General features: G+C 63.3%; 56 protein-coding genes, 1 tRNA gene, 1 pseudogene and 1 riboswitch. Of the genes and pseudogenes, 27 read left to right on the top strand and 31 right to left on the bottom strand.

Annotated elements, in window-relative coordinates; all coding sequences use genetic code 11:
• Window positions 1-66: 66 nt before the first annotated feature.
• Complete coding sequence (locus tag AB6802_RS24760; RefSeq protein WP_371012819.1) at window positions 67-360, top strand: hypothetical protein; 294 nt, start codon at window positions 67-69, stop codon at window positions 358-360.
• Between the two features lie 47 nt (window positions 361-407).
• Here the strand turns inward: AB6802_RS24760 and AB6802_RS24755 are convergent, their stop codons facing one another.
• The 6 genes from AB6802_RS24755 to phaC all read right to left on the bottom strand — a co-directional run bounded on the left by AB6802_RS24755 (window position 408) and on the right by phaC (window position 5,726).
• A complete protein-coding gene (locus tag AB6802_RS24755; protein WP_371012818.1) occupies window positions 408-662 on the bottom strand; it encodes a hypothetical protein in 255 nt (84 codons plus the stop codon).
• A 160-nt stretch (window positions 663-822) separates the two neighbouring features.
• Window positions 823-1,365 (bottom strand): DnaJ domain-containing protein, encoded by a 543-nt coding sequence (locus AB6802_RS24750; protein ID WP_371012817.1) that lies wholly within the window; start codon window positions 1,363-1,365, stop codon window positions 823-825.
• Window positions 1,366-1,759: 394 nt separating this feature from the next.
• Window positions 1,760-1,990 (bottom strand): hypothetical protein, encoded by a 231-nt coding sequence (locus tag AB6802_RS24745; RefSeq protein WP_371012816.1) that lies wholly within the window; start codon window positions 1,988-1,990, stop codon window positions 1,760-1,762.
• A gap of 216 nt (window positions 1,991-2,206) precedes the next feature.
• A tRNA-Glu gene (locus AB6802_RS24740) sits at window positions 2,207-2,281 on the bottom strand.
• Window positions 2,282-2,387: 106 nt separating this feature from the next.
• Entirely contained in the window at window positions 2,388-3,563 is a 1,176-nt protein-coding gene (locus AB6802_RS24735; RefSeq protein WP_371012815.1) for a YcbK family protein, read from the bottom strand.
• A gap of 327 nt (window positions 3,564-3,890) precedes the next feature.
• Window positions 3,891-5,726 carry a class I poly(R)-hydroxyalkanoic acid synthase gene (gene phaC / locus AB6802_RS24730; protein ID WP_371012814.1) on the bottom strand — a complete coding sequence of 612 codons (1,836 nt, stop codon included), beginning with the start codon at window positions 5,724-5,726 and terminating at the stop codon, window positions 3,891-3,893.
• Window positions 5,727-5,823: 97 nt separating this feature from the next.
• Between phaC and AB6802_RS24725 the strand changes: the two genes are divergently transcribed.
• From AB6802_RS24725 to recJ, 6 genes are all read left to right on the top strand, one after another.
• A complete protein-coding gene (locus tag AB6802_RS24725; RefSeq protein ID WP_371012813.1) occupies window positions 5,824-6,231 on the top strand; it encodes a hypothetical protein in 408 nt (135 codons plus the stop codon).
• Window positions 6,232-6,285: 54 nt separating this feature from the next.
• The gene (locus tag AB6802_RS24720; RefSeq protein ID WP_371012812.1) at window positions 6,286-7,503 is read left to right on the top strand and encodes an LL-diaminopimelate aminotransferase; all 1,218 of its coding nucleotides are present in this window, start codon (window positions 6,286-6,288) and stop codon (window positions 7,501-7,503) included.
• A 41-nt stretch (window positions 7,504-7,544) separates the two neighbouring features.
• Window positions 7,545-8,858 (top strand): homoserine dehydrogenase, encoded by a 1,314-nt coding sequence (locus tag AB6802_RS24715; RefSeq protein WP_371012811.1) that lies wholly within the window; start codon window positions 7,545-7,547, stop codon window positions 8,856-8,858.
• A 227-nt stretch (window positions 8,859-9,085) separates the two neighbouring features.
• Window positions 9,086-10,069 (top strand): class II fructose-bisphosphatase, encoded by a 984-nt coding sequence (glpX, locus tag AB6802_RS24710; protein WP_371012810.1) that lies wholly within the window; start codon window positions 9,086-9,088, stop codon window positions 10,067-10,069.
• 70 nt (window positions 10,070-10,139) lie between these two features.
• Complete coding sequence (locus tag AB6802_RS24705; protein ID WP_371012809.1) at window positions 10,140-10,364, top strand: DUF6434 domain-containing protein; 225 nt, start codon at window positions 10,140-10,142, stop codon at window positions 10,362-10,364.
• Between the two features lie 6 nt (window positions 10,365-10,370).
• Complete coding sequence (gene recJ, locus AB6802_RS24700; RefSeq protein ID WP_371012808.1) at window positions 10,371-12,155, top strand: single-stranded-DNA-specific exonuclease RecJ; 1,785 nt, start codon at window positions 10,371-10,373, stop codon at window positions 12,153-12,155.
• A 12-nt stretch (window positions 12,156-12,167) separates the two neighbouring features.
• Here recJ and AB6802_RS24695 read toward each other — a convergent pair whose 3' ends face one another.
• The 3 genes from AB6802_RS24695 to folE form a co-directional block, all read right to left on the bottom strand.
• Window positions 12,168-13,139, bottom strand: coding sequence for a patatin family protein (locus AB6802_RS24695; protein WP_371012807.1), 972 nt, complete (start codon window positions 13,137-13,139; stop codon window positions 12,168-12,170).
• 84 nt (window positions 13,140-13,223) lie between these two features.
• On the bottom strand, window positions 13,224-13,682 hold the full coding sequence (hisI, locus tag AB6802_RS24690) for a phosphoribosyl-AMP cyclohydrolase (RefSeq protein ID WP_371012806.1): 459 nt from the start codon (window positions 13,680-13,682) through the stop codon (window positions 13,224-13,226).
• Window positions 13,683-13,720: 38 nt separating this feature from the next.
• Window positions 13,721-14,353, bottom strand: coding sequence for a GTP cyclohydrolase I FolE (folE, locus tag AB6802_RS24685; protein ID WP_371012805.1), 633 nt, complete (start codon window positions 14,351-14,353; stop codon window positions 13,721-13,723).
• A 240-nt stretch (window positions 14,354-14,593) separates the two neighbouring features.
• Here folE and AB6802_RS24680 point away from each other — a divergent pair, with 240 nt between their 5' ends.
• The gene (locus AB6802_RS24680) at window positions 14,594-15,040 is read left to right on the top strand and encodes an iron-sulfur cluster assembly scaffold protein (RefSeq protein ID WP_371012804.1); all 447 of its coding nucleotides are present in this window, start codon (window positions 14,594-14,596) and stop codon (window positions 15,038-15,040) included.
• 8 nt (window positions 15,041-15,048) lie between these two features.
• On the opposite strand, the gene AB6802_RS24675 is transcribed toward AB6802_RS24680, so the two are convergent.
• Window positions 15,049-15,954: a LysR substrate-binding domain-containing protein gene (locus AB6802_RS24675; protein WP_371012803.1), complete on the bottom strand. Its 906-nt coding sequence runs from the start codon at window positions 15,952-15,954 to the stop codon at window positions 15,049-15,051.
• Window positions 15,955-16,047: 93 nt separating this feature from the next.
• Here AB6802_RS24675 and AB6802_RS24670 point away from each other — a divergent pair, with 93 nt between their 5' ends.
• From AB6802_RS24670 to blaOXA, 3 genes are all read left to right on the top strand, one after another.
• Window positions 16,048-16,206 (top strand): hypothetical protein, encoded by a 159-nt coding sequence (locus AB6802_RS24670; protein WP_371012802.1) that lies wholly within the window; start codon window positions 16,048-16,050, stop codon window positions 16,204-16,206.
• A gap of 66 nt (window positions 16,207-16,272) precedes the next feature.
• On the top strand, window positions 16,273-16,647 hold the full coding sequence (gene yidD, locus AB6802_RS24665) for a membrane protein insertion efficiency factor YidD (RefSeq protein WP_371012801.1): 375 nt from the start codon (window positions 16,273-16,275) through the stop codon (window positions 16,645-16,647).
• A gap of 144 nt (window positions 16,648-16,791) precedes the next feature.
• Window positions 16,792-17,601: a class D beta-lactamase gene (blaOXA, locus tag AB6802_RS24660; RefSeq protein WP_371012800.1), complete on the top strand. Its 810-nt coding sequence runs from the start codon at window positions 16,792-16,794 to the stop codon at window positions 17,599-17,601.
• Window positions 17,602-17,607: 6 nt separating this feature from the next.
• Here the strand turns inward: blaOXA and AB6802_RS24655 are convergent, their stop codons facing one another.
• Window positions 17,608-18,444 carry an SAM-dependent methyltransferase gene (locus AB6802_RS24655; protein WP_371012799.1) on the bottom strand — a complete coding sequence of 279 codons (837 nt, stop codon included), beginning with the start codon at window positions 18,442-18,444 and terminating at the stop codon, window positions 17,608-17,610.
• A gap of 243 nt (window positions 18,445-18,687) precedes the next feature.
• Between AB6802_RS24655 and thrS the strand changes: the two genes are divergently transcribed.
• Both thrS and AB6802_RS24645 read left to right on the top strand, forming a co-directional pair.
• The gene (gene thrS / locus AB6802_RS24650; RefSeq protein ID WP_371012798.1) at window positions 18,688-20,661 is read left to right on the top strand and encodes a threonine--tRNA ligase; all 1,974 of its coding nucleotides are present in this window, start codon (window positions 18,688-18,690) and stop codon (window positions 20,659-20,661) included.
• An 84-nt stretch (window positions 20,662-20,745) separates the two neighbouring features.
• A complete protein-coding gene (locus AB6802_RS24645; protein ID WP_371012797.1) occupies window positions 20,746-21,687 on the top strand; it encodes a lysophospholipid acyltransferase family protein in 942 nt (313 codons plus the stop codon).
• Window positions 21,688-21,702: 15 nt separating this feature from the next.
• Here AB6802_RS24645 and AB6802_RS24640 read toward each other — a convergent pair whose 3' ends face one another.
• Window positions 21,703-22,668 (bottom strand): hypothetical protein, encoded by a 966-nt coding sequence (locus AB6802_RS24640; protein WP_371012796.1) that lies wholly within the window; start codon window positions 22,666-22,668, stop codon window positions 21,703-21,705.
• 160 nt (window positions 22,669-22,828) lie between these two features.
• Here AB6802_RS24640 and AB6802_RS24635 point away from each other — a divergent pair, with 160 nt between their 5' ends.
• On the top strand, window positions 22,829-23,413 hold the full coding sequence (locus AB6802_RS24635; RefSeq protein ID WP_371012795.1) for a nitroreductase: 585 nt from the start codon (window positions 22,829-22,831) through the stop codon (window positions 23,411-23,413).
• Between the two features lie 6 nt (window positions 23,414-23,419).
• Here the strand turns inward: AB6802_RS24635 and AB6802_RS24630 are convergent, their stop codons facing one another.
• Window positions 23,420-24,187, bottom strand: a complete 768-nt coding sequence (locus AB6802_RS24630) for a TetR/AcrR family transcriptional regulator (protein WP_371012794.1) — start codon at window positions 24,185-24,187, stop codon at window positions 23,420-23,422.
• A gap of 140 nt (window positions 24,188-24,327) precedes the next feature.
• On the opposite strand from AB6802_RS24630, the gene AB6802_RS24625 reads away from it, so the two are divergent.
• Window positions 24,328-25,002, top strand: coding sequence for an isoprenylcysteine carboxylmethyltransferase family protein (locus AB6802_RS24625; protein WP_371012793.1), 675 nt, complete (start codon window positions 24,328-24,330; stop codon window positions 25,000-25,002).
• A gap of 9 nt (window positions 25,003-25,011) precedes the next feature.
• On the opposite strand, the gene AB6802_RS24620 is transcribed toward AB6802_RS24625, so the two are convergent.
• Together AB6802_RS24620 and AB6802_RS24615 are read right to left on the bottom strand one after the other, a co-directional pair.
• Window positions 25,012-25,893: a CoA ester lyase gene (locus AB6802_RS24620; protein WP_371012792.1), complete on the bottom strand. Its 882-nt coding sequence runs from the start codon at window positions 25,891-25,893 to the stop codon at window positions 25,012-25,014.
• Window positions 25,893-26,345 carry a MaoC family dehydratase gene (locus AB6802_RS24615; protein ID WP_371012791.1) on the bottom strand — a complete coding sequence of 151 codons (453 nt, stop codon included), beginning with the start codon at window positions 26,343-26,345 and terminating at the stop codon, window positions 25,893-25,895. The genes AB6802_RS24620 and AB6802_RS24615 overlap by 1 nt, the downstream gene beginning before the upstream one ends.
• A gap of 255 nt (window positions 26,346-26,600) precedes the next feature.
• Between AB6802_RS24615 and AB6802_RS24610 the strand changes: the two genes are divergently transcribed.
• Complete coding sequence (locus AB6802_RS24610) at window positions 26,601-27,722, top strand: DUF2336 domain-containing protein (protein WP_371012790.1); 1,122 nt, start codon at window positions 26,601-26,603, stop codon at window positions 27,720-27,722.
• A gap of 107 nt (window positions 27,723-27,829) precedes the next feature.
• Here the strand turns inward: AB6802_RS24610 and AB6802_RS24605 are convergent, their stop codons facing one another.
• Genes AB6802_RS24605 through AB6802_RS24595 form a run of 3 tightly spaced genes read right to left on the bottom strand, consistent with a single transcriptional unit; the run spans window position 27,830 to window position 29,541 of the window.
• Entirely contained in the window at window positions 27,830-28,537 is a 708-nt protein-coding gene (locus AB6802_RS24605) for a cytochrome c biogenesis CcdA family protein (RefSeq protein WP_371012789.1), read from the bottom strand.
• Between the two features lies 1 nt (window position 28,538).
• Window positions 28,539-28,928 (bottom strand): thioredoxin family protein, encoded by a 390-nt coding sequence (locus AB6802_RS24600; RefSeq protein ID WP_371012788.1) that lies wholly within the window; start codon window positions 28,926-28,928, stop codon window positions 28,539-28,541.
• Between the two features lies 1 nt (window position 28,929).
• Window positions 28,930-29,541 carry a hypothetical protein gene (locus AB6802_RS24595; RefSeq protein ID WP_371012787.1) on the bottom strand — a complete coding sequence of 204 codons (612 nt, stop codon included), beginning with the start codon at window positions 29,539-29,541 and terminating at the stop codon, window positions 28,930-28,932.
• Between the two features lie 76 nt (window positions 29,542-29,617).
• On the opposite strand from AB6802_RS24595, the gene AB6802_RS24590 reads away from it, so the two are divergent.
• Window positions 29,618-30,061 (top strand): helix-turn-helix domain-containing protein, encoded by a 444-nt coding sequence (locus AB6802_RS24590; RefSeq protein WP_371012786.1) that lies wholly within the window; start codon window positions 29,618-29,620, stop codon window positions 30,059-30,061.
• 24 nt (window positions 30,062-30,085) lie between these two features.
• Here AB6802_RS24590 and AB6802_RS24585 read toward each other — a convergent pair whose 3' ends face one another.
• Together AB6802_RS24585 and parE are read right to left on the bottom strand one after the other, a co-directional pair.
• Complete coding sequence (locus AB6802_RS24585) at window positions 30,086-32,152, bottom strand: FUSC family protein (protein ID WP_371012785.1); 2,067 nt, start codon at window positions 32,150-32,152, stop codon at window positions 30,086-30,088.
• Window positions 32,153-32,194: 42 nt separating this feature from the next.
• Complete coding sequence (gene parE / locus AB6802_RS24580; protein WP_371012784.1) at window positions 32,195-34,249, bottom strand: DNA topoisomerase IV subunit B; 2,055 nt, start codon at window positions 34,247-34,249, stop codon at window positions 32,195-32,197.
• Window positions 34,250-34,504: 255 nt separating this feature from the next.
• Here parE and cpaB point away from each other — a divergent pair, with 255 nt between their 5' ends.
• From cpaB to AB6802_RS24535, 9 genes are all read left to right on the top strand, one after another.
• Window positions 34,505-35,422, top strand: coding sequence for a Flp pilus assembly protein CpaB (gene cpaB, locus AB6802_RS24575; RefSeq protein WP_371012783.1), 918 nt, complete (start codon window positions 34,505-34,507; stop codon window positions 35,420-35,422).
• A gap of 95 nt (window positions 35,423-35,517) precedes the next feature.
• Window positions 35,518-36,882, top strand: a complete 1,365-nt coding sequence (locus AB6802_RS24570) for a type II and III secretion system protein family protein (RefSeq protein ID WP_371012931.1) — start codon at window positions 35,518-35,520, stop codon at window positions 36,880-36,882.
• A 4-nt stretch (window positions 36,883-36,886) separates the two neighbouring features.
• Complete coding sequence (locus tag AB6802_RS24565; protein ID WP_371012782.1) at window positions 36,887-37,141, top strand: hypothetical protein; 255 nt, start codon at window positions 36,887-36,889, stop codon at window positions 37,139-37,141.
• 14 nt (window positions 37,142-37,155) lie between these two features.
• On the top strand, window positions 37,156-38,370 hold the full coding sequence (locus AB6802_RS24560; RefSeq protein ID WP_371012781.1) for a CpaE family protein: 1,215 nt from the start codon (window positions 37,156-37,158) through the stop codon (window positions 38,368-38,370).
• Window positions 38,367-39,785 carry a CpaF family protein gene (locus tag AB6802_RS24555; protein ID WP_371012780.1) on the top strand — a complete coding sequence of 473 codons (1,419 nt, stop codon included), beginning with the start codon at window positions 38,367-38,369 and terminating at the stop codon, window positions 39,783-39,785. The genes AB6802_RS24560 and AB6802_RS24555 overlap by 4 nt, the downstream gene beginning before the upstream one ends.
• 4 nt (window positions 39,786-39,789) lie before the next feature.
• The gene (locus AB6802_RS24550; RefSeq protein ID WP_371012779.1) at window positions 39,790-40,752 is read left to right on the top strand and encodes a type II secretion system F family protein; all 963 of its coding nucleotides are present in this window, start codon (window positions 39,790-39,792) and stop codon (window positions 40,750-40,752) included.
• 1 nt (window position 40,753) lies between these two features.
• Window positions 40,754-41,719 carry a type II secretion system F family protein gene (locus tag AB6802_RS24545; protein WP_371012778.1) on the top strand — a complete coding sequence of 322 codons (966 nt, stop codon included), beginning with the start codon at window positions 40,754-40,756 and terminating at the stop codon, window positions 41,717-41,719.
• Between the two features lie 139 nt (window positions 41,720-41,858).
• Complete coding sequence (locus AB6802_RS24540; protein WP_371012777.1) at window positions 41,859-42,332, top strand: tetratricopeptide repeat protein; 474 nt, start codon at window positions 41,859-41,861, stop codon at window positions 42,330-42,332.
• A gap of 154 nt (window positions 42,333-42,486) precedes the next feature.
• A complete protein-coding gene (locus AB6802_RS24535) occupies window positions 42,487-43,659 on the top strand; it encodes a diguanylate cyclase (protein WP_371012776.1) in 1,173 nt (390 codons plus the stop codon).
• Between the two features lie 64 nt (window positions 43,660-43,723).
• On the opposite strand, the gene gcvP is transcribed toward AB6802_RS24535, so the two are convergent.
• Genes gcvP through gcvT form a run of 3 tightly spaced genes read right to left on the bottom strand, consistent with a single transcriptional unit; the run spans window position 43,724 to window position 48,027 of the window.
• Window positions 43,724-46,534: an aminomethyl-transferring glycine dehydrogenase gene (gene gcvP, locus AB6802_RS24530; RefSeq protein ID WP_371012775.1), complete on the bottom strand. Its 2,811-nt coding sequence runs from the start codon at window positions 46,532-46,534 to the stop codon at window positions 43,724-43,726.
• Between the two features lie 17 nt (window positions 46,535-46,551).
• A complete protein-coding gene (gcvH, locus tag AB6802_RS24525; RefSeq protein ID WP_371012774.1) occupies window positions 46,552-46,920 on the bottom strand; it encodes a glycine cleavage system protein GcvH in 369 nt (122 codons plus the stop codon).
• A 6-nt stretch (window positions 46,921-46,926) separates the two neighbouring features.
• The gene (gene gcvT / locus AB6802_RS24520) at window positions 46,927-48,027 is read right to left on the bottom strand and encodes a glycine cleavage system aminomethyltransferase GcvT (RefSeq protein WP_371012773.1); all 1,101 of its coding nucleotides are present in this window, start codon (window positions 48,025-48,027) and stop codon (window positions 46,927-46,929) included.
• Between the two features lie 150 nt (window positions 48,028-48,177).
• Window positions 48,178-48,265, bottom strand: a riboswitch (glycine riboswitch).
• 366 nt (window positions 48,266-48,631) lie between these two features.
• On the opposite strand from gcvT, the gene AB6802_RS24515 reads away from it, so the two are divergent.
• Window positions 48,632-49,636 carry a hypothetical protein gene (locus AB6802_RS24515; RefSeq protein ID WP_371012772.1) on the top strand — a complete coding sequence of 335 codons (1,005 nt, stop codon included), beginning with the start codon at window positions 48,632-48,634 and terminating at the stop codon, window positions 49,634-49,636.
• Window positions 49,637-49,678: 42 nt separating this feature from the next.
• On the opposite strand, the gene AB6802_RS24510 is transcribed toward AB6802_RS24515, so the two are convergent.
• From AB6802_RS24510 to AB6802_RS24475, 8 genes and pseudogenes are all read right to left on the bottom strand, one after another.
• Window positions 49,679-50,257 carry a Fic/DOC family protein gene (locus AB6802_RS24510; RefSeq protein ID WP_371012930.1) on the bottom strand — a complete coding sequence of 193 codons (579 nt, stop codon included), beginning with the start codon at window positions 50,255-50,257 and terminating at the stop codon, window positions 49,679-49,681.
• 3 nt (window positions 50,258-50,260) lie between these two features.
• Entirely contained in the window at window positions 50,261-50,461 is a 201-nt protein-coding gene (locus AB6802_RS24505; RefSeq protein ID WP_371012771.1) for a hypothetical protein, read from the bottom strand.
• A 96-nt stretch (window positions 50,462-50,557) separates the two neighbouring features.
• Entirely contained in the window at window positions 50,558-51,349 is a 792-nt protein-coding gene (locus tag AB6802_RS24500; protein ID WP_371012770.1) for a molybdopterin-binding protein, read from the bottom strand.
• Window position 51,350: 1 nt separating this feature from the next.
• A complete protein-coding gene (locus AB6802_RS24495) occupies window positions 51,351-52,232 on the bottom strand; it encodes a cytochrome b/b6 domain-containing protein (protein WP_371012769.1) in 882 nt (293 codons plus the stop codon).
• A 115-nt stretch (window positions 52,233-52,347) separates the two neighbouring features.
• Window positions 52,348-53,073 carry a DUF1345 domain-containing protein gene (locus AB6802_RS24490; RefSeq protein WP_371012768.1) on the bottom strand — a complete coding sequence of 242 codons (726 nt, stop codon included), beginning with the start codon at window positions 53,071-53,073 and terminating at the stop codon, window positions 52,348-52,350.
• Window positions 53,074-53,095: 22 nt separating this feature from the next.
• On the bottom strand, window positions 53,096-53,566 hold the full coding sequence (locus AB6802_RS24485; RefSeq protein WP_371012767.1) for a YaiI/YqxD family protein: 471 nt from the start codon (window positions 53,564-53,566) through the stop codon (window positions 53,096-53,098).
• A gap of 64 nt (window positions 53,567-53,630) precedes the next feature.
• Entirely contained in the window at window positions 53,631-54,200 is a 570-nt protein-coding gene (gfa, locus tag AB6802_RS24480) for an S-(hydroxymethyl)glutathione synthase (protein ID WP_371012766.1), read from the bottom strand.
• 67 nt (window positions 54,201-54,267) lie between these two features.
• Window positions 54,268-54,532, bottom strand: a pseudogene (locus AB6802_RS24475) (S-(hydroxymethyl)glutathione dehydrogenase); the annotation flags it as partial.

Raw genomic sequence — 54,532 nt, 5'->3', positions numbered from 1 at the left:
GACTATTGCGAAACTGGATCACGAGATGCGAATTTGACGTCACGATGTTTTTGCGAGGATGCCGCCATGCCCATAGGCAGGATTATGCTTTGCACGGCAGCAATGGTCATTGCCGCTACAAGTTTCGCCGACGCGCGGCCTGACACGCGCAAGATGACGTGCGCGCAGACCCAGGCGCTGATCCAGAGCCAGCATGCTGCGGTGCTCTCCACCGGGCCGAACACCTATGATCGCTATGTGCGCCAATTCGGCAATGAGTGCGATGCGCCTTACGTGCCGATGGTTACCTATGTCCCGACGAGCGAAGGTCAGTGCGCCGTCTATCGATGCGATGAGCCGTCGCCGATGGTTCCGGAGTGATGGTCGACGCCGTTTTCGCCGGGGGGCTCGGACACCGCTGACGCCGCCTACTTGACCTTCTGAATTTCCGGAGCCGGTGTCTGATCGGCGGGCGGCGCTGGCGTGCAATCCGCGCCCTTGCAGTCGAGGACGGGATCGTCGGCCGGCGGCAGGCAATTTTGTCCCTCGCAGTGGATTACCGGTGGCTGTTGCGTCGTTGTCTGGGCACTCGGCTGGGCGGGCTGGTCGTCGGCGCGAACGGCCGGCGCGCCGGCCAGGCAGGTTACAGTCGCGCCCAGCAGCGCTATCCGAAGCAAGTTCATTCCCGCCTCCAAGGCTGAGGGCGAGGAGGATTTTACGCTCTTAGGCTGGAGCTGGCATACCGTCAGTCGCGAACGGCGTTAACAGTTTCTGTCCGCTCTCGCCTGACACCGGATGAATTCGAAGTCCTTGCCGATCACTTCTTGCACGGTCTGCAGAGGATCATGAGGTGGCCGCATGATCGAGCAGCCGGATCGCCGGATCGCGGAGATGTTCGGAATTGGCGCGGTCGACCCCCTCAACGGTGATTGCGATCGTGCCGTTCTCGATCCTGGATATCCATCCCTTTGCTTTCATGTACCATATATGAAACTCGAGATGTTCCCGGGGGCAGCCGGACAATCGCTCAAGCTCGACATCTCCAATGCCGGGATCGGTGACGTCCTGCCTGCGTTTCACGTAAAGGAGCGAAAGCAGTTTGGCCTGTACCACGGCGTCCCTCTCGACACCTTTGGCGTCGCTTGCTTCTCCGGCCAATTTCAGGCGCATACCGGAATGCTCTTGGTATGCGATGTCGTATTGGGCTCGCTTTACCGGGTCCTTCAGGACGTTGTGTGCCTCCACGATTTCACTGAAGCGGGCTTCATTGCCAGTCTGCTGATTGTCTGGATGGTAGCGCATTGCAAAATAGCGAAATATCCGTTCAACCGTCTCCGAGTTGGCGTTGGGGCTCATCTCCAAAAGTTCGTAGTAATCGACGAACAAAGCGCTTCTCCCTCAGACATCGCACAAAGAAACTAAGGGCCCGGGCCGCCTAATTTTGCGATCCAGGCCCTCAGCCGTCAGATTCATCTGACAGGTTGCGCCTGTTGAGGATCGGTCACAAGTCGGACCATAGTCCAGCCCGTCGCGCCTGATCTGCGTTGACGATGAAGACCCTCGCAGGAAATAGTTGAAAACGCCAAACCCGCAAGCCTCGCCCCCCGCAAGAGCGTGCTTGACGAAACGGATGCCGATCGGGTCACGCAGCAGGTCTTCGAAGCCAGATAGTCCCGGTACCGGTCGCTAGCATTCCGGGTCGGTGGCTGGAGCGGCGTGGCCGCTGAAATCAACCATCGTGCTTAATTTGACCCGCTGTTTCGGTGGCGGGCTTTTCTATTCAATCGGCCACTATGGCGATGACTTTCCGGGTTTCCACGCGTTCTAAGCAATGGGCCGGGATATCTGGCCATGTCGCGTCGGCGCATTCGCTCGATGTGACCGCGACCGGCCCGCTGGCTGGGGCGTTTGCGGCTTGTGTGGCAGACGAGAACAACAGCGTTTGAGTGGTCAGCGCCGAGAGGAGGGCGACCTGGAAAAGCAGAGCGGCAAAAGCGATCTTCTTGAGCATCCGCGACAACGCTCATGCCTGTCTCAGGTTCCTGCTCGGCAAGCGGGAGCCTCAAAGTTTGCGAGGCTCTCCCTCACCTCATAGGCTATCAGTCGAGCGCGCGAAATGTTTTGCTTTGCCATGTTTTGACCGCTGCTGGAATCAGCCGGCTCTTGGCGATATTGGCCAAAAATTGGGCAAGTAAGGACGGGGAGGTCGATAAGTCGTTGAAAAGACTGGTACGCCCAAGGGGAATCGAACCCCTGTTACCGCCGTGAAAGGGCGGTGTCCTAACCGCTAGACGATGGGCGCGCTCAGACGAAGCGGCTTATAATTGCGTTGTTGCCAACCGGCAACCCATCTGCCGCCACATGAGACAACTTTTTTCAAAAGCGCCAAAATGGCGGGCGGTAAGCGATCAGCCGTCGCCGTCACCACCGCCGCTGCGCCGGCGGCAGCGCCAGTTCCAGTCGCGCTCGGGGCCGACGTCGATGTGGACGGATTCGGTGTGGCAGTAGGTGCCGACGCCGCCGCGGCCGGGCATCGAGCGGACGTAGTTCGCCAGATCCCACTTGGAGACGCCGGGCACCTGGATGTCGGCGGCGGCGCAGTACATGTGCAGCGAGTTCTTGGCGCCGTTGGCGCGGCGGTTGCGCGACGGATCGCGATAGCCGGAGGTGACGAGCATCTTGCGGCCGAAATGGCCCTCGATGGTCTTGAGCACGCGCACCAGCGATGGTTTCAGGCAGGCGACGTCGACGCTTTCGTTCTGCCGCAGCAGGCCGTTGGGCGCGAGCCGCGCCATGCCGGCGGCCGAGGCCACCTGATAGGGGCCGCCGGAGCCCTCGTCCTCGTTGAGGTCGACGTCGCTCTCATCGTCGATGCCGGATTTGCGCTTGATCTCGAACAGCGCCGTCTGGCGCACGCCGGGCAAGGCATCGGCGCCGGTGATGTGGCTGCCGCCGTCGTCGCCGAGCGAGGCAAGCTGAACCGGCTTTGCGGCCGGGGTGGCCGAGGCCAGTTCGACGATCGGCTTGGCGGGAGCCGGCGCCGCGGCTTTGGCCTGCACGGCGGGCTGGCTGCCCGAACGGGAATTGTTGACCAGCGGCGCGGGCGCCGCCGAAGCCGGCGTGGTGCTGAACAGCGAGGCAAACAGGCTCTTCTTCGGCGCGGCAACCTGCGGCTGCGGCGGCTCAGCCGCCGTCACATAGACGCCGTTGTTCAACACTGGTGCTGCCTGAGCCTGCGCTTTCGAGACGGCGGCGGCGGCATCGCCGGCGGCGACCTGCTGGGCCACGGCCTGGGTTTCATTGGCGGTCTGCGCCTGCTGGGTAAGTGGTTGCGGCGTGCTGCCGGCAATGGTCTGGGCGCCGGTGGGAATGGCGACAGGGAAGGTGGCGTCCGGCCGCGTTTCCGGCACATAGGCGACCTTCTCAGGCAAGGGTGAGTCACCCTCGCTCATCACGGTTGATGTCGCCCCGGCGGGAGCGGAGGCCGCTTGAAGCGACGAATCGACCGTGGCTCCGGACTTGGCGCCGGAGGATGCGGTCATGTCGCTGGCGGTTGAATTGTAGGCGGGCGATACGACCGCCATGGTCGGGTCGCCGGTCGAGGTACAGGAGGCCAGGAGCACGGAGAAAAGCGCCGCCGCTATGCTGCGACTCTCCCTTCGTGCAAGACGCCAACCTGCTGATTTCAAAACAAATTCCCCCTCGGTATCCGGTCGGTTCGTTATCGCCGCGCTATCGTGCTGTCCGCGCCGCGATAATCCTCCTGTTCCCAACCGGAAACGGGACCTGTGTCGAATCTGCAAGCCTCGGAATTATTCTGCGCTGGACGATGATTTGAGGCCGCTGACCGATTGACGCCACCATTTCGCCCTGTTTTGGCGGGTCGTCAACTCACCAGACATTACAGTCCGTTACACTCGCACCTTGACATAGGTGCCCGGCGCATCCCCCAAGGTTTTCATACGCTTGCCGGGTTTGCGGGCAGGCACGTGCATGTTGTCCTGGCTCTCGATCCAGTGCTGCCAATGCGTCCACCACGAGCCTTGATGCTCATGCGCCGCGGTAAGCCAGGCGTTAAAATCGCCAACCGGTTTGGCGCCGGTCCAGTACTGGTATTTCTTCGCCGCCGGCGGATTGACGACGCCCGCGATGTGGCCGGAACCGGCCATCACAAACTCGACGTCGCCGCCGAAAAATTGCGAGCCCATGAACACCGACAGCGCCGGCGCGATGTGGTCTTCTTTCGTGGCCAGGTTGTAGACGGGAATCGTGATGTCGGCCAACGATACGGTGCGACCGGCCAATTCCATCACGCCGCGCGAGAGATTGTTTTCGAGATAGCAGTTGCGCAGATAAAAGGAATGGTTGGCCGCCGCCATACGGGTCGAATCGGCGTTCCAGTAAAGCAGGTCGAAGGGCAGGGGCTCCTTGCCGCGCATGTAATTGTTGATGACGTAGGGCCAGATCAGGTCGCCGGAGCGCAGCATGTTGAAGGCCGTCGCCATCTTGGTGCCGTCGAGATAACCCTTCTCGCTCATCGAGCGCTCGACTGCGGTAACCTGGTCCTCGTCGACGAAGACTTTCAGGTCGCCGGCATAAGTGAAATCGACCTGCGTGGTGAAGAAGGTCGCCGATCTGATGCGGTGGTCGCCCTCCTGCGCCAGAAGCGCCAGCGCGGCGCCCAGCAGCGTGCCGCCGACGCAGTAGCCGATGGCATTGACTTCCTTCTCGCCGGTCGCCTTCTCGACCATGTCGAGACCATATTGTAGGCCTTCGCGGATATAGGCCTCCCAGCCCTTGGCGCCGTGGCGCTCGTCAGGGTTGATCCAAGAGATGACGAAGACGGTGTGGCCCTGCTCGATCGCCCAGCGGATGAAGGATTTCTGCGGGTTGAGGTCGAGGATATAGAATTTGTTGATCCATGGCGGGCAGATCAGCAGCGGCCGCTTGAGCACCGTTTCCGTCACCGGATCGTACTGGATGATCTCGGCGACGTCGCTGCGGCCGATGACCTTACCGGGGGTCATGGCGATGTTCCTGCCGATCTCGAAGGGCGTGTAATCGGCCTGGCGCAGCTTGAGGTCGCCGCGGCCGGCGGCGATGTCCTCGGCCAGCATCTTCATGCCGCGCACCAGGTTTTCGCCGTTGGAGGCGACGGTCTCGCGGAACAGTTCGGGATTGGTCAGGATGAAGTTCGACGGCGCGATCGCGTTCGACACCTGCTTGACGTAGAAGCTCGCCTTGTGGCGGGTGTGCTCGTCCAGCCCTTCGGCATGCTCGACAAGCTCGCCCGCCCAGCGCGAGGTGACGAGATAGGCCTGCTTCAGGAAATCGAAGAAGGCGTTGCGGCCCCATTCCGGGTCCTGGAAGCGTTTGTCGCCGCGCTCGGGCTTGACCGCGTCGTCAGGGGTTTCGGTGTTCGAGTTGACCTTCTGGATGGCATTGGCCCAGACCGTCATATAACCGGCAAAGAGCCGCGTCTGCGCTTCCAGCGCGCGCTGTGGGTCGCCCAGCCAGTATTCGGTGAGTTTGGAGAAGGTCTTGACCATGTCGACGACGGGCTCGGCGACGTGGTCGCGCACCTCGCCCTTCTCGCGCGGCTCGGTCCAGGCGGACGCCGCCTTGCCGGCCTGCTCGATCATGCGCGCCATGTTCAAGGCGAAGCGCTCGGGGTCCTTCACCAGATATTGCTCAATGGCCGAAGGTCCGCCATTTTCCGCTTTGTCCGAATCGTCAGGTTTGGACATGGTTCGCGGGGTTCCTCCCGGAGCGTTTTCTTGACATAGTACCATGGGACATCTGACCGGGTCCAATTCGCTCTAACCCGGCGGCCAGGAAAACAATATGACGATTAATGTCGGCGGGACTTTTTTTCTCAAGGCAGGTTCGATTTGCCGCGTGGCTTTGATGGCGGGACTGGTCGGCGCGCTTTTGCCCGCGGCTGGCTGCACGAGCACCAGCCCGGGCAGCTCGACGCCGGTGGGCCTCACTCAGGGGCCGCAAGATACCGGGTCCTATCCTAACCTCAACATTCCGCCAAAGGTGGCCAACAAGCAGTTCACCAAGGAGGAGACCGCGGCGAAGCTCGCCCAGCTCAAGGCCGAGGAGCAGGGGCAACTGGCCAAGGGCGGCAAAGTGAAGGCGCCGTCCAACGCGACCGCGCTCAACACTTTGGCCAAGACGCATGGCTCCGACACGCTGAAGCAGATCGAAGGCAAATGCGACCCCGCCCTCGACCCTAACTGCAATTAGGTCTATATCGCGCGCCGAAACTTGGCCAAACGCCGTTGAATGTCTGGAACTGAAATGGAAGAATTTCACAAGGTCCGCCGGCTTCCGCCTTATGTCTTCGAGCAGGTCAACCGGCTGAAGGCCAGCGCCCGCTCGCGCGGCGCCGACATCATCGACCTTGGCATGGGCAATCCGGACCTGCCGACGCCGAAGGCCATCGTCGACAAATTGTGCGAAGTGGTGCGCGATCCGCGCACGCATCGCTATTCTTCATCGCGCGGCATTCCCGGCCTGCGCCGCGCCCAGGCCGCCTATTACCAGCGTCGCTTCGGCGTGAAGCTCAACCCCGACACGCAAGTGGTGGCCACGCTCGGCTCGAAAGAGGGCTTCGCCAACATGGCGCAGGCGATCACCGCGCCTGGCGATGTCATCCTGTGCCCGAACCCGACCTATCCGATCCATGCCTTCGGTTTCATCATGTCGGGCGGCGTCATCCGCTCGCTGCAGGTCGAGCCGGATGACGGCTTCATTCCGGCGCTCGAACGCGGCGTGCGTCACTCGATCCCGAAGCCGCTGGCGCTGATCCTCAATTATCCGTCGAACCCGACGGCGCTGGTCGCCTCGCTCGATTTCTACAAGGACGTCGTCGCCTTCGCCAAGAAGAACGACATCATCATCCTGTCCGATCTTGCCTATTCGGAGATCTACTTCGACGGCAATCCGCCGCCATCGGTGCTGCAGGTTCCGGGCGCCATCGACGTCTGTGTCGAGTTCACCTCGATGTCGAAGACCTTCTCGATGCCAGGATGGCGCATGGGTTTTGCCGTCGGCAACGAGCGGTTGATCGCAGCGCTGACGCGGGTGAAGTCGTATCTCGATTACGGCGCTTTCACGCCGATCCAGGTGGCGGCCGCGCATGCGCTCAATGGCGACGGCGCCGATATCGCCGAAGTGCGCGAGGTCTACCTGAAGCGCCGCGACGTGATGGTCGATTCCTTAAGCCGCGCCGGCTGGACCATTCCAGCACCCGCCGCCTCGATGTTTGCCTGGGCGCCGATCCCGGAGCAGTTTCGCCATCTCGGCTCGCTCGAATTCTCCAAGCTGCTCATCGAGCATGCCGATGTCGCGGTGGCGCCAGGCGTCGGCTTTGGCGAGCATGGCGACGACTATGTGCGCGTGGCGCTGGTCGAGAACGAGCACCGCATCCGCCAGGCGGCGCGCAACATCAAGAAGTTCCTGGCGACCACCGCCAAGCAGCCGAACAATGTGGTGCCTTTAGCCGCTCACCGCTGAATTTGCCTGACATTTATTGAATTTGAGGGGCGTCGCCGGACATGGCTGAAGCATTGCGTGTTGGAATTGCCGGCCTCGGCACTGTCGGCGCCTCGGTGGCGCGCGTGTTGCGCGACAAGGCGGCCGAGCTTACCCGCCAGTGCGGCCGCGACATCGTCGTGACGGCGGTTTCGGCCCGCGACCCGAAGCGCGACCGCGGCGTCGATCTGGGCGCCGCCAAATGGTTCGACGATCCGGTCAAGTTGGCGCAGACCGCCGATATCGACGTCTTCATCGAATTGATCGGCGGCGACGAGGGTCCGGCGCGGCAGGCGGTGAAGGCAGCGCTCGAAGCCGGCCGTCATGTCGTCACCGCCAACAAGGCGCTGCTTGCCAAGCACGGCGTGGCGCTGGCCGAGATCGCCGAGAAGAAGGGCGTGCTGCTCAACTATGAAGCGGCGGTCGCCGGTGGCATCCCGGTCATCAAGACGATGCGCGAGTCGATGGCCGGCAACGCGGTGACGCGCGTTTTCGGCATCCTCAACGGCACCTGCAACTACATCCTGACCCGCATGGAGGCCGAAGGCATTTCCTTCGACGCCTGCCTGAAGGATGCGCAGCGGCTGGGCTACGCCGAAGCCGACCCGACCTTCGACATCGAGGGTCACGACACGGCGCACAAGCTGTCGATCCTGACCAGCCTTGCCTTCGGCACCAGGATCGCCGCCAACGACATCTATATGGAAGGCATCTCCAACATCACTCAGGCCGATATCCGCGCGGCCGCCGATCTCGGCTACCGGATAAAACTGCTCGGCGTCGCGCAGCGCACCGAGAGCGGCATCGAGCAGCGCGTGCACCCGACCATGGTGCCGACGGCTTCGGTCATCGCTCAGGTGCATGGCGTGATCAACGCGGTGGCGATCGAGACCGATATTCTGGGCGAGCTGCTCTTGTCCGGGCCGGGCGCCGGCGGCAACGCCACCGCATCGGCGGTGATCGGCGACATCGCCGATATCGCCAAGAGCCGGCCTGGTTTCCAGCACGCTCCGGTGTTCGGCTGGCCGGCGAAGGAATTGGAGCCTTACAAGAAAGCGCAGATGCGCAGCCATGCCGGCGGCTACTTCATCCGGCTCACCGTGCATGACCGCACCGGCGTCTTCGCCGCCATCGCCAAGCGCATGGCCGACAACGACATCTCGCTGGAATCGATTGTCCAGCAGGCGGCCGGGCCGCAAACGCAAGCGCAGAAGACGGTCATCCTCGTCACCCATGAGACGACGGAAGCAGCGGTGCGCAAGGCCGTCGACGGCATCACCAAGGACGGTCATCTGACCGACAAGGCGCAGGTGATCCGTATCGAGCGGGCCGAGTAGCGCGAGTCATAATCCGCCTTTAATCGATTGATTTTGCTGCCCTTTCAAAAAGTGACGCGGCCAGTCTTGCCGTTGTCATGGAGCTTTGCCAGAAGTGGCGCGCCTCTGGCGGGAGGCGGAAGCAATTCCAAGGTAGTGCCTGGCGGTTTTCCGTAGGGAATTGCTCGAAGCAAAAAATAGAGCGGTTCAGACCTGAACGCTCTTGTGTCAGCGAGGAACACCGACTGATGAACATTGCCCAGAACATCGCAGCCGGCCTCGACCGGGTCCTCACCATGGAAGTGGTTCGCGTCACCGAGCGGGCCGCGGTCGCGGCTGCCAGGCTGCGCGGGCGCGGCGACGAGAAGGAAGCCGACCAGGTCGCGGTCGATGCCATGCGCCAGGAACTCAACCGGCTTGCCATCAAGGGCACGGTGGTGATCGGCGAGGGCGAGCGCGACGAGGCGCCGATGCTCTATATCGGCGAGGAGGTCGGCACCGGCACAGGCCCGGCGGTCGACATCGCGCTCGATCCGCTTGAAGGCACGACGATCTGCGCCAAGAACCTGCCCAACGCGCTCGCCGTCATTGCCATCGCCGAGAAGGGCAGCCTGCTGTTTGCGCCTGACGTCTATATGGACAAGATCGCCATCGGCCCTGGGTACGCTGATGACCTGATCGACATCGACGCGTCGCCGGCTGAAAACCTTGCCAATCTGGCCAAGGCCAAGGGCGTTGCGGTTTCCGACATCACCGCCTGCATCCTCGACCGGCCGCGCCATGCCAAGCTGATCGACGCGGTTCGCGCCACCGGTGCCGCCATCCGGCTGATCGGCGACGGCGATGTCGCCGGCGTCATCCACACGACCGACCCGGACGAGACCGGCATCGACATCTATCTCGGCACCGGCGGCGCGCCGGAAGGCGTGCTCGCCGCGGCGGCGCTGCGCTGCACCGGCGGGCAGATGCTAGGACGGTTGATCCTCGATACGCCGCAGAAGGTCGCCCGGGCTGAGATGATGGGCATTTCCGAGCCGAAGCGCGTCTATCGCGTGCAGGATATGGCGCGCGGCGATGTGCTGTTTGCCGCGACCGGCGTCACAGATGGCAACCTGCTCGACGGCGTGAAATTCGGCCGCACCTTCATTACCACCCACACCATCGTGCTGCGTTCGTCCTCGCGTACGGTGCGCGAGATCAAGGCCAGGCACCAGGATCTGGATAAGTTCTAAACTCGCTTGCAGCGCCGGATTGCAGTTGTTAGCCATCCCTGTCATCGATGCTGATGGCAGGGATCTGGCGATGAAAGCGTTCGACTGGCACGCGGATCCGATCTTGCGAGCCACAATGATCACGAAAACCTATCGCAACACCCAGAACGTGCGCCGCTTTCTGACGCGCGAATGCGGCGCTGCGTTCAAGTTCGATCGCCATTTCATGGCCTGGCTCAAGGATGGTACGGAAAAGACCATGGGCGACGCGGCTGACGAATGGCTGCGCCGCCCGGCTCAAAAGCGGAAAGCGTAGTTTTTCTTGAACGGCGAAAAGCGCCTCTTCCTCGATGTCCGACGGTCGGCGACCGGTGTTTCCTGGGAACACCGGCTGACCGAGCGGCAGGACATGGCCGCTTTGGCCATAGCGCAAGGCCATGGCGTGCCGGATATCGTGGCGCGGGTGCTTGCCGGGCGCGGCGTGAGCGCCGAGCAGGCCGAGCGCTTTCTCGATCCGACCATCCGCGAGCTTCTGCCGAACCCGGCTTCCTTGACCGATATGGAGAAGGCCGCGGCAAGGTTGGCCGACGCGATCGTCGGCCACGAAAAGGTGGCGATCTTCGGCGATTATGACGTCGACGGCGCCGCCTCGTCGGCGCTGCTCAAGCGCTTTCTCATGCATTTCTCGGTGCCGTCCGAGATCTACATTCCGGACCGTATCTTCGAAGGCTATGGCCCCAATCCGGAAGCCATGCGCGAGCTCATCGCGCGCGGCGCCAGGCTGATCGTCACCGTCGACTGCGGCACCAACAGCGCGGCCTCGATCGACGCGGCCAGGGAGGCGGGCGCCGATGTCGTGGTGCTCGACCATCACCAGGTCGGTGGCGCTCTGCCGGCGGCGCAGGCGGTCGTCAATCCGAACCGCGAGGACGATCTGTCGGGACAGGGGTATCTTTGCGCCGCCGGCGTCGTGTTCCTGTGCCTGGTGCAGACGGCAAAGGTCCTGCGCGAACGCCTGCCGGATGTGGCGCCCGTCGATCTGCTGTCGCTGCTCGACCTGGTGGCGCTGGCGACGGTGTGCGATGTGGTGCCGCTTACCGGGATCAATCGCGCCTTCGTCGTCAAGGGACTGCAGGTCGTGCGTCAGCAGAAGAACGAGGGGTTGGCGGCATTGGCGCGCGTCTCGCGCATCGGCGAGCCGATCAACACCTTCCATCTCTCCTTCCTGATCGGCCCGCGCATCAATGCCGGCGGCCGTATCGGCGACGCCGCACTTGGCAGCCGGCTTCTGGCCACCGACGATCCGGTCGAGGCCGCAAGCATCGCCGAGACGCTCGACCGGCTCAACCAGGAACGCCAGCAGATGGAGCAGGAGATGCTGGCGCAGGCGCGCGCGGAGGCCGATGCCGAGCTTGCCGGCGGCAATGGCCCCGCAATCATCGTTACCGCCAGCAACAGCTGGCACCCAGGCATTGTCGGGTTGATCGCCTCGCGGCTGAAGGACTATGCGCGCCGTCCAGCCTTTGCCATCGCCTTCAACTCGACCGGCATCGGCACCGGTTCGGGACGTTCGGTGACCGGCTTCGATCTTGGCCGGCTGGTGCGCGAAGCGGCCGAGGCCGGGCTGATCGTCAAGGGCGGCGGCCATGCCATGGCCGCCGGCATCACTGTCGAACGCGCCAAGCTCGGTGAACTGCGCGCCTTCTTCGAGGAGCGCGCGGCGGCCGACGTGTTCCGGCTGCAGAGCGAGGAAAGCCTGGCGGTCGATGGCGCTTTGGCCGCCGAGGGCGCCACGCTGGCACTTCTCGATGCGCTGGAGAAAGCCGGTCCGTTCGGCGCCGGCCATATCGCGCCTGTTTTTGTGCTGCCGCGCCACAGGCTCACTGACGCGCGCGCGGTCGGCACCAATCACATCCGCGTCGACCTGCAGTCGCAAAGCGGCGGCAAGATCCAGGCGATGGCCTTTCGTGCCGTGGACACCGATTTGGGTGAGTTCCTGTTCAAGAACCGGGGCAAGACCGTGCATATCGCCGGTTCGCTGTCGGGCAATTACTGGAATGGCAATCGCACGGTGCAGTTTCGCATCAGCGATGCGGCGCTGGCCTAAGATAGGGCTGAGTTAGGCGAGCACCGATTGCAGGCGGGTCAACTCGCCGATCTGCGACTTCGTCGCCTGATAGCCGAGGCTGATCGCTTCGTCGGCGCGGTGGAATTCGGTAAGTCCGATATGGCTGAGCTTGGGCTGCAGCGACATATCAGGCGGATCGCCGGCGAGCCTGGCGCGCGAAATCCGGTCCTGGATGATGTTGAAGGCCTCGACCATGACGCCGGTGATACCAAGGCGCGTCTGGTGCGCCTGGTGGTCGGCGTCGACGTGGCCAGGACGCGGCGCATCCTTCTCGATCATCAGTTCGCCGGCGCTGTGCTTGATCACCGCGGCGCGGCCGAACAGGTCATAGTGGAGGTTGACCGCGACGACGAGCGGCTGCTCGTAGGCGCGGCAGACCGAAACCGGCACCGGGTTGACCAGCGCGCCATCGACCAGCACGCGGCCGTTGCAGTTCACCGGCTCGAAGACGCCCGGCAGCGCATAGGAGGCGCGCATGGCGGTGACGAGCGAGCCGCTCGACAGCCAGATCTCGTGGCCGGTGCGGATTTCGGAAGCGACGGCGACGAAAGGTTTTGACAGATCCTCGAAGCGGGCACCGTCGAGGTGCACGCGCAGCCGCTGATCGAGCTTCATGCCGCCGAACAGGCCGCTGCCGCGCAGATTGAGGTCGAGAAGGCCGAAGAGGCGCCGCTTGGTCAGGCTGCGGGCGAAGTCTTCCAGTTCGTCGAGCTTGCCGGCCAGATAGCAGCCGCCGACCAGCGCGCCGATCGAGGTTCCGGCAATCATCGAAACTTCGATACCGGCTTCATCGAGCGCGCGCAGCACACCGATATGGGCCCAGCCTCGGGCGCAGCCGCCGCCAAGCGCCAGCGAGATGCCGGCTTTCTTGGCCGGTTGCTGATCGGGCGCGCCGCCGGACGATGCAGGGCCGTTGGCCTCCCGAACGTCAGGTCTGCTGCGCAATGACGCCCATTCGAGCATCACAATCTCCCTTGTCCCATGGTCCTTCTACAGCAAGGACGTTTGAGAATGATGAATCTGAGTGGTTTGTGAATATTGAACGGTTCACACAGGCTTCCGATAGGTTTGATCCGCATCGAACAGTGGCCTGCTGCCGTCGTCGGCAAGCGTCGCCTTGCCGTCGTTCAGCCCCACCGTCCGATAAAAACATGAACGCCGTCCGGTGTGGCAGGTTGCGTCGTGGCCCAACACATTCACGCGAAGCCACAGCGCGTCCTGGTCGCAATCCGTGCGCATCTCGACGATTTGCTGGAAATTGCCGGAGGTCTCGCCCTTCTTCCACAGCGCGTTGCGCGAGCGCGACCAGTAATGGGCAATGCCGGTCTCCAGCGTACGCGCCAGCGCCTCGGCATTCATATGCGCGACCATCAAAAGCATGCCGTCGACGGCATCGGTGACGACGACGGTGACCAGGCCGGACGCATCAAAGCGCGGAGAGAGGACATTGCCTTCCTCCAGCGCTTTCTTGTCTGACGGAGCTTTGGGGAATTGCAGTTCCGACATCGCCGGTCCTTATATGTTTGGCCGGCGCTGGCCGACGATCAGCCGCCGGCGCGAACCATGGTTACGAAGCGCACCTGTTCCTCGGGCGTGTCCTTGAAGACGCCTGTGAACGTCGAGGTCAGCGTGGTCGAGCCCTGCTTGCGGATGCCGCGCATGGCCATGCACATATGCTCGGCTTCGAGCATGACGGCGACGCCGCGCGGGTTGAGCACGTCCTGGATGACGCCGGCGATCTGCGCGGTCATCGCTTCCTGGGTCTGCAAACGGTGCGCGAAGATATCGACGACGCGCGCGATCTTCGACAGGCCGACGACCTTGCCGTCCGGCAGGTAACCGACATGCGCCTTGCCGATGATCGGCACCATGTGATGCTCGCAGTGGGAATGGAATTTTATGTCCTTGACGATGACGAGGTCGTCATAGCCCGCGACCTCCTCAAAGGTGCGGCCAAGCTCGTCGGCCGGGCACATATCGTAGCCGTTGAACATTTCGCGATAGGCTTTAGTGACGCGCTTGGGCGTATCGATCAAGCCCTCGCGGTCTGGGTTGTCGCCGGTCCAGCGCAGCAGGACGCGTACGGCGGCCTCGACCTCGGCCTCAGTCGGCCGATCGGTGACCGGCTTGTCCAGATAGTCGGACGGGGGCATGATTTTCTTGATGACGGCATCCATAAAGACGTCTCCCGTAGTCCCGCTCTAAGGCGGAACGAGTTGAACGGACCACGACTTTCGGGTGTTAGAAACTCGCCCCGTTTCCAGCCCGCAAGCGGCGTGAACAGATGAGCACGGACAAAGGCTTGTCGTTGCCTTGTCGATGCCCGGCTGCGACCATTATATATGGTTGAAGCGAAGCGAAAGGAAGACGCGGAAGCGGCAAAGCCTGTTCGCTGGACGGCGATGGACCGGAAAAATATGATCGACGATGTCTACAATGCGAAAATTCTCGGTTTCGCCGGAAATATCGCGCGGATCGGCCGGCTCGACCAGCCCGACGCGAGCGCCAGGGCGCATTCCAAATTGTGCGGCTCGACCGTCACCGTCGACCTCAAGATGGATGGTGACGTGGTGACCGACTTCGCCCACGACGTCAAAGCCTGCGCGCTCGGCCAGGCCTCGTCCTCGATCATGGCCCAACACGTCATCGGCGCGCATGCGGACGAATTGCGCGCCGTGCGCGAAACCATGCTGAAGATGCTCAAGGAAAATGGCGCTCCGCCGGACGGCCGCTTCGCCGACCTGAAATATCTTGAGCCGGTGCGAGACTACAAGGCGCGCCATGCCTCGACCATGCTGACCTTCGACGCGGTGCTCGACGCGATAGGCCAGATCGAAAAGAAGCGCGCCGAAGAGGCGGCCTGAATCCACCTTTACGGTCCCCGTCTGCTTTCGGCGAATTCGCTTCGGATCCACGCGGCGAAGGCCGTCGCCGGCTCCGAGAGGCCGCGCCAGCTCTTCGCCACCAGCCAGTAGGCGCCGGACGCGACATCGATGTCGAACGGCTTGACCAGCGTGCCCGAGGCGAGCTCGCCGCCGATCTGCAGGAGATCACCGAGGGCTACGCCATGGCCGAGTAGCGCAGCCTGTTTGGAAAGCGAGACGTCGGCCAGCATCGGGCCGCGCGCGGGTACCGCATCGGCAGGCACGCCGGCCGCTTCGAACCAGCGCGCCCAGCCCTGGCGGTTTTCTTCATGCAGGAGCGTGTAGTGGCGAAGGTCGATGGGCTTTTCCAAGGGGGGCTCCGACGCCAGCAAGGCCGGTGACAGCACCGGTGAATCGACCGTCGAGGCAAGCAGCTCGGCCTCGCTGCGCGGCCATGACGTGGCGTGCGCGCTGAAGCGCAAGGCGAGCTCGGGCTGATCGCTGCGGAACTCGATCGGTCTTGGATCGACTTCAACGGAAACGTCGATATCGGGTCGCAACTGGCGAAAGCGATTGAGGCGCGGCACCAGCCAAACCGCCGCGAGCGATGGTTCGACGCTGACGCGGACCACGGATTGCATCGGCGAAGCCGCCAGATCCGAAAGCACCCGGTCGATATCGTCGAAGCTCCGGACCAGTTGATCGAGCAACCGGCGGCCGGCGTCGGTGAGCTCGACACGGCGGTGCAGGCGGTAGAACAGCGGCTGGCGCAGAAAAGCCTCGAGCTCACGGATCTGCCGGCTGATGGCTGCCTGCGAGACGTAAAGTTCCTCCGCCGCCCGGCTGAAGCTCAGATGCCGGCCGGCCATCTCGAAACTTCGCAGCGCCGTCAGCGGCAGGCGGCCACGCTTCATCTTCGCATAACCTCAAGTTATCCGACGCGGAAATTATACTCGTTTGAGGACAAAGGCCAGCGGCAGTCTAATCGGCCTCAAAGGAGTACTGCCATGAACCAGTTTCTGGCCATTTTGAACGACACTATGCGGATCGCGACATTCCAGTGGCAGGGCCAGGCCCTGCAGGGCTGCCATCCGGGGCGCCGGGATCGGGCCGCTCATCATGCGCCCTGGACCGACAGGCGGCCGGTCCGTCGTTTCAGGCCTTGAAAGTATTGCGTTTCAAGCGTGCAGCCCACATCTATCGCGCAGCGATACAGGCTGCGGAGCAAACTGGTGGCCGACCACCACGGACATGCACATGGCGCGCGACCGATCAATCGCGGACGCAACTGGCCGGGGCCATGGCGCAGGACGCCGGGGCGCGTGGTCGGAACGTCGTTGGTGCGCCTTTACCAGCTGACGCTCTCCGGCTTTGTCGGCAACAACTGCCGGCATCTGCCGACTTGTTCCGAATATGCGCATGAGGCAATCGCCCGCCACGGCCTGTGGGCCGGTGGCTGGATGGTGCTGTTTCGGGTTTCGCGCTGCGGACCGTTCGGAACGCATGGCATCGACCGTGTGCCGGAAGCGCTTGGCCCGCGCTATGCCTGGTTCATGCCCTGGCGTTATTGGCAGATCGGCAGGAAACGCGGCGAAGCCGAAATCTGATTTTCCGGCACGGCTGCGGAGCGTCGATTTTACGATCCGGTAGGGTTAACGGCAGCCTGCACAAACACTGCGCATTTGAGACAAAATCGAGACAAGACGCCTCGCTAAGCCGCTGCCTGTAATCCCTTGCAGGAGTGACCTTCGATGCGCCAGATGGACCGCTATCCCTTCATTATTGCCGTTGTGCTGTTCGTTCTGGCGTGGATGCTGGGCTTGCCGGTGCGGGCGCAATCGGCACCGCTCAAGGATATCCACTGCACGCTGATCGAGGACGCCGGCAGCGGCGCCACGCTCTACCAGGATGGCGTCTGCGACCAACGCGTCAGCCCGGCTTCGACGTTCAAGGTGCCGCTGGCGCTGATCGGCTACGATTCCGGCATATTGAGCGATGCGCACACGCCGAGCTGGGACTACAAGCCCGAGTTCAACGCAGCAAAGCGCGATCAGAAGACGGTTGATCCGACGATCTGGGAACGCGATTCGATCGTCTGGTACTCGCGCGAGATCACACGCCAGCTTGGGGCCGACAAGTTTGCCGGCTACGTATCGAAATTCGGCTACGGCAACATGGATGTCTCCGGCACTCCGGGCAAGAACGACGGCCTGACCAATGCCTGGCTGGATACGTCGCTGCAAATATCCCCGGTCGAGCAGACGGAATTCCTGCGCCGCCTGCTTGCCGGGAAGATGCCGGTCTCGGCCAGGGCGCATGAGATGACACGGGCGATCCTCCCGAGCTTCCAGGCAGGCGACTGGACCGTCCAGGGCAAGACCGGCAGCACGGCGCGCGACAAGAACAAGCGCTCGCTCGGCTGGTTTGTCGGTTGGGGCGAGAAGGATGGCCGCCGCATCGTCTTCGCCAGGCTGGTCGTCGATGCCAAGCGCGGCGATACGCCGAAGGGCCTCGCGACGCGGGCCGCTTTCCTCAAGGATCTGCCGCAACTGGTGAAGTGAGGTTGCTCAATTGCTTCGGCGGGCGCGCAGGACGTGTCCGCCGGAATTGCTCCGGCCACCGCTCGGGCTTCGGCCAAAGCGGCCGGCGATGTCGCCGCTGTCGAGATCCTCGATCTGGTCGAAGCCTAATTCGATCAGCGATTTCGCCAGTTCGCCTGGCGTGAAGAAGCTGATCCAGGGCTCGCCGATTGCGGCGACGCGCGCTGCGTAAAACGCAAGTGCTGCCTGCCCCGCTGCATTGCGGTTCTCGGCCGGTTCGCTGTAGTCGAGGACAACCTCCGAGCCCGGGGTGCCGGCGATGTAGGACAGAGTGGCGAAGATCGCGTCCCGCGTCAGATAGGGCACGACTCCCAGCCAGATGAAAAAGCTCGGACCAGCTGCCTTATGACCCGCGGCGGCCAGTTCCTCGGCCAGGCGCTGCCGCTCGAAGTTGACCGGCACGAAGGTGACGTTGGATGGTTCTGCGAGGCCGGCTTCGGCGATACGCCGGCGTTTCCAGGCTTGCGTCGCCGGATGATCGACTTCGAAGACCGCGAGGCCCGGATGCGGATTGCGCAGCGAAAACGTGTCGAGACCGGCGCCGAGCACCACAAGCTGGCGAACGCCGCGCTGCACCGCCGCCGCCAGCCAATCCTCGGCGAGGCGGGCGCGCGACGCTACGAACAGGCGCATGCGGCGGCCATGCTCGTCCTCCCGCTCGAGTTCTTGAGCGTCGAGCGCGGCTTCGCCCAGAATGGCGTTCGCGAAGGGATCGCGAAACAACCCCGCTTGCGGTGAAAACTGGTGCAATGCGCGCAAACGCGCGACCCGCAGGGCGGTTCGGCTGGGTGATGAGTCTTCCATGTCCGTATTCAAAGCTGTGCCGCAATCGGTTCGCAAGCCCGTGCGCCCGGCCTGCGACACCGCTGGCGACATTTCCTGACGAAGCGCTCTTTACCTGACACGGCACTCCCTCTAAAACCGCGCCCGTCGGCCGTCATCCCATAAAGATTTGACGCATCCGGCCAACCTCTGCACGTCGCACGCATCCTGCGGCCTGCATTTTACCACCCGCGCTCGTTTGCGGGACTGGATAGGAGAATTTCGATGCTGAATTCCGTTTCCCTGACGTTTCCCGATGGCTCCGTCCGCGAGTACGACGCGGCGATGACCGGCGCCGGTCTCGCCGAATCGATCTCGAAGTCTCTGGCCAAGAAGGCTGTGGCCTACAGCCTCGACGGCACCGTGCGCGATCTTTCCGATCCGCTCGGCAAGTCCGGCAAGGTCGAGATCATCACCCGCGACGATCCGCGCGCGCTGGAGCTCATCCGCCACGACACGGCGCATGTGCTGGCCGAGGCCGTGCAGGAATTGTGGCCGGGAACGCAGGTGACCATCGGGCCGGTGATCGAGAACGGATTCTATTACGACTTCGCCCGCAACGCGCCGTTCACACCGGAGGATTTCCCGGTGATCGAGAAGAAGATGCGCGAGATCATCGCGCGCAACAAGCCGTTCACCAAGGAAGTCTGGTCGCGCGAGAAGGCCAAGAAAGTGTTTGCCGACAAGGGCGAGCGCTACAAGCTCGAGCTGATCGACGCCATTCCCGAGGATCAGGACCTCAAGATCTATTCCCAGGGCGACTGGTTCGACCTGTGCCGCGGTCCGCACATGGCCTCGACCGGCCAGATCGGCAATGCCTTCAAGCTGATGAAGGTGGCCGGCGCCTATTGGCGCGGCGATTCGAACAACCCGATGCTGACGCGCATCTACGGCACTGCCTTTGCCGACCAGGCGCAACTCGAAGCCTATGAAACGCTGCTGGAAGAGGCCGAAAAGCGCGACCATCGCAAGCTTGGCCGCGAGATGGACCTGTTCCATTTCCAGGAGGAGGGGCCGGGCGTCGTCTTCTGGCACGCCAAGGGCTGGAAGATGTTCCAGAACCTGGTCAACTATATGCGCCGCCGCCTCGACGAGCACGGCTATCAGGAGGTCAACGCGCCGCAGGTGCTCGACAAGAGCCTGTGGGAGACGTCCGGACACTGGGGCTGGTATCGCGACGCGATGTTCAAGGTGACGGTCGCCGGCGACGAGACCGACGACGACCGCATCTTCGCGCTGAAGCCGATGAACTGCCCCGGACATGTGCAGATCTTCAAGCACGGGTTGAAGTCTTATCGAGAACTACCCGTAAAACTTGCAGAGTTCGGCAATGTGCATCGCTACGAACCGTCGGGCGCGCTGCACGGTCTGATGCGCGTGCGCGGCTTCACGCAGGACGATGCGCATATCTTCTGCACCGAGGAGCAGCTTGCCGCCGAATGCCTGCGCATCAACGACCTGATCCTGTCGACCTATGCCGATTTCGGCTTCGACGAGGTCAGCGTGAAGCTGTCGACGCGGCCGGACAAGCGCGTCGGCACCGACGAAGCTTGGGATCATGCCGAAGCCATCATGAACAACGTGCTGGATACGATCCGCACACGCTCGGGCAACCGCATCAAGACCTCGATCAATCCGGGCGAGGGCGCCTTCTACGGTCCGAAGTTCGAATATGTGCTGAAGGACGCGATCGGCCGCGAATGGCAGTGCGGCACCACGCAGGTCGACTTCAACCTGCCGGAGCGTTTCGGCGCCTTCTACATCGGCTCGGATTCGGAAAAGAAGCAGCCGGTGATGGTGCACCGCGCGATCTGCGGCTCGATGGAGCGTTTCCTCGGCATCCTGATCGAGAACTATTCCGGCCATTTCCCGCTGTGGTTCGCGCCGGTGCAAGTGGTGGTGGCGACGATCACCTCGGATGCCGACGACTATGCCGTGAAGGTCGCCAAGCAGTTGAAGGCGGCCGGACTGACGGCCGAGCTCGACCTGCGCAACGAGAAGATCAACTACAAGGTGCGCGAGCACAGCCTGGCCAAGGTTCCGGTCATCCTTGTCTGCGGCAAGCGTGAGGCGGAAGAGGAGACGGTCAACATTCGCCGGCTGGGCTCCCGCGACCAGGAGTCGCTGACGCTCGCGGATGCGGTGAAGCTGCTCACCGACGAGGCGGTCTCGCCGGACCGCAAGCGCCGCGCGGCCTGACCCTCGACACTTCGTAAGGATGGCGGTGGAGCGATCCACCGCCATTTTCATATGCCTGTCACGCCAAACCTGTAACGAGCCGCCATGCTCAAGCTGAAACTGCGGGAACGACGCTTTCCCGAGCTTTCCTACGCCAGCCCGCATCAGCCTGTGCTGACGCGCTGGTTCATCCATTCCGTCGAGGGCCTGTCGGGCCGCGATCGCTTTGCCGTGCTTTATGATTACTGGCGCCGTCAGGTGGTGCCGACCGGCGACCGCGTGTTCAGCCGCATGCTGGAACTGATCGACGTGAAAGTCCGCAACGCCGTCCAGTGGCCGCCGGCCGCGCTGCCGGATACGCCGCTGGTCATCGTCGCCAACCATCCCTTCGGCATCGGCGACGGCATCGCGGTGCTATCGCTGGTCGAGCAGCTCGGCCGCCCGTTCCGGGTGATGATCCACAAGGATCTCTTGCGAATCCGGGAGATGGAGCCGTACTCGCTGCCGATCGACTTTTCCGAGACCAAAGAGGCGCTGAAGAACAATATGGCGGTGCGCCATGAGGCGGTGCGCTTGTTGAAGGAAGGCGTCACCATCGTGATCTTTCCCGCCGGCGGTGTCGCCACGGCGCCCAAGGTTTTCGGCCGCGCCATCGACCTGCCGTGGAAGATGTTTCCGGCAAAGCTGGTGCAGGAGGCCAAGGCCTCCGTCATCCCGATGCATTTTTCCGGTCAGAACGGCCGTCTCTTCCATCTCGTCAGCGGCCCGATGAACATGGCCGAGCGCGACAACCGCTTGGCCAAATTCATCGGCAAGGCCTCGCTGACGCTGCGCCTTTCCTTGCTGATCCGCGAGTTCGCACGGCTTTCGGGCAAGGCGATCGAGGTCCGGGTCGGCGACGTGCTGAGATGGAATGAACTCGAACCACTGCGCGATCGCAAGGCGCTGCTCGACCGCCTCTATCGCGCGGTCTTCGACCTGGCGAGCCCGGCGGCGCAGCGCGGACGCGTGCCGTTCCTGCCAAAGCGGATGCGCAAGGCTGCCTGAAAGCTTACAGCCGGCTCAGTCGGCGCCTTCCTCGGGGTCGATGGCCGAGGACTCGTTGGCCACAACCTCGATTTCCTGGTTCTGGCCGGCAACGACCGTGAAATCCTTCTGGTAGATACGGTCGCGGTTCTTGGCGATGATGGTGTATTGGCCCTCGGCCAGCACCATGGAGGCGAAAGCGCCGACCGCTTCCTTGATCGGATCGCCGGATTCATTGAGCAGCGACCAGGAGGTGTCGGCGATCGCTTCGCCGCCGGGCTCGCGCACAAGCTTCATCGTCATCTCGGCGGCGCGGTGCTCGACCGTCGCTTCCGTCAGCTTGCCTGCCTCGACGCGGATGTCGGAACGGATCACGGCGTTGACCGCGCCATAGGTCGAAACGACATGGTAGGTGCCGGCGTTGAGCCGCACCACCGTGTTCGGCGCGACATCGGGCGCAATCAGCGGGCGCTCGCCATTGGCCGCTGCCTCGCCTTCATAGATCGAAAAGCGCAGCTTCTTCGACTGGATGGGCGCGCCGCCGGACGTCACCGCGTCGAGCTTCAGGCCGCCGGCGTCGAGAACGAGATTCTCGCGCCTGGCTTCCTTGCCGACCGTGATGCGCTTGGTGGCGCCGGCCCGGCCATAAGAGGCGTGCACCAGATAGCTGCCGGGGTCGAGCTGGAATACCGCCGTGCCGCCATGCGAGGAGGCAACCATCGGCAGCTTGCCGTCGCTGGTGGGCTCGGGCTTGAACACCCGCCAGACAATGCCGCGGGTGATGTCGGTGCCCTTGTCGGTCAACTGGGCGGAAAGCGTGATGGCGCCGCCATTGCCGAGCGCCAACGGCGCCCCGCTCTTCGGCGTCGCGTAGCTCGAAATACCCGGAAGTTTGATGTCGCCGGTGTCATTGGCGTTCTGGGCCAGCGCGAAGGAAACCGGCACCGCGAACAACGCGGCGACGAGCGCGATCACGAAAAGGCGCAGGCTCCCCTCAAACATGCCTTGCGTTGAAGCCCATGGCGGTGGCAATTTCAAGGCCTGGGCCGGATGATTTCCATAGCGGCTGCTTATCCGGCGCAAAACGCCACCGCCCGAGCCGCCCGACCTGCCAATGGCGCGCTTCAGCTCAAAAATCGAATGCCTTTCAGGAGACCACGCCATGGCGTCGCCGATCATCGACTTCCTGCTGACCCGCAACTCCGCGCCGATCCCGGACCTCAAGGAACCGGCGCCGAGCGACGCCGACATCGCGACCATGATCGCGGCGGCCTCGCGCGTCCCCGATCATGGCCGGCTCGAGCCCTGGCGCTTCATCCTCTATCGCGGTGAGGCACGCGCCGAGATCGGCAGGAAACTGGCGGCGCTCGCAGAGCAGCGCGAGGGTCCGCTGCCCGAGAACCGCCGCAACCAGGAATTGGCGCGTTTCTCGCGCGCGCCGCTGGTGATCGGCGTGGTGTCGGTGCCGAGGGACAATCCCAAGATCCCGCAATGGGAGATGTTTTTATCGGGCGGCATGGCGGCCATGAACCTGATGATCGCGGCCAACGCACTGGGCTATGGCACCAACATGATTTCCAACTGGTATTCCGACGTGCCGGAGGGCAGGGCGATCCTCGGGCTGTCGCCGCAGGAGCGCGTCGTCGGCTTCGTTCATATCGGTTCCTATCAAGGACCGGCACCTGAACGGCCGCGGCCGGATCCGGCGAAGCTTTATGCCGACTACAGCGGGCCTTGGGAGAAGTAGAGCGTTCTACCGACGTCGTGAGGGAACGTGGCCCAGCTCATGGCCCTTCGAAGATGATGCCGAGGCGATCGTCGAAGGATTGGCGCGACGCGCCGTCATCACGGCGCGCACATAGCCGGGCTCGCCGATGCGGATGCTGCCGTCGGGAAGCCCCAGAATACGGTCGAGCGCGATCTCGTAGAGCCTGACGCGCTTCTCGAGGGCCTCTACAGCGATTTCCATGTCGGCATGGCTGCCGCCGGCGATGGCCTTGGCGACCACGTCATGCGTGGCCATGCCGAACTGCATGACGATGTCGGCGACGCCTTCCGGATCGAAGGTCCGGAAGGTCCCGTCCTTGACGCCTTGCCTGATGATCTCGACCAGAACAGGTGAGAAGGATGCGCTGGCGGCGAGGTTGATGCGGTGGAAGAGCACCAGGTTCTCCGGGCGGAACAGCGTCTCGAACAGCGCCCAGGCTTCGGCGGCGGTATCGATCTTGGCCTGCCGCGACGTCGCCATCAGCGCATTCAGCCGGCCGAGCGGATCGAGGTCCGGATCGTCAAGCACGCCCTGCACGCCGGCGAGCGCCTGTCTGGCAAAACGCTCGGCCAATGCCTCCAGCAGCGCCTCCTTGGAGGGAAAGTAGTGATAGAAGGCGCCTTTCGAGATGCCGGCGGCCGCGATCACGTCGTTGAGGCTCGCTCTGTCGTAGCCATGCGTCAGGAACAGGGCCTGGGCGTGGTCCAGCAGTTCTTCGCGCCTGAGTTCCGGATGCTTGATGATGCGAGGCATGGCGAAAACCTTGTGCATGCGACGGCCGGTCGCGTCCAGAGCATAGGACGTGTCTTGAGTTATAGACCATCGGTCGGTATAATAGACCACTGGTCGTATTCGGCCAATTTGCAACAGGCGAAACATCATGGAAGTCGGTCATGATCTTTAGATTGGTTGTCCAGACATTCGTATGGTTCGGCGTCATGGGGGCAGTTCTGTTCCTGTCGGCAGGCACGCTGCACTGGACCGGAGCTTGGGTGTACATAGTCGTGATGGTCGGGCTAAGCCTCACAATGGGCGTGGCGCTCGCCCGGCGAGACCCCGGCCTGATGAATGAGCGGCTGGGCCCTCCGATCCAGAAGGACCAGACCGCAGCCGACAAGGTCCTGCTGTCAATACTGCTCTTCGCCATCTTTACCTGGCTTGCCTTGATGGGGCTCGACGTCCGCTATGGCTGGTCGGCGGTGCCTCTCTGGGTGCAAGTGGTCGGCGTGGTGGTGCTGCTGATCAGCATCTGGATCTGCTATCTGACGATGCTGGAGAACAGCTTCGCGGCACCGGTTGTGAAGATCCAGGAGGGACGCGGGCAGAAGGTGATCACCACAGGTCCCTACAGCTATGTGCGGCATCCGATGTATAGCGGTGCCATCCTCTTCTTCGCCGGCACGGCGCTTCTGCTAGGTTCCTGGTGGGGGCTGGCATCGGTGCTTTTCTTCCTGGCGCTGCTGGCCATCCGCACCTTCATCGAGGAGCAAGCGCTGCGAACCGGCCTGCGGGGCTATGACGAGTACGCGGCGCGTGTTCGTTCTAAGCTGATCCCGATGGTCTGGTAGCGACAGGCCTCAGATAGCAATTCCTGCCGCCCTGGCGCGCGCCAGAAGCCGTTCGGCGAGCCGCAAATGCGGCCGGTCATACATCTTGCCGTCGATGCCGACGACGCCCGGATTTCCGGCTGCCGCGAACGCGTCGACAACCGCTTGGGACCGCGCGACCGCCTCCGCCGATGGCGTGAAGGCGGCGTTGATGACCGGCACCTGCGCCGGATGGATCGCCATCTTGCCCGTGAAGCCGTCGCGTTCGGCCTCGCGGCATTCGGCCTCGAAAGCGGTCATATCGCGGAAATCGGGAAACACGGTATCGATCGCGGCGACCTCGGCCGCGCTGGCGGCTAGAATGGTCATAGTGCGCGCAAGGCGGAACACGTCGGTATAGCGGCCGTTCTCATCACGCGCCGAGCGCGCGCCGATGGCCGCCGAAAGGTCCTCGGCGCCCCAGGTCAGGCCGGCAAGGCGCGCACTTGCGCCGGCATAGCTCGCCGCCGCCAGCACGCCCGCCGCGGTCTCGGTGATGATCGGCAGGATCCTTATGCCGCCATCCGGCAAGCCATTTTCAGCCTCACGCACCCTGAGCTTCGACGCCAGTTGCTGGACATCCTGTCCGTTGTTCGACTTGGGCAGCATGATGCCGTCGGGTTTTGCAGGAACGAGTGCCGCCAGATCATCGTCGGTCAGGCCTGTCGAAAGATCGTTGACCCGCACATAGATGGCAGAGTTGGTCTTTTGCCTCCGGCTCGAGATGAAGCTCGCCGCGACAGCGCGCGCGGCGAGCTTGTTGGCCGCAGCGACGGAATCCTCGAGATCGACGATGATCACGTCGGCGCCTGCGCTGAAGCCTTTTTCCAGCTTGCGCTCGGAATCGCCTGGCACGAAAAGCAGCGAGCGCATCAGGCCGGCCTCTTCAGCATCATCGCCTGCCTGGTGCATTTGGCGACAAGAACGTCATTTTGATTGTAGGCGCGGTGTTCGAATTCGACGATGCCGCGGTCGGGTTTCGATTTGGACTCGCGCACCGAAATCACCGTCGTCTCGACCCGGATGGTATCGCCGTGGAACACCGGGTGCGGAAACACCGTCTCCTTCATGCCGAGATTGGCGACGGTGGTGCCGACAGTGATGTCGTTGACCGAAATGCCGATCATCAGGCCGAGCGTGAACAGCGAGTTGACCAGCGGTTTGCCCCACTCGGTCCTGGAGGCGAAATCGAAATCGATGTGCAAAGGCTGCGGGTTCAGCGTCATCACCGAAAACAGCATGTTGTCGCTTTCGGTGACGGTCTTGCGCAGCGTATGGCGGAAGACATGGCCGGCGACGAACTCTTCCAGATAAAGTCCGGCCATGGTTCGATTTCCTCCATCTGTCGCCGGTGATAGGCGCTGCGTTTGCCGCTCGCAAGCCAGTTAAAGCGCGCCTCGCTGAAACGGATTCAGTCGACGCGCCTTAACTCTTTGTTTGATGCATGTCGTTGTCCCAGAACCGCCGCACACTTCTGGGCGACATGCATTAATAAACATGGTGAACCGTTCGTAAACCATTTCCAGCCTACCGTTTCCCTTGGGGCCGGGACATTTCGGCAAGGGGCGTAGCTGGTCGGCATGGTTGTTTCGCATTTTCTAAAATGGATCGACACGGCGAGGGTTTCCGAGCGCGCCGCAGCCGCCAGCGCGCTGGCGCGCGCCTATGTCAATTCCGACCTGCCGTTCGAGGACCGCTGCGCCGCCGAGGCAGCGCTGACGCTTCTGCTGGACGACGCGTCTTCCAAGGTGCGTCAGGCGCTCGCCGAGGCGCTGTCGATGAGCCATCACGCGCCGCCGCAGGTGATCAGCGCCTTGGCCGCCGACCAGCCGGAAGTCGCGGCTACGGTGCTGGCACGTTCGCCGTTGCTTACCGATGCCGATCTCGTCGAGCGCGTCGCCAGCGGCCAGAAGGCGACGCAGAAGCTGATCGCCAATCGCCCCGTCGTTTCGATGTCGCTGGCGGCCGCGATCGCCGAGATCGGCGAGCCGGAAGCCTGCGCCGCGCTGGTCGCCAACAGCGGCGCCGAGATCGCCTCGCTGAGCTTTCGCCGCATGGCCGAACGGCACGGCCATCTGCCGCTGGTGCGCGAGGCATTGATTGCCGATCAGCGCTTGCCGGCCGACTGCCGTCACATGCTGCTGGTCAAGCTCGGCGAGACGCTGAAAAGCTCGCCGCTGGTGCTGGCGATGATGGGCGCAGCACGCGCCGATCGCGTCATGCGCGACGCTTGCGTGAAAGCCTCGGTGACGCTGATCGAGGGAACGCGCATGGAAGAGCATGCGGCACTCATCGAGCATCTGAGATTGCGCGGCGACCTCACCGCCAGCTTCATCATTCGCACCATTGCGCATGGCAAGGTGGACTTCTTCGGTTCGACGCTGGTGGCGCTTGCCCAACAATCCGAGCAGCGGGTGACGGCGCTGCTCGCAGGCGGCCACGACGTGGCCCTGCAGGCGCTGTTCCGCAGCGCCGGGCTTGCCCCGGCGACGCACGCCATCATCCTGCGCGCGCTCAAGATATGGCGCGAGGTCGCCAATGGCCGGCGCGTCGCGGGCGTGCAGGAAGTCAGCTGGCTGATGCTGAAGGAACTCGGCGGGCAATCGGCCGAGGGCGATCTGGCGGGGCTGGTGAAGTCGATCCATCTCGACGCGCTGCGCGAGAACGCGCGTGGGCACGCACTGGCGATTGCGGCAGCATAGGGTCCGTTGACATTCGGGTGATGCCGGCGTGCAAACGGCTGATAGCGGCGCTTGCAATGCTCACCGTATGCTCCGGTTCTCGGGAACCGCCATGTCGCTCGAAATTGTCACAAGCGCGTGGTGATAGCCACCACCCAGTCCGGCAATGCCCGTTCAAGGCCGGTCTGCACCGTGCGATCGAAGCCCGACAGGGTCATCACGCCGGCAATCATCAGCAGGGCACCCAAGGCCATTTTGATGCGGCCTGACGCGCCAAGAAGCCGACCCCGCCAACGCAGCAGCGCTTCGCGGGACATCAGAGCCAGAGCCAGCAGCGGCAATGACGTGCCGATGCCGAAAGCCATCATTGTCAGAATGACGCTGCTGAGGTTCTCGCCGCGCGCGGCCATGATGGAGGCCGCTCCGAGCGTCGGGCCGACGCAGGGTGTCCATATTGCACCGAGCAACGTCCCCACGCCGAATTGACCACGGATGCCGGAGGTCGAGAAGCCTCCGAAACGGCTCTGTGTCCAGTTGCTGACTGGACCTGCCGTTGTCGCGAACTGCGTCTGGAAACGCGGCACGAGAAGCACCGCGCCGACCAAGATCAGCAGCACGGCTGCAGCCATACGAAAGACCGTCATGTCGAGGCCGATTGAGAAACCGATCGTAGCGACGAAGACGCCTATTGACGTGAAGGAGACAGCGACACCGGCCGCCAGGGCCAACGGTGCCAGCCGATGTTCCGCCACCGCGCCGGTAAGAACGACTGGGAGCAAGGGCAGCACGCAGGGCGAGAGGATCGACAGAACACCGGCAAGCAAGGCGAGCAGCATGTCACAGCGCCTCGCGCAGCAGCGCTTCGATTACGGCAGGGTCTGTCTGTCCGGTCTGCCGGTCGACCTCTTTGCCGCCCTTGTAGACGATCATCGTGCTTTGCATCTGGACACGGTAGCGACCCAAAATCTCCTTCTGCGTGTCGAAGTCGACATCGAACTTCTTCATGTTCTTGAAGTCGGGCGAGGCCAGCAACGAGGCCACGACCGGCTTTTGCGCCTGACAGACTTCGCACCACGGCGCTGTGACGTGGATCATGACTGGACCACCAGCCTTGAGCGCTTCGTCGAAACCGGGAATGGTTTCGTCGCCATTGTGGCCCAGCGCCGGGCCGACGGCGGCAGCGATACCGGCAGCAGCCGAGATGATCAGAAAGTGACGACGTTGCATGTTATGCGATCTCCTTCCAGTTTGATGCGGCGAGTTCGGGGGCAAAGTGATCGAACGGGAGATCTGCCGCTTCGGCCGCCTCCGAGGGGGCGGTGATGGTGAGAACCGCTCCGTGAGAATTGCTCTTCAGGTCAAAGGTGAGGAAGGCGCAGCAGGTTTGCTCCTTGCGCATCAAATCGGTGACCTGTTCCAGTGCTTCTCGCCCATAGGTCAGTTTGAGGGACAGCGGCGTGCGCTCTGCGTGACGAAGTGACCGACGGGCCAACGCGCGAATGCCAGCGACACGCTCCTTGAAATCGGACGCGCCAAGGGTGCAGGCGATGGACAGCGCGTCATTCTCGGCCGCAGGGGCGCAGGACGGTCCGCAGTTGCATTCGTCCTGGGCCATCAGTGACTCGAACGTGGCGGCACGCAAGGCTTTGCGGCGTGAGAGGAAATAGACCCCGCCGAGCGGCACAGCGAGCGCGAGGAGGCCAAGGCCCCACGTACACGCAGCATCGGCGATAGCTACCAGGCTCGTGCCGACCAGACCCGCCGGCACCACGGCGACGGCGCAGCAGGCCGCACAGGCGGTGGCGGTGGCGGTACCAGCCCATTTCAGGGTGCTGTTCATCAAAACGGCCTTTCCAGTTTCTACCTTGGCAATGGCGTACTCCTTCAAGTAACTTGAGGTTCAAGGAGTTTTTTCGATGAACCTTCACATCCGCGTGTTCGGCATTGGGGCGCTCGCAAAGGCCGCAGGCGTGACGACGCCCACCATCCGCTACTACGAAGAGATCGGTTTGCTGCCTCCCGCTCCTCGGACTGCCGGTGGTCAACGCACCTATGACGACGACGATCTGGGGCGGTTGACGTTCATCAAACAATGCCGGGACTTCGGCTTCGGTATCGATCAGGTGCGCCTGTTGTTAGACCTGTCGATCAGCACCGACCGGGACTGCGTGGAAACGCGTGACATTGCCCAAAGGCATCTTGACGAGGTTCGCGAGAAGCTCGCTGAGCTACGGCTGCTCGAACGCCGACTGGAGAGCTTTGTGACGCGCTGCAATGCCGCCTGTGCCGGCGGTCCCGGCCAAGACTGTGTGATCTTCAAGGACATGGCCGCGCCAACCAAGGGCGGCTGCTGCAGATGAGCGTGCCACAAGCCGCTTAGGGCTTCAGCCTCGACCCCTCGCAAAAAAATCCGGATGGTCTTCCATTGCCGCCGCGATGATGCGCAGCGAGGCGGCGATTTGCAGCATTTCGAGCCGGTCGCTGCGTTCGGCGATGGTGGCCGCATATTGGCGCGCCACGGCAATGGTCGCGGTTTGCGGCTCGCCCGGTCGTCTGAACAGCAATTCCCGCGCCAGGCCGCGCAGGAAATTGGCGATGGATTCCGCAGTCTCGCGCGCCACGGCGGAGTTCAGCTGCGCGTGGCGGAGCCTGAGCACCTCCAGCCCGACGGTAACGGCGGCGATGCTGCCGCTCAACATGGGATCGCCCTTGCGGCCTGTCTGCTGCACCTGTGGCATCAACTGGTTGATCCGGTCATAGGCCAGGCTTTCGAAGGCCAGGCGCCGCGGGACGCGCTCATGCAGGCAAAGCCGCGCCAGGTCCTCGCGCATTGCCTGGCAGATACGCTCGACGGTGACCCAGGGATTGGCCGGCAGCACGACGATGAAGACGCCGATGGCAAGCAGGATGCCGACCAGGATCGACGCCGACCCGGCGAAGAATGGCCCGGGATCATAGATCATGCCCTGGTGCGGGCTGAGGAAGGCGAGGAAGTTGATGGCGAATGCGGTGGCGACGCCAACATGACGCGGATTGGCCATGCCGAGCGCCGCCGGCACCATGATCGGCACGACGAACAGCGTGAACCAGCCGAAGCCCGGAAGCGCCGGCAACGCGACCTGGCCAACCAGGAAGGCAAAGGGCAAGGCAATCAGCGTCCCGGTGAAGAAGCCCCAGGCCGACTGCACGGGATCGGGGCGTGAGGCAAACAGGCTGGAAACAACGGAAACGAGAATGACCGTCCCTGCCGCTTCCGACCATTTGGTGGTCAGCCAGAAGATCGCGACCAGCAGCGTGGCAAGCGCTGCCCGGACAGCGTTGCGCCAAGCGGCTTGATAGTCGCGGTGCACGACCAGCGCCGGCTGGCCCCGTTCACGCGATTGCCGGGACACAGGCGAGCGCAGCGCGTCCAGCCCGCGCATGACCTGCTTCAGCGCTTCGGCGAAGTCACCGGCTATGGTGAGGCGGGTGATGGTGCCGACCTTGTCGTCGCTGGTCTCGTCAGGAACGGCCGGCATTTCCTTTGCCTGGCCGGCGATCGCGTCGAGCCTGGCCACCCAAGGGCCTGTGTCATCCAGCGCGCCGGGCGTTGTAGCCAGCTCGCCGACGAAGGCTTTCAAGTCGCTGCGCATGGGGATGAGCGCCGCGTTCTTCGGCCTGCGGTGGCTGTGCAGCGCGCGCGCCGCCGAGAGCGCCCACAGAAGCTGTCCGATCGTGCGCCTGACGGGATGGGCGCGGGTTGCCAGGCTAGGCGCCTCGAGCCGGGCATAGGTGCGCATCTCGGCAAGCGTCTGAGCATCGGTGATCAGCTTGCGTTGGAGCGCGGCGAGACTTGCCGGATCGCCATCGGCGAAAGCACCGGATGCATATTCGGCGAGATCGAAAATGCTGCGCTTCAACCTGGAAATGATGGCGTCGGCGGCGAGCTTCGGTAGGATCAGCCGGCTGGTGACGCCGGCGCAGACGATGCCGATCACGATCTCGGCGCAGCGCGCCACCGCCAGGTCGACGACGCCATGCGGCTGGCCGAAAGCCGGCAGGCTGATGATCATCGCCGTGTAGCCGGCAAGAGCGGCGCCATAGGCTTCCGGATTGCGCAGCAAGGAGGAGACCAGCGTGCAGATACCTATCCAGACGGCAAGCGCGGTGACCAGCAGCCAGGGATTGGTGCCGAAAACGGAAGTGATGCCGACCGCCGCGATGCCGCCGGCAAGCGTGCCGAGCAGCCGGTAAAAGCCCTTCGCCAGCACCATGCCGGCAACCGGCTGAGCAACGATGAACACCGTCATCATCGCCCATTGCGGATGGTCGAGCTTGAGAGCGTAAGCCGCGAAAAGCGCGATCAGCCCGGCGGAAACCGTGCGGAGCGCAAAGATCCAGTCAGACCGGGTTGGCTGGATCAGTCCGCTCAGCGGTGTTTCGACAAGCTCTTTCAGCCGCGTCCAGGTCACATTCAACTCTCCGTACAAGAGCTGTTATGGACCAGCAGGCGTTCAGATATCCAGCACGTCCGTCTCTGCGAATTCGGCGCGCTCCTGGATGAAGCGGAAGCGTGCCTCGGGCTTGGTGCCCATCAGCGCGTCGACGGCATCCTTGGTGGATGAGCCGACTTCGTTCACATCGACCCTGAGCAGCGTGCGCTTCCTCGGGTCCATCGTGGTCTCCTTGAGCTGCGCGGCCATCATCTCGCCCAAGCCCTTGAAGCGGCCGATCTCGACCTTGCCGCGCCCGGTGAACTCGGTGCGCAGGAGCTCATCCTTGTGGGCGTCGTCGCGCGCATAGGCAACCTTGCCGCCTTGCCTGATCGAATAGAGCGGCGGCACGGCCATGAACAGATGGCCGCCGCGGATCAGGTTCGGCATCTCCTGGTAGAAGAAGGTGATCAGCAGCGAGGCGATATGGGCGCCGTCGACATCGGCGTCGGTCATGATGATCACGCGGTCGTAGCGCAAATCCTCATCGCGGTATTTCGTCCGCGTGCCGCAGCCGAGCGCCTGGATCAGATCGGAGATCTGCTGGTTGCCGGCGAGCTTGTCGTTGCCGGCGCTGGCGACGTTGAGGATCTTGCCGCGCAGCGGCAGCACGGCCTGGCTGGCGCGGTCGCGTGCCTGCTTGGCCGAACCGCCGGCCGAGTCGCCTTCGACGATGAAGATCTCGGCGCCGGCGGCGGCGTTCTGCGTGCAGTCGGCGAGCTTGCCCGGAAGGCGCAGCTTGCGCACCGCGCTCTTGCGCGAGACTTCTTTTTCCTGGCGCCGGCGGACACGCTCGTCGGCGCGCGCGATCACCCATTCGAGAAGCTTCGAGGCTTCCTGCGGATTGTCGGCCAGCCAATGGTCGAACGGATCGCGCAGCGCGTTTTCGACGATGCGCATCGCCTCGATGGTGGCCAGCCTGTCCTTGGTCTGGCCGACGAATTCCGGTTCGCGGATGAACACCGACAGCATGCCGGCGGCCGAGATCATCACATCCTCGGTGGTGATGACCGAGGCGCGCTTGTTGCCGATGAGATCGGCATAGGCGCGCAAGCCCCGCGTCAGCACATTGCGGAAGCCGGCCTCATGCGTACCGCCTTCGGCCGTCGGAATGGTGTTGCAGTAAGAATTCAAGAATCCGTCGCCGCCGAACCAGGTGACGGCCCATTCAAGCGAACCGTGGCCGCCCTGCTTGTCGCTTTTGCCGGCAAAAATCTCGCGCGTGACCTGGAATTCGTCGCCCAATGACGCCTTGAGATAGTCCTTCAGGCCGCCGGGGAAATGGAACTCGGCCTTGGCCGGGGTCTGGTCCTTCTCCTTGATCAGCGACGGATCGCAGGTCCAGCGGATCTCGACGCCGCCGAACAGATAGGCCTTCGAGCGCGTCATGCGATAGAGCCGGGCCGGCTCGAAGGCGCAGCCCTTGCCGAAGATCTGTTCGTCGGGATGGAAGCGGGTCCTGGTGCCGCGGCGGTTGTGCACTTCGCCGAGGTGCTCCAGGCCGCTTACCGGAATGCCGCGCGAGAAGCGCTGGCGGTAGAGCTGGCGGCCGCGAGCGACCTCGACCTCGAGATGGTCCGACAGCGCGTTGACGACCGAAACACCGACGCCGTGCAGGCCGCCGGATGTCTCATAGACCTTGGAATCGAACTTACCGCCCGAATGCAGGGTCGTCATGATGACTTCGAGCGCCGGCTTCTTGTATTTCGGATGCGGGTCGACCGGAATGCCGCGGCCATTGTCGGTGACGGTGAGGAAGCCGTCGGCGGAGAGCTCGACATCGATGAAGGTGGCGTGGCCGGCAACGGCTTCGTCCATCGAATTGTCGATGACCTCGGCAAAGAGGTGATGCATCGCCTTGTCGTCGGTGCCGCCGATATACATGCCGGGGCGTCGCCGCACAGGCTCCAGCCCTTCCAGCACCTCGATGTCGGCGGCGCTGTAGCCTTCGCTGCCATCACGGACGGTGCTCGAACGCTTGGCGGCCTGTACCAACGGATCGGCCGGCCGCGACGCTGCACGCACGGGCTGCGGCTGCTTTTCCATGTTGCCGAAAAGATCGTTATTGTCGTCCATGCGGGGCCTGGCGTTGGGTGGTGCGAATCACTCCTCGATACTGCCACGCTTTTGGCGGGCGAACGAGGTTCCTGTTCCGTTCAGGGATCAAACTGTCTCTTATTGCAAAACCATTCGATAACCAAGCCGGCCAAAATAGGGCGATCCGCCGGCCGTGGGATTCCTGATTCTTTAACAATGATGCCTAGCGTGAGTGGCAACTAACAAAAGACCACGGGCGTCAGGGGTTTCGTTGTGCGAGGCAAGGCCATAACCATGATCGGCATCGCCGCCGTCTTTGGCGCGATCTCGATCTTTGCCGCGGACTTCTGGGTCAAGAGCCAGGCGAAGGCCCAGCCCGAGATCAAGGTCGTCTCCGTCGCCGCGCCGCAGCCCAAGGTCGAATTTAAGACCATCGTGGTGGCTCAAGCGCCACTGCGCTACGGCATGGAGCTCGAACGGGCGCAACTCGCCGAAATTCCGTGGCCGCAGGATTCGCTGCCGCAAGGCGCTTTCGCCACGATCGACAAGCTGCTTGCCGACGGCAACCGGGTCGTGCTGTCGCCGATCGAGGTCAACGAACCGGTGCTGCTCACCAAGCTGTCGGGACCGAACGGCCGCGCCACCCTTTCCAATATGCTGTCGCCAGGCATGCGCGCTGTCACCATCCGCACCGACGAGATCGCCGGCGTCGGCGGTTTCATCACGCCGGGAGACCGGGTCGATGTCGTGCTGACGCGCGATGCCGGCGACATCCAGGAAGTGTCCAAGAACGCTCAGGGCGCGACCGGCTCGACGGTCACGTCCGAAGTCGTCGTTTCCGACGCCAAGGTGCTTTCGGTCGGGCAGGGCGCCGATGAACGCAAGACAGAGCCGCAGATCGCCAATTCCGTGACCATCGAGGTGACGAATGAAGGGGCACAGAAGGTGGCGCTTGCGCGCACCGTCGGCACCTTGTCGTTGTCCCTGCGTTCCTCGGCCGATGCCAGCGCCAGCAAGAGCGGGCTCACCACCATTTCGTCCTTCGGCGGCTCGGTGGCCGCAAGCGCGCAGGCGAGTGCCGCTTCGCTCTTGAACGCGGTGGCGAAGGACCAGGACGAGCCGAAGTTCAAGACGGTGATCGTGACGCGCGGCGACAAGGTCGAAGAATACAAGGTTCCTTCGCGGGAACCGCAGCAGGAACTGCAGCAATAGCCGGTGGGGACCGGCGGGGACGGGGCAAGATGTTTGGGCTTGATGCATTTCGGACGACCAGGGGGTGGCGCCTGCTTGGCGCAATCGCGTTGGCGATGCCGCTGGTAGTGGCTGGTTTGGCGGCGCCGGCCAGGGCGAGCAATGACGTCATCTACGTCTCGGCGACCCAGAATGCCTCCATCAAGGTGGCCAAGGGCAAGCCGAAGACGATCATGACGAGTGCTGCCTTCTACCAGATCGTCATCGGCGATCCGGAGATCGCCAATGTCAATCCGCTGACCGACAAATCCTTCTATGTGCTGGGCAACAATCTGGGCACCACCGGCATTGCGCTGTTCGACCAGAACAAGCAGCTCGTCGGCACCATCGACGTCGAAGTGACGCTGGATACCGACCAGTTGGCCAGCACCATTCGCGCCAGCGTGCCCGACGCCAAGATCAAGGTCGGCTCGGCCAACGGCCGCGTCGTGCTGTCGGGCGAGGCCGATGACGCGGTCGCCGCCGACAAGGCGAGCAAGATCGCCTCGCGCTTTTCCGGCAACGAGGAAGTGATCAACTCGGTCAACATCTCGTCCTCGCAACAGGTGCAGCTCAACGTCCGCTTCGTCGAAATCAACCGCCAGGCCGGCCAGGATCTCGGCGCCAAATACAGCGCCAATTTCGCCTATGGCATGGGCGGCCGCCAGGTCACCCTGGATCCGGGCACCATACCAGGGGCGGGCAATGGCGAAATCATCGGCAGCCTGTTGTCGAATGGTCTTTCGATCGACATAGCCATCAAGGCGCTGGAGGAGCGCGGCCTCGCCAGGCGCCTGGCCGAGCCGAACCTGATTGCCCGTTCCGGCCAAACGGCGAGCTTCCTTGCCGGTGGCGAATTCCCGATCCCGGTTTCGGAAGACAATGGCAAGATCAGCGTCAGCTACAAGAAATACGGCGTCAGCCTCGATTTCACGCCGACGGTGCTGAAGGATGGGCTGGTCAGCCTCGACATCGCGCCGGAAGTGTCGTCGATCGACGCGTCGGCCTCCTACAATATCGGCAATATTTCGGTGCCGGGCTTCATCGTGCGCCGCGCCAAGACGTCGGTCGACCTGAAGAACGGCCAGAGCTTCATGATCGCCGGCCTTCTGCAGTCGCAAAACGACATCACCACGTCGCGCCTTCCCGGCCTCGGCAAGCTGCCGGTGCTTGGACCGCTGTTTTCCTCGAAATCCTATCAGCGGCGCGAAACCGACCTGGTCATCATCGTCACGCCTTACCTGGTGAAGCCGGTCGATCCCTCGAAGAGGATGGTCGAGCCGACCGATGGAACGCGTCCGGCAAGCAGTGCCGACTATTTCCTGAACAACACCGAGGAAGTGGACGCCTCAGCGCCCAAGCGCCCGGTCGCGTTCGCCGACAGCAGCGCCGCCCGGCCCGCCGCGACGTCCGGTCACTTCCTCGATCTGCCGAAGGACTGAAGCCATGCGCATCACCCTCTGCATTGCTCTTTTGTCCCTCGTCGGCGGCTGCACCAGCGACGATTATGTGCGAACCGAAGGGGTGACCCCGGGGGCCGGCAACGCGCAGGCATCCAATACGGCCATGCAGATGGTCGACCCCTGGCAGTACGGCGTCCAGAACACCAAGCTCAGGGTGCCGGCCCAGCGCCCGGTCGCCGCGGCCGACCAGGCCGCCGGCGCAAAAGCCGCCTCAACGGCACCGTCGACAACTGATTGATTGGGCTGACCACCATGGCATCCGGCACCAAGACCAAGAAGATCCTGCTGGTTTCGAGCGACAGGACATTTTCACAAGACACGCGGACGGCTTTCGCGTCCTCCGAGGTGATCGAGCTCCTGACGGTGGAGAAGAGCATCAACGAGCTGCGCGGCGAGGCGCTGGAAGCCGATTTCGGCACCGTCATCGTCGACATGGATGCATCCAAGCTTGACGAGATCGAGTCGTTGCAGCGCGTCATGCGCCGGCTCGAGGGGCGCATTCCGGTGGTTGTCGTGACCCAGGAATTCAACGCGGCGGCGGTGCGCATTCTGGTGCAACTTCAAGTCGCCGACTTCCTGGTCAAGCCGATCACCACCGCCGATCTCGTTCGCTCCGTCATCCGGGCGCTGCAAGGCCCCGGGCGCGAAGAAAACACAGAGTCGCACATCTACACTTTCATGCCGGCCGCGGGCGGCGTCGGCACCACCACGCTGGCGCTGCAGACCGCCTTCCAGCTGCATAATTCGGTGACGCGCGGCGCTTCGACCTGCGTGGTCGACCTCAATTTCCAGCAGGGCGCCTGCGCCGAATATCTCGACCTCGAGCCGCGCTTCGACATCACGGAAATCGAAAACCAGCCGGAGCGCCTCGACCGGCAACTGCTCGATGTCATGCTGTCCAAGCATGCAAGCGGGCTCTGCGTGCTGGCCGCGCCGACGCGCCCGTCGGAAATGCGTTCGTTCAAGACCGATGTCGTGGTGCGCATGCTCGACCTTGTGGCGGCCTATTTCGACAATGTCGTCATCGACATGCCGCGCACCTGGTTTCCCTGGACGGAGACGGTGCTGCTCGGTTCCAACAAGCTCTACATCGTGGCCGAGATGACGGTGCCTTGCCTGCGCCACACGCAGCGCCTCATCCAGGCGGTCTATGAGACCGTCGGCAAGGAAGTGAAGCCCAACGTCATCGTCAACCGCTTCGAGCAGAAGATGTTCGACAACGGCATCAAGCAGGCCGATGTCCAGGAAATCCTCGGCGAGCATTTCGTCGGCGGCATTTCCAACAACTACCGGCTGGTGCGCGAAGCCGTCGATCGCGGCGTGCCGCTGCACGACATCGATCCCAATGCCAATGTCGTCAACGACCTGAAGCGGATCATCCTGCCAGAGGAGGCCGTCCAGACGGCGGTCAAGTCGAAGTCGTTGTTCGGTCTCGGCAAGGGCCTGCTGCGGAGGAAAGCAGGATGAATACCCGTTTTTCCAACCTGCAGAACCGTGACGCCCACCCGCAGCGGCTGCCCGAACCCGCGCCTGTCCAGCATGCCGCCGTGGTCATTCCAACCACCCGCAAGCCTGCCGCGCCGAAGGAGGCCATGCACCAGAAAAGCACCAACAAGGTGCTCGACGCGCGCGTTCGCATCCACCGCATGCTGCTCGAGGAGATCAACCTCGTGGCGCTGGAGCGTCTGCCTAAGGACGAGATGCGCCGCCAGGTGCATGAATTCGTCTCGGAAAAGACGCGCGAGGAGCGGATGGCGATCAACATCGCCGAGCTCGACGGGCTGGTCGATGACATCGTCGATGAGATGGTGGGTCTCGGTCCGCTCGAGCCGCTGCTCAAGGACCCCGAGATCAACGACATCCTGATCAACGGTCACCAGAACTGCTTCGTCGAAAAGCGCGGCAAGCTGCAGCAGGTCCACATCCCGTTCAAGGATGAGGCGCATCTGCTTCGAATCATTAACAAAATCGTCGCGGCGGTCGGCCGCCGCGTCGATGAATCGCAACCGATGGTCGATGCGCGCATGCTCGACGGTTCGCGCTTCAACGCCGCCATCCGCCCGGTCGGTGTCGACGGACCGCTGGTATCGATCCGCAAATTCTCCAAGAACAAGCTCGGCCTGCACAAGCTGGTCGAATTCGGCGCCATCACCCAGAACATGGCCGAAGTCCTGGCGGCGGCGGTGCATGCGCGCAAGACCACGATCATCTCCGGCGGCACCGGCACCGGCAAGACGACGATGCTGAACGCTCTGTCGGCCTTCATTCCCGAGGATGAGCGCCTGATCACCATCGAGGACGCGGCCGAATTGCAGCTGCAGCAGCCGCATGTCGCGCGCATGGAAACGCGCCCGGCCAACATCGAAGGCCATGGCGAATTGAAGCAGCGCGATCTGGTCAAGAACGCGCTGCGCATGCGGCCCGACCGCGTCATCCTCGGCGAGTGCCGCGGCGAGGAAGCCTTCGACATGCTGCAGGCGATGAACACCGGCCATGAAGGTTCGATGGCCACTATCCACGCCAACACGCCGCGCGACGCCATCTCGCGCCTGGAACAAATGCTCGGCATGACCGGCATGCCGATGACCGTGCAGTCGATCCGCAGCCAGATATCCAGCGCGCTGGATCTCGTCGTCCAGCTGACGCGCCTTTCGGACGGCAAGCGCAAGGTGACGAGCGTCGCCGAGGTGACCGGCATGGAAGGCGACGTCATCCAGATGCAGGAGATATTCCGTTTCGTGCGCACCGGCATGGAAGCGGACGGCAAGATCCTCGGCTATTTCGAAGCGACAGGCATCCGTCCGCGCTTCCTCGAGGACCTGCGCAACATGGGCATCGAATTCCCGGGCAAGTATTTCGAGCCCGGCCGGCCGCAGGACTAGGCCGATGTTCGAGGGATTGAGCCCAATCTACGCCGTCTACGCCGCGGCGGCGCTCACCGGCATCATGATCGCCGAAGGGCTCTATCTGCTCTATGCCGGGCGGAGCGACAAGCGCACGGCGATCAATCGGCGCATGAAGCTCTCGGAAAACAAGATCAGCCAGGAGCAGGTCCTGGTCCAACTGCGCAAGGAGCGCGGGTTGGACGGCGGCTCCCGGTTTTCGCTCGATCGCTTCCGCGCGCTGCGCACCCAGTCCGGCATGACCATGCCGCTCTCCAAGTTCCTGATGATGACCTCAGGCACAGCCGCGGCTCTGGCGCTGGTCGCCATCTGGTACGGCCTGTCCCTGCTGTCCGGTCTTGTCCTGTTCTGCGTCCTGGTGCCGGTGCTGCCCGTCATGACGATGCGCTGGATGCGCAAGCGCCGGCACAAGCGGTTCGGCATCCAATTGCCGGAGGCGTTGGAGCTGATCACGCGCGGTCTGAAAGCCGGCCATCCGGTGCCGGTGGCGATCGCCATGGTGGCGCGCGAGATGGCCGATCCGATCGGCACGGAATTCGGCGTCATCGCCGATGAGGTGACTTACGGCTCCGACCTGGTTTCGGCGCTGAACAATTTGTTCGACCGGGTGGGCCATGAGGACCTGCCGCTGTTCGTTACCGCGGTGTCGATCCAGACAAGCTCTGGCGGCAATTTGCGCGAGATCCTTGACGGTTTGTCGTTGACGATCCGCGACCGCGGCAAGCTGCGCCGCAAGGTGCGCGCGATTTCGACGGAAGGCCGCATGTCGGCCTATATCCTGACCGCGGTGCCGGTGCTTCTGTTCACCGCCATCATGGTGTTGATGCCGCAATTCTACCGCGATGTCTGGGGCGAGGCGAAGACCTGGTACATGCTGACCGGTTCCGTCCTCTGGCTGCTGCTTGGCAACGCCATCATGTTCAAGATGTCGAATTTCAGGTTCTAAGATGGAAGAGATCATTCGCTTCCTCGCTTCGCTGGCGCCGACATCGCTGCTGCCGGTGGCCTTGCTGCTGTTGGTGCTGGGCGGTGGCGCTGTGGCCTGGCCGCTGGTGCTTGCCAGGGGTGATCGCAGCGACGTCAAGCGCCGGCTGAAGGTGGAGGTGTTCCAACCTCTCGAACGGGCGGAGCCGGCGCCGAAGAAGAATACAAATGTCGTGCGCGAGCAGGCGGTGAAACGCGCACAGGAATTTTATGCCAAAAGCGATCCGGAAAATGTCGCGCGCCTGCGCATGAAGCTCATCCAGGCCGGCTATATGGAGCCGCGCGCCGTCGGCATGTTCTTCCTGATCCGTTTCTGCACGCTGGTCGGCGCGGCGTTTGCGGCCTTCCTTGTCAATCAATGGTGGGCGAGCGCGGACTCGACCATGACCAGCCGCTGGGCCTTCGTCATCCTGTCGGGCGCCGGCGGTTATTTCCTGCCGGGCCTGGTGCTGACGCAAAAGGTGCGGGAAAAGATGCGCGAATACCGCAACGGCTTCCCCGACTTCATGGATTTGATGATTGTCTGCTCCGACGCCGGCATGAGCATGGAAGCCGGCATCGAGCGCGTCTCCAGGGAACTCGGCAAGACCTATCCGTCGCTCAGCCAGAACCTGACGCTGGTGTCGCTGGAGTTGCGGGCCGGCCGCAGTCTCGACGACGCGCTGAAAGCGCTGGCCGACCGCCTCAGCCTCGATGAGGTGCGCTCTTTCGCCACGCTCTTGCAGCAGTCGAAAGAGCTCGGCACCAGCCTCTCGGGCTCGCTGCGCGTCTTTTCCGACGAAATGCGGCATAAGCGCATGTCACTGGCGGAGGAGAAGGCGCATGCCTTGCCGGCCAAGATGTCGGTCCCCGTGACGGTCTGCATCCTGCCGGTGGTGCTGATGATCGCGATCATCCCGATCATCGTGAAGCTGACAGGGCATCACTGAGCGCGCAGAGACCGCGCTGGTTAACGCATCCTTGGCGCGCAACCAAAATTTAGCTGAATTTCAGCACCGAAGCTTAATCGCTCTGATGTATCGTTTTCCCTGAAGAACGACCCGGCAAATCGGGCGATGGGGCAGGGGCATGCGTCAGAAACTTCCCACAGTAGCGGCGGCGTTGGCGGCCGTTTTGATGATCACCGGCTGTACGACCAACAACACCATCGACACCACCAAGACCACGGCGATCCAGCCGGTGGCCAAGGATGTCAGCGCTACTGACCTGGTGGAGGGCAAGGCGCAGTTCCGCGAGGCCAATTTCGGCCTTGCCGAACAGCATTTCCGCAAGGCGGTCGAGCTCAGATCCGACAACGCGGAGGCCTGGATGGGGCTTGCCGCGTCCTATGACGAACTTGGCCGTTTCGACTTCGCCGACCGCGCCTATGCGCAGCTTTTGAAGGTCGCCGGCCGCAAGCCGCAGATCGTCAACAATATGGGCTATTCCCAACTCCTGCGCGGCAACAAGAAAAAGGCAAGGGCACTGCTGCTCGAGGCCAAGGCCGGCATGGCCGATCAGACCATGGTCAACGCCAATCTGGCGCTGCTCGACAAGGGCTGATCGGCTCACCGCCACAGGGGCCGGGATCCGGCCTGGCGACGCTTTGTAAACCTTGTGCCGAGGTTGCATCCCGACGCTACCCGAAACGGTTTGCGCCGAGCAACCGCAACCTACAATAGAAGAGCGACGATCCCTGTAGGTAGTTTGTTTCCCGATGTTGGATTTCAGCTCGCTTCTGCTGGCGGCGGCACTGTCGGGCACTTGCCTCAGCGTCACCATGTTTGCGATCTGGTTGACCACGCCGCGCGCCCGCTTCGTGCTGACCGTCGCCTGCGGCATCCTCGTGCTCGTCGCCCATGTCGTGCTGTTCTGGCGCTACACCAAGGATGCAAGCCCCTGGCTCTGTCAGATCGTGCTCGCCCTGCTCGGCCTGGGGTTCCTCGTCCTCTGCCTGTCGGCGGTGCAATATCTCGGCATCCGCAATTACCGTCGAGCCATCGTGCCGGCGCTGGCAGCGATGGCCGTATGCGCGCTGGTCACCTATCTCGGCTTTGACGGTGCCGGCTTCCTCATCACTTATTCGACGGTGACGGCGCTGCTTGCCGCGATCGGGACGATGTTCTGGATGAAGGGCGATCACGACCGCCGCATCCTGCTTGTCGTCTCGTTGCTGAGTGGCATCTGCGGTCTATCGTTCGCGCTCTGCGGCGCGGTTCTTCTGGTCAATGAGCAGTGGACGCTCGGGGCCGCGCCCGACAATTGGGCCGAGCGGCTGAACTCGGTCGTGTCGGTTGCCTGCATGACCGTGCTGGGCGCGCTGACGCTGTCATTGCACCATCTGCAGGCACAGATCGAGCTCAGGGCCGAGACGATGACCGATCCCTTGACCGGGCTGATGAACCGGCGCGCCTTGACGACGCTTTACGGCGATCGCGGCTTCGGCCCGTTCATGGCGATTGCCATGTTCGACCTCGATCACTTCAAGAGGACCAACGACGTCTTCGGCCACGCCGTCGGCGACCAGGTGCTGTGCCGCTTCGCGTCGGTGATCAGGAAATACGGCAAGACCGGCGTCGAAGCCTTTCGATTGGGTGGCGAGGAATTCGCGCTCGTCCTGTCGCGCATGACGCCCGAGAAGGCGCACGATCTGGCAAGCCGGATCGGCGTCGCCTTCGGCACCGAGGTCGTTTCCACGCCTCGCGGGCCGCTGCGCAGCACCGTCAGCGGCGGCATGGGTTTCGGCACGGCCGAGGGCCGGCCGCTGGAGGAGGTGCTGGCGGATGCCGATGCGGCGCTCTATGCGGCGAAGCGGGACGGACGAAACCGCGTCCTTGCGCAAGCCAAGTCAGACCGGCCCGATACCGGGCCGGCCTTGCGCTCGGCCTGAGTTGCTTTTCCGCATGTCGTTTTCCCAAAACCGCTTCACACTTTTGGGGCGACATGCGTTGAGCCTACTCGGCGGCGCCGAGATATTCCGACAGCGGCGGGCAGGAGCAGACGAGGTTGCGGTCACCCGCGACATTGTCGATGCGCGATACCGGCGGCCAGTATTTCGCCGCTGTGTCGGCGTCGCCTGACGGATAAGCTGCCTCGAGCCGCGAATAGGGATGCTTCCACTCGCCGGCCAGCGCTTCGGCCGCCGTGTGCGGGGCGTTGACCAGCGGGTTGTCCTCGAGCGGCCATTCGCCCTTGGCCACTTTCGCCGCTTCGCCGGCGATCGCGATCATCGCCTCGCAGAAGCGGTCGAGCTCGCGCTTGGGCTCGGACTCGGTCGGCTCGACCATCAGCGTGCCGGCAACCGGGAACGACATGGTCGGCGCGTGGAAGCCGTAGTCGATCAGCCGCTTGGCGATGTCGTCGACGCTGATGCCGGCGCTTTCCTTGAGCACGCGTGTGTCGAGAATGCACTCATGCGCGATGCGGTCGTGCCTGCCCTTGTAGAGGAGCGGGAAGTGCGGCGCGAGACGGGTTGCCACATAGTTGGCCGAAACGATCGCCGTCTCGGTCGCCTGCTTCAGGCCGGCAGTGCCCATCATGCGGATATACATCCAGGTGATCGGCAGGATGGACGCGCTGCCGAAGGGTGCTGCCGCGACCGCATGCGCCGAGCCTTCGGTGACATGGCCCGGCAGATAGGGCTTGAGATGCGCCCTGACGCCGATCGGGCCGACACCCGGACCGCCGCCGCCATGCGGGATGCAGAAGGTCTTGTGCAGGTTCATGTGGCAGACGTCGGCGCCGATGTCGGCGGGCCGCGCCAACGCAACCAGCGCGTTGAGATTGGCGCCATCGAAATAGACCTGGCCGCCATGCTCATGGATGAGGGCGCAGAGATGGCGCGCGCCTTCCTCGTAGACGCCATGCGTCGAAGGGTAGGTGAACATCAGCGCGGCAAGGTTCTTCGAATGCTCGGTGGCCTTGGCGCGCATATCGTCCATGTCGATATTGCCGTCCTCGAGGCAGCGCACGACAACGACGCTCATGCCGGCCATCGCCGCACTCGCCGGATTGGTGCCGTGCGCGGAGGACGGGATCAGGCAGACGGTGCGGTGGCCTTCGCCGCGCGCGCGATGATAGGCGCGGATGGCGAGCAGGCCGGCATATTCGCCCTGGCTGCCGGCATTGGGCTGCAGGCTCACCGCATCGAAACCGGTGATCTCGGATAGCCAGCCTTCGAGCTCACCGACCATGGCGCGGTAACCGGCCGAATGGCTTGCGGGCGCGAAGGGATGCAGATTGGCGACGCTTGGCCAACTCACCGGCATCATTTCGGCCGCCGCATTGAGCTTCATGGTGCAGGATCCGAGCGGGATCATGGTGCGGTCGAGCGCCAGATCCTTGTCGGCCAGCCGGCGCAGGAAGCGCATCATGTCGGTCTCGGAGCGGTTCTCGTGGAAGACCGGCTGGGTCAGGAACGCCTTGCCGCGCGGCTTGCCGGGCATGGACCCGGCATCGGACGCGCCTGGCTTGGCGTCGAACAAAGCGGCGACGGCCTCGAGATCGGCTTGCGTCGAGGTTTCGTCGAAAGCGATGCTGATACGGTCGGCATCGATGACACGCAGCAGCCGGCCGCCCTTTTCAGCGGCGGCGGCGGTCGAAGCGGCCTTGCCTTTCACCTCGACAGTGACCGTATCGAAGCGGCTCGTGCCAAGTACGGAGACGCCTGCCGCCTTTAGGCCGGAAGCCAGCCGGTCGGCGAGCGCGTGGATGCGCCCGGCAATCGCCTGCAGGCCGGCCGGACCATGCCAGATCGCGTAGGCGGTCGCCATATTGGCGAGCAGCGCCTGCGCGGTGCAGATGTTGGAGGTGGCCTTGTCGCGGCGGATGTGCTGCTCGCGCGTCTGCAGCGCCAGGCGGTAGCCCGGGCGGCCCTTGCTGTCGGTCGACTGGCCGACCAGGCGTCCAGGCATCAGGCGGGTCAGCTTGTCGGAGACGGCGCAATAGGCGGCGTGCGGGCCGCCAAAGCCCATCGGCACGCCGAAGCGCTGCATCGGGCCGACGGCGATGTCGGCGCCGAGTTTCGCCGGCGCGTCGGTCAGCGTCAGCGCAAGCGGATCGGCGATGAAGACGACCAGCGCGCCGGCGGCGCGGGCCTTGTCGATCGCCGCCTTGTGGTCGCCATAGACGCCGAATGTGTCGGGCCAGGAAACGAGCAAGGCAGCGGTGTTGTCGTCGATGCTTTCGCCGTCGATCTCGATACCGAGCGGCTCGGCGCGGGTGCGAACCACGTCCAGCGTCTGCGGATGCGGCGTGCCGGCAAGCGCCACCTTGGTGCGCTTGTCGCGGTGATGGCGCAGCGCGATGCCGACGGCCTCGGCGACAGCCGTAGCCTCGTCGAGCAGGGAGGCGGACGCCACCGGCAGGCCGGTGAGCTCGGCGACCAGGGTCTGGAAGTTGAACAGCATTTCGAGCCGGCCCTGGCTGATCTCAGCCTGATAGGGCGTGTAGGCCGTATACCAGGCCGGGTTCTCGAACAGGTTGCGCTGGATGACCGGCGGCACGAGGACGCCGTGATAGCCGGCGCCGATGAAGCTCTTCAGCACCGTGTTCTTCGCCATGATCGCCGCCAATTCGGCCAACGCCTCGGCTTCGCTGGCCGGCGCCGGCAGGGTCAGCGGCAGGTCGAGACGGATCGACTGCGGGACGGCCTGGCTGATCAGCGTCTCGACGGACGGAACGCCGATCACGGCAAGCATTGCTCTGACATCATTGACGCCCGGACCGATGTGGCGGGCCGAGAAGGGGGTAAGTGCTGCGGTCATGGCAATAAGTCCTGATTTCAGCCGATATGGGCTTGGTAGGCGGCCTCATCCATGAGGCCTGCGAGCTGGCCTTCATCGGCAAGCTTCATCTTCCACAACCAGCCGTCGCCGGTCGCCGCCGAATTGACCAGCGACGGGTCGGCCGACAGCGCGCCATTGGCTTCGGTGATCTCGCCGTCGACAGGGGCGTAGACGTCCGACGCGGCCTTGACGGATTCGACGACGACGGCGGTCTCGCCCTTGGTCAGCTTCTTGCCGGTTTCCGGCAGTTCGACGAAGACGAGATCGCCGAGCTGCTCCTGGGCGTAGTCGGTGATGCCGACGGTGGCGACGCCGCCTTCGACGCGCAGCCATTCATGGTCTTCGGTGAAATAGGTCTTTGCCATCGGGACTTATCCTTTGCGGTAGCGATGTGGAGTGAAGGGCAGGGAAACGATTTCGATCGGGATTTTTGTCCCGCGAACATCGGCGAAGAGTTTTGCGCCGGGCTTGGCAAGTGCGGCGTTGACGTAGCCCATCGCAACCGGGTGACCGGCCGAAGGGCCGAAGCCGCCGGAGGTGATATGACCTGCCGGATTGCCTTCGGCATCGATCAGGGCGGCACCCGCGCGCACCGGCTGGCGGCCGTCGGGCTTGAGGCCGACGCGCTTCTGTGCGGCGCCCCGTTCGAGGATCGAGCGCAGAGCATCGGCGCCGATGAAATGCCCGGACGCCCGCACGTCCTTGGGGATCGCCCACATCAGGCCGGCGCTGGCCGGGTCGATCTCCGGCGTCAGGTCCTGGCCATGCAGGCAGAGCCCGGCTTCGAGGCGAAGGCTGTCGCGCGCGGCAAGGCCGATCCACAGCGCGCGCTCGTCCTCGACCAGTTTCGCAAGCAGATCCCGCGCGTCCGCCTCCGGCAGGCCGATCTCGAAACCGTCCTCGCCGGTATAGCCGGAGCGGCTCATGAACCAGTTCGGCCGGGGTTCGACGCCATGCATAAACAGCAATGTGCCGGTCTCGACGCCGGCGCGGGACAGGGCCGCCCACGCCTCAGGCCCCTGGATCGCCAGGAAGACGCGATCGAGCGGCTCGACCTTGGCGTCGAAATCCGCGGCTAGGACTTTGAGGTGCTTTTCGTCCTCGACCGCGTTACCGGCATTGGCCACGACCATGAAGCGGTCAGCGCCGAGCCGGGTCACGATCAGGTCGTCGATGATGCCGGCGGCTTCGTTGAGGAAGAAGGTGTATTTGGACTGCGAGATCTCGAGCGCGCCGGCGTCGAGCGGGCAGGCGCGGCTGAGCAGGTCTGCGGCGCCCGGGCCGCTGACCACGAACAGTTTCATATGCGAGATGTCGAACAGCCCGGCATGCTCACGCGTGTGAAGATGCTCCTTCATCACGCCGGCCGGGTATTGCAGCGGCATCGACCAGCCGGCAAAGGCGCCGAAGCGCGCACCGGCAGCCTGATGCAGATACTCGAGGGGTAAATGTCGGGTGTCTTGGCTCGTCATGTCTTCTCCAGAGTCGCACGCAATCGACCGCCACTTGGCGGCCTAGTCGTGCCCCTCTGTCTGAAGCCTGAGAGACTCGCGCAGCCGGAACTCTGTCAGCGGCGCTTACACCTTCGGCGCGGGAAGATTCCCGACTTTCCAGAGTTGTCTTTCCTGCCTACGGTTCTTTTTGCCTGAGAGATTTCGGGCGATTTCCCCTTCGGCGGCAGCTTTCGCTGCTCTCTCCCGCAAACAGGAAGGACTCAGTTGCCTGAGCCCTCGACGCGCCATCCATAGCCCGTCGGCGACACCTTGTCACCTCCCAGCGACATCTAAAGGTGGGTCGATATTCAGCTGACGCCGGCCTGCAAATGGCGGCCTCCTGCGCTTCCGGTGCTCACGTACGAAAAGTACGTTCCGCTCCGGTTCTCGGAAACCACCCAGTTTGGTCGCTTCGCGCCCGTCTTCGACTCCGACTCAGCCTGACCTGAATCTCGACCACCTTACGCGCCGCGCCGACAAGTCTTCGCTAACCACGCCATTTGCCGGTTTCTCAAGACAATGCTGATAGAACCGGCGGGATGAGTTGGGTTCGCCGGCAAAAGGCGACGGGCAGGGACGGCAGATGGGCGAATTGATCATGAGCGCGCCGGTGGCGGGGCTGACCTCGAAAAACCGGATCACGGCCGAGGATGTGACGATGCTGCGCGGCGAGGTGTTCGCGGACGGCGTCGTGACCCGCGGCGAGGCCGAAGCGCTGTTTGCGCTTGACCAGACGGCGCGGGACAAATGCGCGGAATGGGCGCCGTTCTTCGTCGAGGCGGTGACCGACTACATCGTCCATCAGGAGAAGCCCGAAGGGTATATTTCGCAAGAGAACGCCGATTGGCTGGTCCGCACCATCTCGCGCGACGGCATGGTTGACAGCCACACCGAGCTTGAGCTTCTGGTGCATGTGCTGGAAGAAGCGAAGTCCTCGCCGGAGCAGCTTTCGGCCTACGCGCTGGAGCAGGTCGCCCACGCGGTGACCGACGGCAACGGGCCGTTGATGCGCGGCGGCAGCCTGGTTTCCGGCCGCATCGCCAAGGCCGAGGTCGATCTGTTGCGCCGTATTCTCTACGCCTATGGCGGCGACGGCAACATCGCCATCAGCAAGGCCGAGGCGGAAATCCTGTTCAGGATCAACGACCAGACCGCAGCGGCCGGCAACGACCCGTCCTGGAACGACCTCTTCGTCAAGGCGATCGCCAATTACGTCATGTGCTCGGCCGGTTACGAGCCGCCGACGCGCGAAGTGGCATTGCGCCATGAGACCTTCCTCGATGAAGCGGAGCCGACGCTTGGTGGTTTCTTCAGCCGCATGGTTTCGGGCGGGCTCGCCGGCATCCGGGAAGCCTACCAGTCGCCTGGCGACATCGAGGCGGAGTGGGAAGCCAAGAACAGGGCGGCCGAGGCACTGGCGCGCCGGGCCGAGACGATCGACGCCAGCGAGGCCGAATGGCTGGCCGAGCGCATCGGCAATTGCCAGCGTCCATTGCGCGACAACGAGCGTGCCCTGCTGACACTGATCAAGCACGCTTCGCCGGAAATCCATCCGGCCTTGAAGCCGTTGTTGGATAAGGTAGCCTGAGCTCCCGGCCAGCAAATGGAGTTAGCGACGTCGACGGGCCCGCTAGGCGATGATGTCCCGGATCAGGTCACTGAGAGGGGCTTCGTCGCCGGAGAAGCTGTCGATCATCGCTTGCATGACACGGTCAGGCTCCAGTTTATCGTCGTTGAATCCATATCCGGCGTTGTCGGCCAGCATTGCCAGAAACGCCAATTGTGTACGGCCGTTGCCTTCGCGGAACGGATGGATGGCGTTGATCTCGGCAAGAACATGCGCCGCGCCGGCAGCGAGCACTTCCGCCGTCGCCCCAATGTAGTGGTTGGCTGCCGAGAGCTCTGCGAAAACACGATGCATCTCGGCGTTGATATACTCGGGATAGCAAAACCAGTTGCCACCCTTGCGGATGCGAATGGTGCGCGATTCGCCGGCCCACGCATAAACATCCTGAAACAGGTGGCGATGCAGAGCCAGATAATGCGGATAATCCAGATCTCCGGCCGGAAATGCTTCGTCAGCCCGGGTTAGGAAAAGTGCCAGTTCGAGCTCATCAAGCTCGGCCTGGTCGTGAATGTCCAGGATGTTGCGCAGAACCGTCGTGCCAGGATAGCAAAGTGGGTCGGTCTCAGCGGCATAGACCAAGATCGGCTACTTCTTCTGCGCCTGTTCCTTGATGAGCTTGCGACGCTCATCTCCGCTCAGCCCGCGTTGCAGGCTTTGCTCAAGGATGTGCCCCATACGTGAACTCAGTTTCATGCCCTCGACGGCGCTGATTTTGGCGCCGCGGCCACTCGTCAGCACATATTGACCGGTTTTGGATGAGCGGTCCGGTTTGGGGGAGTTTTTCATCGACTCGACCATAGCATATGAGGATGAAGCGCGAACCCATTGTTTGGCGGGAAGCCTTGGGCTTTAAGTAGCAATATCATTCACATTGTGCTGGTTTCAAATCCCGCCATACCAGTCGTAGCCATTGTCTTCCCAATAGCCGCCACGGCCGCCGCCTACATTGGCGAAACTGTCGACCAGCTCGATCTTGTGGACGTATTTCGGCATCTTGTAGCCCAGCTGGCGCTCGACCCGTACGCGCAGCGGCGCGCCGTTCTCGACCGGCAGCGGCTTGCCGTTGAGACCGTAGGCCAAAATCGTCTGCGGGTGGCGGGCGTCGATCAGGTCGATGGTGCCGTAATATTTCACATCGCCGGACAGGCTCTGCTCGATCGTGTCGAGGCAGTGGAACATGACATAGCGCGCCTGCGGCTTGACCACGGCCTGGTCGAGCACCAGCGACAGCGGCGTCCCGGTCCATTTGGCAATGCAGCTCCAGCCCTCGACGCAGTCATGGCGGGTGATCTGGGTGCGGCTCGGCATGTTCTGCAACTGCTCGCGGCTGAGCGACAGCGGCTTTTCGACGAGGCCGGTAACCTCCAGCCGCCAATCGGCGAAATTGTTGGCGAGCAGGCCCTTATAGGTATCGTCGTCCGGCGCGGTGACGCCGTTCGGGTGCTGTGGCTGGCGGATGTCGGCCTCGGTGAATTCCGGCGCCAGCGCATCGCGGCCGGCAAGCAGGCGCTGAGCGCGATATGTCAGGCCGTTGGCGTTTTCGAGGAAGCTGCGCAGGCCGCCGCCGATGCCGAGTCCGCTGTCGAAAGCGTCGCAGCCAGATAGCGCAATACCCGACAGGCCGAGGCTGGCGGAGGTGATGAACTTGCGGCGGCTTATCTGAAACTTGCCCATGTCAGTGGCTCCTCTCGGCCGGGTCGCTGGGTTTTGCCGGAGGATCGGTGCGGTACCAGCCGGTGATGATCGAACGCAGTTCGTTGATCGGTCCGGCGGCGAGGATCATCACAATGTGGATGATGAAGAAGCCGACCAGAAGCAGCATCACGGTGAAGTGGATGGTGCGTGCCGTCTGCCTGCCGCCGAGGATTTCATTGAGCCAGGGCAGCACCGAATTCATGCTTGGCGACATGGCGAGCCCGGTGACGATCATCAGCGGCAGCAGCACGAAAAGCACGCCGCCATAGGCCATTTTCTGCAGTGTGTTGTATTCGCGGGTGTGGTGGAATTTCAACCTGGCATGGTCGACGATGTCGCGCGGCAGTTTGCGCAAATCGTCGAGACGCGGCGCCAGATCGCGGCGGATATGGCCGTTGATGAGGCCGGCGATCAGCCAGACCAGCAGCGTCGTGGTGAGCACCCAGGCGAAGAAGAAATGCACGACGCGCGCGGTGCCAAGATCGTAATAGGACGGGATCGTCGCCCAGGACGGGAAGGCGCGCTGCGTTTCCTGTCCAGTAGGCCCCGACCAGCCGAGCACGCCGGTGGTGTCGAAGCGGTGGCCGAAGATCTCGGTGAAGCCGCGCGGGCCGCTCGCTGTGTCTTCAGCGCCGATCTGGAGGATGGTGTTGCTGAATTCGAAGCCGGATTGCTTGCCGATGTAAAGTTGCGGCCGCGCGTTGAAGATCTGCAGGCCGGAAAGCAGCATGAAGAACAGCGAGAAGGCCCACAGCCAATGGGTCAGGCGCGTCCAGCCCGATTGCCGGTAGATGAGTGGCCTGTTTTTCGGCGCAGGCTTGTCGGCCTCGGCTACCGGCTCCCTGCTGGCAATGGCTTCCATGGTTCCTGGTCTCCCCTGCGCGATCTCGACATCGCTGCGCTTGTCGTTCTCCTCCCAATACGTCGCCGCCGAAAGCGATGTTTCACACGATCACGTTTTTATTACGGGCACATTCTTATGACGGGGTCGAATTGCCAAGGCTGACGGCAAGGTTGACGACGGCAGCGACGATGGCCGTGTTGAAGAAGAACGACAGGATCGAGTGGACAAGTACGACTCGGCGCATATGCGAGGTCGTGATCGCCGTGTCGGCGGTCTGCGCGGTCATGCCGATCACCGTCGCGAAATAGAGGAAATCCCAGCCATCTGGCCGCTTGGTGCCGGGAAAATCGAGGCCGCCGACCGGCATCTTCTTCTTGGTTTCGGCATCGATCAAGTCACCATCCATCCAATAAACGTGCGCATAGTGAAGTGCCGCCAGGGCATGGATGGTGAACCAGCCGAGCGGGATCGACAGCATCGCGATACCAAGCTCGATGGGGTCACGGTCCCTGTAATTGATCAGCAGGAACAACAGGATAATGGCGACAACGACGACGCCGAGCGTGATGGCAAAGATGCCCATCACCGGCAGGTCGACCTCGCGTGCATTCTTGCTGAGATAGCGGCCCGACAGCAGTGGCATCTTGGCGAAGATCATGCCGATGAAGACAGCGAAGAACGCGTCTGCAGCGATCGAAATCGCGTAGGCAAGCCGTGTGGGGATTGGCAATGGGGTCGCGGACGAGGTCGGCTTGAGCAAAGCGAATGCGGCAGCAAACACCACCAGACCGACGCATAGCGACACGAAGAACTGCTTGTGCCGGTGCATCGGGTTGTTCGGCGAATAGTCGTCGGCCATGGCTCGACCTAAGATGGTGCTTTCACGATCCCGGTGTGGCGGATTTAAGCGCGCGCCGCAAGATGCGGTCGAGCTCGCCGAGGAAGCGCGAGCGGTCCTGCGGCGCAAAACTGGCATTGTAGCCCTTGCTTTCACCGGTCTCGCGCAGATGCTGCTTCAAATCACGTATCGCCACCGCCATGCCGATGGTTTCGGGCGTGAACGGGCGGCCGGTGGGGCCTAGCACATGCGCGCCGAGCGCGACCGTGCGTGCTGCAAGCGGGATGTCGGCCGTCACCACGATGTCGTTGGCCTTGGCGTTCTCCACGATCCAGTCATCCGCGGCATCGGAGCCCTTGGACACGACAACGTTGCGGATCATCGGGTCGCGCGACGGGCGCAGGCCGCCATTGGAGACATAGGTCACCATGACGCCATGGCGTTCGGCGACCTTCTCGACCTCGGCTTTTACCGGGCAGGCATCGGCATCGACGTAGATAATGGGTGCGGGCAATCGTCTCTCCAAATGCGCAAAAGGGCCGGCGCTGGCCGGCCCTTCGCATAAATCTCGCACAAAGTCAGGCTGGCAAGGCGCCGGACCGCTTCGCCGTCCAGGTGGCGATATAGTCCATCAGGCCTGGGTTGAGGCAATCATAGGGTTCGAGCCCGATCGATTTCAGTTGCGCGCGAATGCCGTCCATGCGCTTCGGGTCGACACCGGATTCGATGATCGACGAGACGAAAGCGGTGAAGCCCGGCGGCGACCAGCCGTCTTCCTCGAAGCGCTCGGGGTGGATGAAGGTCAGGCCCTTGAACGGATGGTCGCGCTCGACCGGGCCATGCATGTGAACGCCGCAGCCGGTGCAGGCATGGCGCTGGATCAGCGCTGCCGGATCGACCACCTTCAGCTTGTCGCCGTTCTCGGTAACAGTGACGTCGCCTGTGCCGGCGACGGCCACGACCGAGAACACCGCGCCGTCCGGCTTCCAGCACTTGGTGCAGCCGCAGGCATGATTGTGAGCAATCTGGCCCTTGACCTTCACCTTCACCGGCTTGCTGGTGCAGGCGCAGACCAGCGTGCCACCGGCAAAGGCAGCGCTTTCCTTCGGCAAACCGTTGTCGATCGAGTGATGCAGTTTCTCCGCCATTCTTTTCTCCTCCCAGTTGTGAACCACAGAGGTCGCAGGCCGGTCGGTCGGCGGCGTGTGGCTTGCTTCAGTAAACCACCACGCTCCGGATCGACTTGCCCTCATGCATGAGGTCAAAACCCTTGTTGATGTCCTCCAACTTCATCAAGTGCGTGATCATTGGATCGATCTGGATCTTCTTCTCCATGTACCAGTCGACGATCTTTGGCACGTCGGTGCGGCCGCGCGCGCCGCCGAAGGCGGTGCCCATCCAGCTGCGCCCGGTGACCAGCTGGAACGGCCTGGTCGAAATCTCCTGGCCGGCGCCGGCGACGCCGATGACGACCGACTTG

It is taken from the genome of Mesorhizobium sp. RCC_202 (genome assembly GCF_041355295.1).
Lineage (GTDB): Bacteria > Pseudomonadota > Alphaproteobacteria > Rhizobiales > Rhizobiaceae > Mesorhizobium.
Note: the sequence above shows the minus strand (reverse complement) of the source record. Positions and strands in the feature narration are given on the sequence as shown.

Bases quoted from the DNA above. Each gene is read 5' to 3' on its own strand.
- AB6802_RS24745 (WP_371012816.1), bottom strand. From the start codon at position 1,990: ATGCTCAAGAAGATCGCTTTTGCCGCTCTGCTTTTCCAGGTCGCCCTC.
- AB6802_RS24505 (WP_371012771.1), bottom strand. From the start codon at position 50,461: ATGAAAAACTCCCCCAAACCGGACCGCTCATCCAAAACCGGTCAATAT.
- AB6802_RS24695 (WP_371012807.1), bottom strand. From the start codon at position 13,139: ATGCTCGAATGGGCGTCATTGCGCAGCAGACCTGACGTTCGGGAGGCC.
- AB6802_RS24705 (WP_371012809.1), top strand. From the start codon at position 10,140: ATGAAAGCGTTCGACTGGCACGCGGATCCGATCTTGCGAGCCACAATG.
- AB6802_RS24515 (WP_371012772.1), top strand. From the start codon at position 48,632: ATGGGCGAATTGATCATGAGCGCGCCGGTGGCGGGGCTGACCTCGAAA.
- AB6802_RS24675 (WP_371012803.1), bottom strand. From the start codon at position 15,954: ATGAAGCGTGGCCGCCTGCCGCTGACGGCGCTGCGAAGTTTCGAGATG.
- phaC (WP_371012814.1), bottom strand. From the start codon at position 5,726: ATGTCCAAACCTGACGATTCGGACAAAGCGGAAAATGGCGGACCTTCG.
- AB6802_RS24565 (WP_371012782.1), top strand. From the start codon at position 36,887: ATGCGCATCACCCTCTGCATTGCTCTTTTGTCCCTCGTCGGCGGCTGC.
- gfa (WP_371012766.1), bottom strand. From the start codon at position 54,200: ATGGCGGAGAAACTGCATCACTCGATCGACAACGGTTTGCCGAAGGAA.
- AB6802_RS24715 (WP_371012811.1), top strand. From the start codon at position 7,545: ATGGCTGAAGCATTGCGTGTTGGAATTGCCGGCCTCGGCACTGTCGGC.
- AB6802_RS24500 (WP_371012770.1), bottom strand. From the start codon at position 51,349: ATGGGCAAGTTTCAGATAAGCCGCCGCAAGTTCATCACCTCCGCCAGC.
- AB6802_RS24620 (WP_371012792.1), bottom strand. From the start codon at position 25,893: ATGCGCTCGCTGCTTTTCGTGCCAGGCGATTCCGAGCGCAAGCTGGAA.
- AB6802_RS24595 (WP_371012787.1), bottom strand. From the start codon at position 29,541: ATGAACAGCACCCTGAAATGGGCTGGTACCGCCACCGCCACCGCCTGT.
- AB6802_RS24570 (WP_371012931.1), top strand. From the start codon at position 35,518: ATGCCGCTGGTAGTGGCTGGTTTGGCGGCGCCGGCCAGGGCGAGCAAT.
- AB6802_RS24490 (WP_371012768.1), bottom strand. From the start codon at position 53,073: ATGGCCGACGACTATTCGCCGAACAACCCGATGCACCGGCACAAGCAG.
- AB6802_RS24555 (WP_371012780.1), top strand. From the start codon at position 38,367: ATGAATACCCGTTTTTCCAACCTGCAGAACCGTGACGCCCACCCGCAG.
- AB6802_RS24755 (WP_371012818.1), bottom strand. From the start codon at position 662: ATGAACTTGCTTCGGATAGCGCTGCTGGGCGCGACTGTAACCTGCCTG.
- AB6802_RS24680 (WP_371012804.1), top strand. From the start codon at position 14,594: ATGATCGACGATGTCTACAATGCGAAAATTCTCGGTTTCGCCGGAAAT.
- blaOXA (WP_371012800.1), top strand. From the start codon at position 16,792: ATGCGCCAGATGGACCGCTATCCCTTCATTATTGCCGTTGTGCTGTTC.
- gcvP (WP_371012775.1), bottom strand. From the start codon at position 46,534: ATGACCGCAGCACTTACCCCCTTCTCGGCCCGCCACATCGGTCCGGGC.
- AB6802_RS24545 (WP_371012778.1), top strand. From the start codon at position 40,754: ATGGAAGAGATCATTCGCTTCCTCGCTTCGCTGGCGCCGACATCGCTG.
- AB6802_RS24535 (WP_371012776.1), top strand. From the start codon at position 42,487: ATGTTGGATTTCAGCTCGCTTCTGCTGGCGGCGGCACTGTCGGGCACT.
- AB6802_RS24655 (WP_371012799.1), bottom strand. From the start codon at position 18,444: ATGGAAGACTCATCACCCAGCCGAACCGCCCTGCGGGTCGCGCGTTTG.
- cpaB (WP_371012783.1), top strand. From the start codon at position 34,505: ATGATCGGCATCGCCGCCGTCTTTGGCGCGATCTCGATCTTTGCCGCG.
- AB6802_RS24615 (WP_371012791.1), bottom strand. From the start codon at position 26,345: ATGGCCGGACTTTATCTGGAAGAGTTCGTCGCCGGCCATGTCTTCCGC.
- folE (WP_371012805.1), bottom strand. From the start codon at position 14,353: ATGGATGCCGTCATCAAGAAAATCATGCCCCCGTCCGACTATCTGGAC.
- AB6802_RS24635 (WP_371012795.1), top strand. From the start codon at position 22,829: ATGGCGTCGCCGATCATCGACTTCCTGCTGACCCGCAACTCCGCGCCG.
- AB6802_RS24550 (WP_371012779.1), top strand. From the start codon at position 39,790: ATGTTCGAGGGATTGAGCCCAATCTACGCCGTCTACGCCGCGGCGGCG.
- AB6802_RS24720 (WP_371012812.1), top strand. From the start codon at position 6,286: ATGGAAGAATTTCACAAGGTCCGCCGGCTTCCGCCTTATGTCTTCGAG.
- AB6802_RS24670 (WP_371012802.1), top strand. From the start codon at position 16,048: ATGAACCAGTTTCTGGCCATTTTGAACGACACTATGCGGATCGCGACA.
- AB6802_RS24640 (WP_371012796.1), bottom strand. From the start codon at position 22,668: ATGTTTGAGGGGAGCCTGCGCCTTTTCGTGATCGCGCTCGTCGCCGCG.
- AB6802_RS24590 (WP_371012786.1), top strand. From the start codon at position 29,618: ATGAACCTTCACATCCGCGTGTTCGGCATTGGGGCGCTCGCAAAGGCC.
- AB6802_RS24605 (WP_371012789.1), bottom strand. From the start codon at position 28,537: ATGCTGCTCGCCTTGCTTGCCGGTGTTCTGTCGATCCTCTCGCCCTGC.
- AB6802_RS24625 (WP_371012793.1), top strand. From the start codon at position 24,328: ATGATCTTTAGATTGGTTGTCCAGACATTCGTATGGTTCGGCGTCATG.
- AB6802_RS24560 (WP_371012781.1), top strand. From the start codon at position 37,156: ATGGCATCCGGCACCAAGACCAAGAAGATCCTGCTGGTTTCGAGCGAC.
- parE (WP_371012784.1), bottom strand. From the start codon at position 34,249: ATGGACGACAATAACGATCTTTTCGGCAACATGGAAAAGCAGCCGCAG.
- thrS (WP_371012798.1), top strand. From the start codon at position 18,688: ATGCTGAATTCCGTTTCCCTGACGTTTCCCGATGGCTCCGTCCGCGAG.
- AB6802_RS24610 (WP_371012790.1), top strand. From the start codon at position 26,601: ATGGTTGTTTCGCATTTTCTAAAATGGATCGACACGGCGAGGGTTTCC.
- AB6802_RS24630 (WP_371012794.1), bottom strand. From the start codon at position 24,187: ATGCCTCGCATCATCAAGCATCCGGAACTCAGGCGCGAAGAACTGCTG.
- AB6802_RS24600 (WP_371012788.1), bottom strand. From the start codon at position 28,928: ATGCAACGTCGTCACTTTCTGATCATCTCGGCTGCTGCCGGTATCGCT.
- glpX (WP_371012810.1), top strand. From the start codon at position 9,086: ATGAACATTGCCCAGAACATCGCAGCCGGCCTCGACCGGGTCCTCACC.
- AB6802_RS24540 (WP_371012777.1), top strand. From the start codon at position 41,859: ATGCGTCAGAAACTTCCCACAGTAGCGGCGGCGTTGGCGGCCGTTTTG.
- hisI (WP_371012806.1), bottom strand. From the start codon at position 13,682: ATGTCGGAACTGCAATTCCCCAAAGCTCCGTCAGACAAGAAAGCGCTG.
- gcvH (WP_371012774.1), bottom strand. From the start codon at position 46,920: ATGGCAAAGACCTATTTCACCGAAGACCATGAATGGCTGCGCGTCGAA.
- AB6802_RS24760 (WP_371012819.1), top strand. From the start codon at position 67: ATGCCCATAGGCAGGATTATGCTTTGCACGGCAGCAATGGTCATTGCC.
- AB6802_RS24495 (WP_371012769.1), bottom strand. From the start codon at position 52,232: ATGGAAGCCATTGCCAGCAGGGAGCCGGTAGCCGAGGCCGACAAGCCT.
- gcvT (WP_371012773.1), bottom strand. From the start codon at position 48,027: ATGACGAGCCAAGACACCCGACATTTACCCCTCGAGTATCTGCATCAG.
- AB6802_RS24735 (WP_371012815.1), bottom strand. From the start codon at position 3,563: ATGGCGGTCGTATCGCCCGCCTACAATTCAACCGCCAGCGACATGACC.
- AB6802_RS24725 (WP_371012813.1), top strand. From the start codon at position 5,824: ATGACGATTAATGTCGGCGGGACTTTTTTTCTCAAGGCAGGTTCGATT.
- AB6802_RS24645 (WP_371012797.1), top strand. From the start codon at position 20,746: ATGCTCAAGCTGAAACTGCGGGAACGACGCTTTCCCGAGCTTTCCTAC.